Consider the following 57,671-nt stretch of genomic DNA (forward strand, 5'->3'; position numbering starts at 1 on the left):
TAGAATAAGATACGCATCAGAGCTGTCAGGATACATCTCCAGCGCTGTTTCCGCCAGATGTACTCTCCGTTTGGAAGAGCTCGCTTCCCTCGCCTTAGACAGCAGAGCCTGTGCTTTGTCTTTCGATGTGCCTGGACCGTTCAGCATCAATAGCTCGTCCGTTTCACCGCCCATGCCGTATTCTTCGATGTAACTATTCATCTCCTTAACCTTCCGGGAGATCGTGCCTGTCGTTACCTCATATTTATCAGCCAGCTCAGCCTTTGATACATTGAAGCCGTACTCCTCGGACAGCAAATACTCAATTGCAGCAGAGAACGAGCCTGTCTTCTTCACAGTAGGGCGGGTCTGACGGGAGTAGCCGTTCCATAACACCAGAGCTTCCAAAATTACCTCTGGCTCGTATTGGTTCCTCATGTTCTCAATAGTCTGCAGGGCCAGCTGTTCGTGAGCCGGGTGCTCCCATTTCAAATCGCTTGCCACCATCTTTTTCAGCTTGGTCAAGGTCAGTTTGCTCTCAGGCTGAATGGAGGCTTCCCGAACCGGTTTCTCCGTTGATATTATCCCCAGTATGGATTCTACAGCAGAGGACTCCTTGTTCAGACAACATTTCTTATATTTTTTCCCACTACCGCATGGGCATAGATCATTTCTTCCAACCTTACTCAAAACTAATTCCCCCTTAAATCTGTCTCTAGCCATTCGCATGAGAACTCTGTTGCTTTAGCATTGTAGGTGTCATTTCTCAAACGAGGCATTCTATATAACTTTCAAATTCCAATCGATCAAGCAGAAACGGCTGCCCTGTACTTATATAAAAAAGGTGGGGCCGTTTCAGCGAGTATATGTTCATCTGGAATATGACGGATCACTCTGGCGATGAGTTCCTCATACTCTCTGTCATAGGATTGGATTCGCCTGAACCCAATCGCTGGAGCTAGAATTACCGTCCAATGTAGCCCAACTATGAAAACAATTCGCTGTAGAATATATAAACCCATCTCTCTATTCTAGCAAAAATTGAATAAAGGGGTAAGCTCTGCCCAAAACATACACATTCTCAGCTCAAAAAAAATAGCCTGCACACGGTGTGCAGGCTCAAAGGATATATAAAAAAAGGGGGTCATGTGTGTTATTATAGGCCCACTATGTTAAAGGCTTATGTAACTAATATTACAGTAATATTACAAAAATGATAGCGCTTTATAATTGTGTTTTTTAATATATTTATAATTGAAAAACCCTTGCACATTACTCGACTCTGTAGTCAAGCAGTGCAAGGGCCTAGAAGTATCTACACGTTAATTCAACTCTTCCACATAGGCATGGTTGGAACGAAGTTTATGAACAATCTCTTCATAATCCTCATCCCTTACTTTGGCAGACAGAACATAATGCAGATCATCATAATCGGCCGAAGACACATCCGAAGCATTCAGCATGTCTCCATCCTCATTCACTCTATCACGAGTATCCCGTTCTGCATCACGGTCCACATTGGCTACCACAGGGATCACATTTTCGCTGGCTGGAACACCCGGGGCTGCACCTACACCCATTGCTCCGTTGGTACCTACGCCACCTGCTGTATTATAAGGCACCAGTGGCACCATAACACGCGTGTCTCTACCTATCGCACTATCGAGCTGACCTACTTCCAGATGCTCTGTACGGAACGTCTGAAGTGAAGTTCTTGCGCCCTCTGCCTCGTCTTCGGTTCGAAAATACGCCTGAATATGTTTTGTCATGTCAAACCCTCCTTTTTCGGAATGAAATGCAACGTGAAGTTTGTAAACGTCACGACGTAACGTAGTTAAGATACATCCATGTATGTCAGTTGAACTGGGTGAAGTTATATAACTTTTAGCAGTTCACGTACAAACGCTGGCTCATCTTCGGGTGTTCGGGATGTAATATAGTTTCCATCCACAACGGCCTCATGATCCTTGAACTCTGCTCCTGCGTTTACCATGTCATCCTTAAGTGGTGGATAGGATGTAATGGTGCGGCCTTTCAACAGACCGGCACTAGCCAAAATTTGCGGACCATGGCAGATCGCTGCAATTGGTTTCTTCGCACTGTTGATCTCGGTGACAAACTTCAAGATGTGTGCATCCGTTCGCAAATTCTCTGGGGATGATCCACCAGGAATCACGACTGCATCATAATCTGAAGCGGATGCATCACCAATCGCCTTATCTGTGGTATAGGAGGCCTTTCCTCCTTTACCTTTAAGGGTCTCACCGGCTTTCAATCCGATAATCTCCACTTCATGTCCAGCTTTTTTTACTTCGTCATACGGGACCTGCATCTCCGAATCTTCAAAGTCATTCGCCAATAAAAAAGCAACTTTACTCATAACGTATGTTCTCCTTTCCGTGTTCGAACTTTCTTTATAAAATCGGGTCTTGCAGTACATTGGCACTTCATTGTGCCTCGTTTTGTTATTACCCTCACCAGAGCAATTTATAACAATTGGGTGTAATTTCATTTTGTGACGAAGTCCTCAAACGAATAGTTAAAAGAATCAACTCACGACAAAAAGTCCTGATTCGGGAAGGAATCAGGACTTTTTAGAATCTGTATAATCCAAATATCGGATATTTATATACCTGTGTAAACATTCAAGATCGCGGAAGATGACTCTTCTTCCCTTTGTCCGAATCCTGAAGTGCCCAGATCGTTGCAACATACTCTGCAGCCGAACGGGCAAGGTGCAATGATTCATACAGGTTGCCAGGGAGTAACAAAGGTTCTGTACGGGTACGTGTTTCTTTCGCAGATTGGCGCATAATTGGATGGGTACTCCTTTGATCATGAAATAGTCATCAACGAATTATCCCTTATTATGGCCTGAACCCTATGAAATTATGCACCTGGTTCCTGACGAACCGGACTTTCAAGTATCAAAGTCACGGGTCCCCAGTTGGTAAATGTTACATCCATCATCGCTCCGAAACGCCCGGTTTCAACCTGAATACCTTTATCCCGTAGTAGTTGATTAAATGTTTCATATAACAGTTCTGCCGCTTCAGGTCGGGCCGCAGCAGCAAAGCTCGGACGCTTTCCTTTGCGACAATCTCCGTACAGGGTGAACTGGGAAACAGACAATACAGCACCGCCTACATCAAGCAGGCTGAGATTCATCTTCTCCTGATCATCCTCAAATATCCGCAACCCACTAACTTTGTCAGCCAGATACTGGGCATCCTTCTCGGTATCCTCATGGGTAATGCCTACGAGCAGCATTAATCCGGATTCGATCTTACCTGTAAGCTCGTCTCCCACGGTCACCTGAGCCTCTTTACAACGTTGTACAAGCACCCTCATCTAACAGGCTCCTTACTGCATAATCCGATGCACCGAATAGACATCTTTCACACGTTTGATCCGTTCTACAACGGCTTGCAGATGATCCGTATTACGAATCAGAATTGTGACGTGCACCAATGCTAATTTATTTTTATCTGTCCGTCCTGTAACGGCAGATATATTAGTTTTACTTTCGGATACAGCCTGAAGTACCTCGTTAAGCAAGCCATTCCGATCATGGCCTGTAATCTCAATATCCACACTGTAACTTGCTTCGATATTCTCTTCCCACTCGACCTCAATAACACGTGCTGCTTCTTCACCGTCTGCACTTGTCGGGATATTCGGACAGTCACTACGGTGTACGGAAACGCCGCGTCCGCGTGTAACGTATCCGATAATGTCATCTCCAGGTACAGGATTACAGCATCTTGCGAATCGAACAAGCAGATTATCGATGCCTTTGACACGAATACCGTTGGTTGGTCGATTTCTGCGCTCAGGTGCAGGTTTCAGCTCGCGCATCTCGGAATTTAATTCCAGCAAACTGGACTCTTCCTGCTCTTTACGCAGTTTTTCGGTTGCTTTGGTTACAATCTGTGCAGCAGTAATCCCACCGAATCCAACAGCCGCAAGCATGTCATCAATATCATTAAACGCATATTTTTTGGCAGCTTCCATCAACTTGTCATCCGTCATCCACGCAGAAGGATCAAGCCCCATGCGTTTCAGTTCACGCTCACAGCTCTCCCGACCTTTTTCAACGTTTTCTTCACGGCGTTCCTTCTTGAACCATTGCTTGATCTTCGCTCGTGCATGAGAAGATTTCGCAATTTTCATCCAGTCCTGGCTCGGTCCGTAAGAATGTTTGGACGTCAAAATTTCGATGATGTCACCTGTCTTCAGATGATAATCGAGCGGAACAATCCGACCGTTTACTTTGGCGCCAATGGTACGATTACCAACCTCTGTATGGATTCGATAAGCAAAATCCAAAGGAACAGAGCCGATTGGCAATTCAATGACTTCTCCTTTTGGCGTAAATACAAATACCAGATCCGAGAAGAAATCCATTTTGAGTGACTCTACGAATTCTGATGCATCCTGTGCTTCGTTTTGAAGTTCAAGAATTTCACGGAAGAACGTAATCTTATCTTCAAAATGATTTCCGTTCGCAGCGCCTTCTTTGTAGGCCCAGTGGGCAGCAATACCAAATTCAGCAGTCCGGTGCATATCCCATGTCCGGATCTGTACTTCCGTTGGTTCGCCATTGGGACCAACTACCGTTGTATGCAGCGATTGATACATATTCGCCTTTGGCATCGCAATGTAGTCTTTAAAGCGTCCAGGCATCGGTTTCCATAGCGTGTGTATAATTCCCAGGGTAGCATAACAATCCTTGATATTATCCACAATAATACGGATCGCAAGCAGATCGTAAATTTCGTTAAACTGCTTGTTTTTGGTGGTCATTTTCTTGAACACGCTGTAGATATGTTTCGGGCGGCCCGAAAGGTCTGCCTGAATTCCCATCTCATCGAGCTTGTTCGTAATTCCATCCATAACCGTATCAATATATTGCTCCCGTTCCGCACGTTTTTTGTGCATCAGGTTTGCAATTCGGTAATACTGCTGCGGATTCAAATAACGGAGGGCGATGTCCTCCATTTCCCATTTGATTGCAGAGATACCCAAACGGTTTGCAATCGGACAGAAAATTTCCAGCGTCTCATATGAAATCCGGCGCTGGCTTTCTTCCGACTGAAACTTGAGTGTCCGCATATTATGCAGACGGTCAGCCAATTTAATCACGATGACACGGATGTCCTGCGCCATGGCGATGAACATTTTGCGGTAGTTCTCGTTCTGCTGTTCTTCCTTGGAGCGAAACTGAATACGTTCCAGCTTCGTCAAGCCGTCAACAAGCATGGCACACGTATTGCCGAAATGATTGCGGATCTCTTCAAGTGAGACCGTAGTATCCTCTACTACATCATGAAGAAGCGCTGCTATTATGGAGATGGTGTCCATCTGCATGTTCACAACAATGTCGGCAACCGCAAGCGGATGCAGAATATACGGTTCTCCCGATTTTCGCGTCTGTCCATGGTGGGCCTGATCAGCAAATTCGTAAGCTTCTCGTATGCGCACCAGATCGGGTTCTTTGATATATGCCCCGGCCTTCTCGAGTAATTGCTCTATGCCCATTCTGATCTGTTCCGTGTCCTTTCTATACCAAATGGAACCCGTGACAGTGCTGCAACACAGGTTCCCCGTAAAAGTAATTTCCTATAATTATGACGCTTCGCCCGTTTCCCGTCAACTGCTGACGAATAAGAGCGCTTATCCAATTTTTATATTGGTGATCTGAATTACTTCTAACCCGTTTCCCTATGACTCACAGGGGATTGGAAGTATTTCTTATTTTCTTATGTATTATTGCCGTTATTTGCTGAAATAGAAGGAAAATTCATGAAAATATAAATTCCATGGCTCTGCTACGTCAAAAATGTTATTGCTTAATTAAGAGAAACTCTGTAATCTATTGAAAGTTTGTGTTTCGGAAAAGGAGATGAAATTCATTGCAACGCGAAATTCAGGTTAATCAAAAGATGCCACTCGGCTCAGGTTCACTGCTTAGCCTTCAGCATTTGTTCGCCATGTTTGGCAGTACGGTGCTTGTACCGAACCTGTTCGGTGTCGACCCTAGTATGATATTGCTGATGAACGGAATTGGAACCCTGTTGTACATACTGATGTGTAAAGGAAAAATCCCCGCCTATTTGGGTTCCAGCTTTGCTTTTATTGCTCCTGTCACATCAGTGTTAAAAACACATCCAGAGAACGGCTACTCCATGGCTCTTGGCGCCTTTATCATAACAGGTATTGTTTTCTGCCTGGTAGCTCTCATTGTGAAATATGCGGGAACAGGCTGGATTAACGTGGTATTCCCACCAGCGGTTATGGGCGCCATCGTTGCTCTGATCGGTCTGGAGCTTGTACCTGTTGCAGCTGGTATGGCCGGATTGATTAATTCCGATCCGGTAGCTAATCCCAACTGGGTTCCTCAGGCGAAACCTATTATACTCTCCATGGCCACACTCGGGATCACTGTCATTGGTGCCGTAACATTCCGTGGATTTCCCAAAATCATTCATATTCTAATCGGTATTGTAGTGGGTTATATCCTTGGTTATTCTATGAATCTGGTCGATAAACAGGCTATTGGAAACGCTGATTTCCTCTCACTACCAACCGTAACCACTCCTACATTTGACTGGTCTGTTGTCTTTACCATTTTACCTGTAGCACTCGTAGTTATTGTAGAACATATTGGACATTTGCTTGTAACGAGCAGCATTGTAGGCAAAGATCTCTCGAAGGATCCTGGGCTTCATCGTTCCCTGCTTGGTAACGGCGTATCCACCATACTGTCAGGGTTTGTAGGATCAACCCCGAATACAACCTATGGTGAGAACATCGGTGTTATGGCTCTGACTCGTGTATACTCCACATACGTTATTGGAGGCGCAGCGGTTATTGCAATTGTACTCTCCTTCTCAGGAACATTTTCGGCGCTTGTAGCCAACATTCCTGTACCCGTTATGGGCGGCGTATCCCTTCTTCTGTTCGGGGTAATTGCGGCATCCGGTCTGCGTATTCTGGTTGAACAGAAAGTTGACTTTGCCAAACCAACCAATCTGATTCTCACTACACTTGTACTGGTCATCGGACTGAGTGGTGCAGAAGTTATCTTCTACGGTGTTCATCTGAAAGGGATGGCACTCGCAACCATCGTTGGAATCCTGATGAGCTTGTTGTTTAAGCTGTTTGAAGTGCTGGGTTGGTTGAATGAAGACTCCAGAAAACAGCCTATTACTGAAAAAACACCTGATTAATTTCCATCATATACACATCAAAAAGCCTGTTCTTCCAACCGTAAGGTTAGGGAGAACAGGCTTTTTGATAATCATTAATGCTGTATATTATTTCCCGGGAAAAGGGAAAAGCAATTCAGGTTTTAATCACAACACTCCAAGTGGAGATTTAAAACTTAGTAGTTCATCAATGTGAATACATCGATTTTCTCTGGCAATTTAGCACGACCATTCAGATCAGACAGTTCGATCAGGAATGCAGCTCCGACAACGTTCCCACCCAATTGTTCAATCAAGTTGATGGAAGTTGCAATCGTTCCACCCGTTGCGAGAAGATCATCTGCGATCAGGACATTTTGACCTTTTTCAATCGCATCTGTGTGCATCGCGAGTGTATCCTTGCCATACTCGAGATCATAACCAACTTCAATCGTCTCTCCAGGCAGTTTTCCACTTTTGCGAATCGGAGCAAAACCGACACCAAGAGCATATGCCAGAGGGGCGCCCACAACGAAACCACGTGCTTCAGGTCCAGCAATAACGTCAATTTTGAGATCAGAAACCATCACTTTCAGTTCATTGATCGCATTGCGGTACATTTCTCCATCCTTCAACAATGTTGTAATGTCCTTAAAGCTGATTCCCGGTTGTGGAAAGTCAGGAATGACACGAATATAATCTTTAAAATCCAAAATAATCTCCTCCTAAAATAAATACACAAACTTCCATCTAAGATACGCCCTTCATCCGGGATATCATCCATTGTGTCAGTTGCGGTGTGGCTGCATCCAGCATCACCTGTTCTATCTCAGCCATATTTTCGAGCGCCTGATAGTGACGTGAAGCGGTTAGTTCACGCTTAGGCGGGTTATCCACAAACGCAATTTTGCCGTTATCACGGGTAATGAAGGATAACTCTTCGAATACATCCAACATCATCGTAATCATGCGCGGCGAACAACCACACTGACGACTGAGCACAGGAGTAATCTCTTGTTCCTCCACGGGTTCAGCTTTCCATTTCAACACCTGCATATAAATACGCTTAAAGAGTTCTCTGGAAGGCATCTGAAGGCGATCTCGGCGGTTGCCTGATCCGTGCAGAAGGATGATATTCTCAGCTCCACTGAACAAAGCCAGCATGGCATCAAGTTGTTCCGGGGTTTCCGGCGTATCAAACACAAATAACGTCCGGACTTGTTCCTGTCCATAATGCTGTGCAGCAGCATTACACGGAAATAACCCGACCTTTCTATCATATACCCAAAGGCAAGGTTCATACAATGAATTTCCCTCGGAAACATCTGTTTCTTTCCGAACAATAGCACCAACAGAACCTGATTTATATCGCAGATGCACCTCAAGTGAGCTCAAGAAATGCTTCATTGCATTTAGTGGCTCGGCATTACCGCGTAAATCAAACACTTGGACCTGAGGAACATGAATGTCCTGAAGCATCAATTGAGGTTTTCTCATCCCATTCCATTCATTGATGGACAGTTCCCCCATCACATCAATAACGGAACCCGGGAGAAGAAACTCTGCTAACGCTCCCTTGCCAAAAGCGACGGTTTCCAGTTGCAGACCATCCTGCTCCAGAACCAGTTTCAGATGGCGTTTCTCTCGTCCCATTGTTCTGGTTTCCTTCACAGTCACACTTCTCAATACAAACCGTGGCGAAGGATTGCTCATCCCGAAAGGCTGCAATCTGTCGATCTCCTGGATCACTTTCAGCGGAACATCACTAATTCTGCATTCATCATCCGCAAGACGTTGAGGTACAAAGTCCTCTTCGGTCAACACGGTTGCAGCAAACTCATTCAACCCCACCTCAAGTTCTTCCAGTTGATCCCGATGCAGGGTCATCCCTGCAGCAGCCGGATGTCCTCCGTAATGATCCATGGTGTGTTTGTTGACTGTGAGTGCCTCATAGATATCCAAGCCCTCAATGGAGCGCGCAGAGCCTTTGCAGACTCCACTCTCTGGATCAATCCCAAGAATAAGTGTAGGTCGGTAATAGCGGTCCAGCAATTTGGAAGCCACAATACCAACCACTCCGACATTCCAGCCTTCACCAGCCAATACGATTACATCTGGAACGGATCCAGAACGAAGCTGTATCTTTTGTTCCAACTGTGCCGTTGCTTCTTGTAATATGCCCTCTACGACTTGCTGCCGTTCCCGATTCAATAGATCAAGCTGACCGGCTAGCGTATGAGCTTCATCCAGATTCTCGGTTGTGAGCAGCGACACCGCCCGTCCCGCATGGTCCAAACGTCCACTAGCATTAATACGTGGTGCCATGGCGAAGGCAATATTAATCGAGGTCACCTGACTCTGATCCACACCACTGATTTCCAGCAACGCACTTACACCTGGAAGACGCGAGCCACGCATGGATTCTATTCCATAACTGACGATAACCCGATTTTCACCTTCCAAAGGCATCAGATCGGCAACCGTACCGATAGCGGCAATCTCCATCCATTCACCGGGCACTTCCCCGATCAATGCCTGAGCCAGCTTTAAGGCTACCCCCGCACCTGCCAAACCTTTAAAAGGATACGGACATCCCGGAAGTTTCGGATTAATAAGTGTATAAGCTTCCGGTAAAATTTCAGGTGGTTCGTGGTGGTCTGTCACAATGACCTCGATGCCCAGCGTTGCCGCATAGGCAATCTGTTCAACAGCACTGATTCCGGTATCCACGGTAATAATCAATGAAACGCCCTGTTGATGGGCCCAATCCAACGCATGGTTGTGCAATCCATACCCTTCATTCGAGCGATGAGGGATATATATATCATACGAGGCCCCAAGATGACGCATCAGGTGGATCATCAGCGATGTACTGGATACGCCGTCAGCGTCATAGTCCCCATAGATTAAAATATGTTCTTCCCGCTCCAAAGCCAGTTTAATTCGAGGGACAGCTTCATTCATGCCGAGTAGCAGATACGGATCATGCATCTGATTCAGATCAGGATGCAAAAAACGTTCGGCCTCCTTCTCATTGTGCACTCCTCGACTCACAAGCAAACGTCCAACAAGGGGTGAAACGGAAAGCGCCTGCGAGAGTCCCGCAGCCGCCTCCAGATCGATATTCGGTGTATTCCACCGGTATTGCGAATAAAGCAATGATAACGCTCCTTTCCTGATCTACTGGACCCGCGCTTCACTACTGAATTAATGTCGCTTCGTGATCGGGCAGTTCATGATTGGATTTATAAGGATAGCCTGGATCATAAGGTATCGCTTGAATCTGTACTTCTTTCACATGACTGAAACGGGTTAGCAGTAGAGTCTTGGCCCGATTAGCAATCTCCTGTGCTTCCAGTATTGAGATTCTCGGATTCACACTAATGACCAGCTCAATCGTAACGTCATGTTCCTGTTCACGTGCAACCAAATGCTCAATGGTAATGATGCCATATACCCGCTGTACGGTCTCTTTGAAATCTGATGCTTCTTCCTGCTCCAGCTCCTGAACGAGTGAACCATAGACTGTGTCCACAATCATTCGGTAACCCTTGTGAAGCACAAAACAGGAAGCAATCAACGCAGCCGTGGGGTCCAGGTAGAGCAGCATGCTCAAACCCGTCTCTTCACCAGCCATCGATCCTATAATGCCGATTAACACGGTGAGCGAACAATAGAGTGCACGGCGATGTTGCTGTGCATAGGCCAGCGCCTGAGACTGGTTTCGTTTACGGAAATATCTGTACTGAAATTGAAAAATCGCTTCTTTCACAGCCAGAGCTGCAACAGCCACCAAAAGTACCGACTTGCCGGGTGCTTCCGGTTCACTTCCGGATAGACTGCCCAATGCGGAGATGGCAAGCTGTAAACCACCCATGAGGATCAGCACAGATAACAATACTGAGATCCCGGGTCTAGCAACACGTGAATGTTCTTTAAATCGTCCCCTGCGAGCCTTGCTCTTATCGCGTACAGACTTGGAGGGAAAGAGACCAGCCAGGGCAGAACCAGCTTCAGAAGCAGAATATAAGCCGTCAGCGAGCAATGATTTGCTGTTTGCCATATAACCGACTCCCGCTTTGATCACCGCAAGTCCCATATTACCGGCAATACCGCTCCATGTGGCAGCCTGGGCAGATGGGATATGTTCTCTGGTCATGAATATTCCCCCTTAATTCTGTACATAAAGTTGCAAAACCGCGCCTGGCAGACGCGGCTTCACAATAAGATGTTTAGTTAGATTCTTTAGCTACTGTTTTTGGCTTATCCACTTGTTTACCTTTGAGCGTGAACCATAATGGTGCTGCTATAAAGATGGAAGAGTAGGCGCCGAACAGTGTTCCAATAACCATCGCAAGTGAGAACATACGAATGGATTCTCCGCCAAAGATAAACAAACAAAGTGAGGCAACAAAAACAGTAAATGTTGTATTTAGTGAACGAGTCATTGTTTGTGACAAGCTGCGATTAACTACTTCACGCAAGTCAGCTTTAGAAGACTTTTTGGCAAATCTCAAATTCTCACGAATCCGGTCAAAGATAACGATCGTATCGTTAATCGAGAAACCAACAATAGTAAGAACGGCCGTGATAAAGGTCAAATCGACTTCCAAGCGGAAGATCGAGAACACGCTTATTACGACAAATGCATCATGGAACAGTGAAACCACCGCTGCCACAGCAAAACGCCACTCAAACCGGATCGCAACATAGATCATGATTCCGATACTTGCAATGAGTACTGCGTAGATCGCGTTGCGCTCCAATTCTTTGGCCATCTCCGGATCAACGGTATTTACTTCATAGGAAGCCGATGCATCCAGTTTGCTAAATTCCTGTTTAAATTTGCTCTCTTGGGTCTCATCCAATTCATTGGAGAAACGAACATTTACACGGTCAGCCCCCGGTGTAATGGTAACATCACCCTCATCAACACCGATGTCCTTAACGATAGGTTTAATCTGCTCCGCTGTGATTACTTTGGATACCGAAATATCCACATTCGATCCAGCACGGAAATCAACCGCATAATTCAACCCCAGAGACAAGAGGCTAATAATACCTGCAATTGTCAAGATGATGGAAAACGTATAGGCAATCTTGCTACCTTTAACATAGTCATAATTCCAATTAAAGCGCACGAATTTCACTCTCCTTCACTCCGAAGTACTTAGGCTTCTTCAACACGTTACCCCGTACAAGCAGGGTCAACAGGAAGCGGGAGAAGAAAATATTCGTGATAATACTGGTGACAATATCAAAAATCAGCACGAGTGCAAAACCTTTAACCGCACCTGTTCCCAAGAAGAACATAACAGCCGCTGCAATAATGGTCGTGATGTTGGAGTCAATGATTGTTCGGAAGGAATGTTTACCACCCGCTTTAACCGATGACAAGATCGACTTACCACTGCGCATCTCTTCTTTAATCCGTTCGTACGTGATGATGTTGGCATCCACCGCCATCCCTATACCCAGGATAAACGCAGCAATACCTGGAAGGGTAAGCACGAATTCTCCTAAATAGAAGATTGCAAGTACCAGCCACGTATGTGTAATCAAGGCAAAACTCGCGATAATACCAGGAATGCGATAAAGCCCAATCATGAACAATAGAATAATAACGGAACCAATCAATCCCGCTTTAATGGTCTGATCCAGAGAAAGCTTACCAAGTGTTGCACCAACACTTTGTGAATATTTCTCTGTAAGTTTCAGTGGCAATGCACCCAGGTTAATGGTGTCACGAAGCTGGTTTGCTTCGTCACGTGTGTAAGCACCCGAAATCTGAGCGGAACCATCTGTCAACTGTTGTCTAACGGTTGGAGCAGATAGAAGCTCATCGTCCAAATAAATAGCGAGAGGTTGTCCGATCAAACGTTTGGTAATCTCGGAAAATTTGGCTTTGTCTTTCACTTGAATGTCAATCATCGGCTCATTCAATTGAGTGAACACAACTTTGGCTGCATTCTCAACAAATTCATTTCCGCGAAGCTCAATTTTGGTGTATTCGCCTTCCTTGTCGTTCTCAGCTTTACTACGGAAGGTCAGAACAGCCGGCTCTTTCATTTTGGCTCTAACTTCAGCCTCATCCGTAACCCCTGCCAACTTCAATCGAATCCGGTTGCTTCCTTCAGTGGTTACCTCCGGTTCGCTTGTTCCGAGCGCATTGGCGCGGCTTTCAAGGCTTTTGGCCGTTTGCACCAAAGATGCTTTGGTGACTTGTTGACCTGCTTCGAGCGGCTCTGCTTCATATAAGATCTCGTAGCCTCCCTTTAAATCAAGGCCCAAGCGTATATTTTTGAGCAGTTCCGGGCTTGTTCCCACCATTACCCCTGTGGTGACAAGCACGACCAGAATGAAACTGATAATTCTTTTCATGCCGTTCCTAGATCCCCTTTCGTTCTCAATATTCCTATTATAGCGATGCCGTAAAAAGCAGTCAATTTTCAACAAAAAAGATCCCTTTCGTCTAGAAAGAGGACCCCCGGTATGCAGACACGGTCATAAAGTTCATAAAGCTTGTTGCTTTCAGTGACAAAATGTCGTTCACCAGCTGGTGAAGCGGTGGAATGCCCTGTTTTTCATATTTATGACTGACGCAATTCCAGACATCTTTGCTGGTGACATATTCGTAACCGACAAGCCTTAATTCCTCCGCTTTGCTACGGCAGAGCATCTCTATTGACTGTTCCAACTCCACATCATTCATTTCTTCCAACGGGGAGCCTCCCTTCGTACATCCAAGCCTTTATGCGGCATCAATATTACATGATTCGACTTCGCCTGATCATATTCCTTCTTGCTGAATATGGTTCTTTTTGTTAATCGTGTCCAAGTTGTCATGAGAAGATAAAGGACTGGCATAGGATGAAGAACAACGGCTTTGTCCCGTTTATGTTGATAGCCTGTACTTTCAACCGGGAAAGAGGGGTAGTCTTGAAGAAACAGACATTTATCCAGGGGGCCATGATCCTGCTCGCGGCAGGCATAATTAATCGAATACTTGGTTTCATTCCGCGCATTGCGCTGCCACGAGTCATTGGTGCAGAAGGTGTTGGCATCTACCAATTGAGCTATCCCTTTTTTATTGTACTGGTGACATTAATTACGGGTGGTATTCCGCTCGCCGTAGCCAAGCTCGTAGCCGAAGCTGATACCGGTGCCAATCGTTATTCCCCTCAGCGAATCCTGCAAGTAAGCTTAAGCTTTACGTTGACTCTGGGTGTTGTATTCATGTTTTTGTGCATCCTGTTTGCACCCTGGGTTACCAAGTACGTGCTCACAGATGAGCGGGTGTACCATACGTTCGTTAGTATGAGCCCCATGATTGCCATTATCGCCGTATCTGCTGTTTACAGAGGGTATTTCCAAGGTAAGCAAAACATGATGCCTACTGCCATTTCATCCATTGTTGAAACCGTCATTCGTATCGTCTGTGTCATTTGGTTTGCCTGGCTTCTCCTCCCCCACGGTATTGCCCAAGCTGCTGCTGGTGCCATGCTGGGCGCACTCGTTGGAGAATTCGGCGGTATGCTTGTACTCTTGTGGAAGTATAACAGGCAGAAGAAAGAGTTACCGCTCGCTAAACAACAGAACATGCCCAATCTCACAACCAAACCTTTAAACCCAATACCTTCAGTTCTGAAAGAAACGGGTACTCCACAGCCCGGATTAATCCGGCGTTTGCTTGCAATCTCTATTCCTGTTACAGCAGGCCGATTGGTTGGCTCCTTATCCTATCTTGCCGAAACTATCGTTACTGCCCAGAGTCTGGCTCTGGCAGGCATATCCAAGGGACTTGCTACAGCACAATATGGTGCATTACAAGGTATGATTATTCCTTTGTTGCTGTTGCCGGGGGCACTAACCTCATCGCTCGCGACATCACTTGTGCCTTCACTGTCCGAAGCTTCTGCCCAGGGAGATCGCGCACTCATTCACAAAAGAATGCATCAGGCCTTACGCTTGGCACTTGTGACAGGTGCTCCGTTTTCCGTGTTTATGTATGTGCTTGCCGAACCGATGTGTCTTGTTCTGTATAATGATGCATCGATCGGAAGCATGCTGAAGCTAATGGCTCCTTTTGCTTTGTTCATTTATATTCAAGCTCCTCTTCAAGCTGCGTTACAAGCTCTTGACCGTCCAGGTAAAGCACTGCTGAATACGTTTATCGGTGCGGTTATCAAAATCACCTTAATTTTAACACTCGCTTCCCGGCCCGAGTATGGCATCTTCGGTGCGGTTATTGCTATCTGTGTGAATTCTACTGTGGTTACCCTACTACATGCCCAAAGCGTACGTAAACTGCTACAATTCCGCTTTAAGATCATGGATTGGGTCAAGACGGTTGCCGGAATGTTTATCATGGGAGCAGCGACCCTGCTGGTATACGAAGAGACTGCCATGATACTGCCTTTTTGGGTCAGGATGCTTCTCGCTCCTTTTGTAGGGCTTATCGTGTATTTCATCGTCATGGGCTGGACGAAAATGATTGACTTTCATGATCTGTCCCGTGCTCCTTTTATAGGTTCATGGTTCAAGCGCCGTTCAGGCAAATGATTTTCATTTTTTATCATCTTTTGGACTGACATATATCTTCCCATTGTGGTCAATGGAGCATATAAATACATCTTTGAAATCCAAAATGCCATTATGCTGGATCTGATTTTTTAGCCAAAATCTCGTTTTCTGGATGAGCTCCAGATTCTGATCCTGGACTTTACCATCCATAATCAGAGGCAACGGCAGACCTTCATATTTGATATTTGGAAATCCATCTATTTGGTTTTTTCCTGTTTTGGATTTGCTGGAAGAAGACTCTTCTGAGTCAGAATCAGAAGAACTGTTACTGCTGCCATTAGAAGCATTTTGATCTTTAGGAAAAACAGTCAGCTTACCTGTGGTCTCCAATATTGCGAAATCAACCTCACCAATACTATCTACATTTTGTTCTCGGAGCTGTAATAACAGATCATCCAGGTTATATCGCTGTTTGCGCATCTCATCCCGATGAAGAACGCCTTTGGAGATCAATACGGTAGGTTTGCCATCAATCATCAAACGGAGTCTCCGACTCTTCAAACCGACAAAGGCCATTCCGATTTGCACGATGATAACCGTCAACATAGGTGCAATGCCATGAGACAAAGGTTTATCTATATCTTCAATCACAAAGGCAGCCATCTCAGCGAGCATAATTGAGACGACCAGATCAAACATGGATAACTTACCTATCTCGCGTTTGCCCATAACCCGGATAGCACAATACACAAGGAAGTACATGAGAATGGTTCGAAAGATATGTGATCCGACATCTGGGAAGTTCACAACAGGGGTCCTCCTTCGAAACTGAGTTTTTTACAGTTAGCTGTAGTGCAATCCCTATTTTGACCTGAACCTTATATGCTCATGCAGAAATAATCCGTTCATTTAATGGAAATTCAGTTCATAAGTCCAAAGGCTTGACCATACACTGTATTAACTTATAACTTGTACAAGGGGGTTGCTTCATGCAATTGATCCGCCGCTTGGTTTCGTTTCGAGTGTCCAATCCGATTCTGTCAGGCCTCTGTCAAGCTTTTGTATGGATGTTTATCGGGGCATTAATCCTCTCTTTGTTTCTCTGGATGAGCGGAATGCGGGAACAGGACCTCTCACTCTATACCTATGTTGTTCATGGCTTGTCATTATTGGTTGGTGGTTTTGTGGCAGGCAAACGTTCTGGTGAAAAAGGATGGTACTACGGAGGCATTACCGGAATTGTATATGGACTCCTTGTGCTATTGATCGGATTTCTCGCGCTGGATGCTTCGTTTAATTGGAAGGATAGTTTACAACTGCTTAGCGCGTTCTTCATTTCAGCTCTCGGTGGCATGTTCGGTGTTAATACGCATCGCTCCTAACTGACTGGTAAAGAACATCGACCTTCCCTCATAAATCAAAAAAGAGAACCGGTTCTCCAAGGAGATCCGGTTCTCTACTAGGGAATACGCCACAAACGCACCCTCGTTATTCTATGTTACAGTAACTATTCAACAGCCGTATCACGAGCTACAGCCGTGCTGATTGCATTACGGTCAAATGTAAGCTTAGTTACATCGTTTACACGCAATACAACCACATCATCCGTAATCTCAGCGATCGTACCGTGAAGGCCACCAATCGTTACAATTTTATCGCCTTTTTTCAATTGGCTCAGCATGGAATTCCGTTGCTTTTGCTTTTTGTTCTGTGGACGAATCATTAAGAAGTAGAAAATCGCAACCATGAGTACTAAAGGTACAATCAAAGATACGATCCCACCGCCTTGCGCTCCTGCTAGAGGCATTCCTTGAAACATTCAAACTCCCCCTTATCGACTATACATACAGATATTGCTTGTTACGCCGGTTTCCTCAAAACTCAATCAGAAACCTTTGTCATTGTCATGAAGACCATATTGATCGAAAAATTCATCCCGGAAATCAAGCAAACGATCTTCCATAATGGCTTTACGTACATTACGCATCAAATTCTGCAAGAAATGAAGATTATGGATCGTTGTCAAACGCAGGCCAAATGTTTCATCTGCTTTGATCAAATGACGCAGATAAGCTCTGGAATAGTTGCGACAAGTGTAGCAATCACATTCAGGATCTAATGGTCCAAAATCGGTTGCAAACTTGGCATTACGAATTACCAGACGTCCTTGGCTGGTCATCGTTGTTCCGTTACGGGCAATCCGAGTAGGCAGAACACAATCGAACATGTCCACTCCACGAATAGATCCCTCAATCAACGCATCGGGCGAACCTACCCCCATCAAATAACGTGGTTTATTGGACGGCAACAAAGGTAACGTATAATCCAATACACCATACATCAAATGTTTCGGTTCTCCAACACTCAGTCCACCAATAGCATACCCCGGGAAATCCATGGAAGTCAAATCTGCAGCGCTCTGACGGCGAAGATCTTCATGCATGCCTCCCTGTACGATGGCAAACAGACCTTGGTCATGCGGACGAGCGTGACTTTCGAGACAACGTTCTGCCCAACGGCTTGTTCTTTCGAGTGATTTTTTTACATATTCATATTCAGCCGGATACGGTGGGCATTCATCAAAAGCCATCATAATATCGGAGCCAAGTGCATTCTGGATTTCCATCGCCACTTCAGGAGAAAGGAACTTCTTGTCTCCATTCAGATGAGAACGGAAGTTAACGCCTTCTTCCGTAATTTTGCGCATCTCGCTGAGAGAAAACACTTGGAATCCGCCGCTGTCCGTCAGAATAGGACGGTCCCAGTTCATGAATTTGTGCAGTCCGCCAGCTTCACGGATGATTTCATGTCCTGGTCTCAGAAACAGATGATAGGTATTACTCAAAATAATCTGAGCATCCATTTCTTTCAACTCTTCAGGGCTCATTGTTTTGACAGTCGCCTGTGTACCTACAGGCATAAAGGTTGGTGTCTCAATAACACCGTGAGGTGTATGTACACGTCCCAGACGTGCACCGGATTGTTTGCAAGTTTTGATATGTTCATACGTAATTGCTGCCATTGGTTTTAATCATCCTCTAAAAGTTAATCGTTATACCGTTATACTAATATATCAACATGGCATCGCCGAAGCTGAAGAACCGGTATTTCTCTTGGATGGCTTCCTCATATGCCTGCATAATATGTTCCCTGCCTGCTAGTGCACTAACCAACATAACCAACGTGGATTTCGGGAGATGAAAATTTGTAAGCATCCCATCGATCACTTTGAAGGAATAGCCCGGATAGATAAAAATGCTGGTCCATCCGCTGCTCGCTTGCAGTATGCCATTTTCAAATTTGCTGCCTACCGTTTCCAAAGTCCGGCAGCTCGTTGTCCCAACCGCAAAAACACGGTGTCCATTCTCTTTGGTCTGGTTAATCAGATCTGCCGTTTCTTGTGACAAAGAGTAATACTCCTCATGCATGACATGATCTTCAACAACGTCAACCGACATCGGTCTGAATGTTCCCAGTCCTACATGAAGCGTAATGAAGGCCACATTAACACCTTTCGCACGAATCTGATCCAACAACTCATCCGTAAAATGTAATCCTGCTGTAGGTGCAGCCGCCGATCCTTCATGCTTGGCATACACGGTCTGATACCGTTCGCGGTCATCCAATGTCTCCTTGATATAAGGTGGCAACGGCATCTCACCCAGACGATCCAGAATCTCTTGGAAGATTCCATCATACGTAAACGTAAGTGTACGTGCCCCCATCTCGCCCTCTTCTTCAATGATTGCCTTGAGTTCCTCACCAAATACGATGACTGAACCGGCTTTCAGCTTTTTACCCGGCTTAACCAGTGCTTCCCACTTGTCACCTTCCACATTTTTGAGCAATAACACTTCCGCTTTTGCTCCGGTATCTTCTTTTGTACCGAATAGACGGGCTGGTAGAACACGTGTATCATTCAGAATCAATGTATCGCCGGGATTCAGAAAATCGATGATATCAGGAAACGTTTGATGATTAATCTCACCGCTATCTTTGTTCAAGGTAAGCAAACGGGATGCCGCGCGATCAAGCAACGGCGTCTGTGCTATCAACTGCTCTGGTAATTCAAAATCATATAAGTTCACATTCATTTAGTTTCATTCCTTAACAATAGTCGCATTTTGATAATAGTGTTTCAATATTGCCTGGTAATCATACCCTTCATCTGCCATGCCTTTGGCTCCCCATTGGGACAAGCCCAATCCGTGGCCATTGCCCTGACCGATGAACATGAAGGTCTGACCCTGCGTTACCGCTCTCGCTTGACCATCACCACTCATAACTACAAGTGCATTACCGGATGATGTTCCTGCGCCAGAAGAAGACAATATAGAGGCACCATTTGAGCCGGTTTTACTGGCTGTTTTGCCGTCAGCGCCTAATACAGTATAACTTCCGGTCCCTGCAATATCAAATAAAGTACTCGGTAATCCACCGAGCGCAGAGCGGTATGTATCGGCATATTTCACCGTCATAGCCTGTCCATTGGCAGTGACTTCAAGTGCTCTTCCGGAAGGTCCACGCTTGGTTACTTCCAAGGTTGAGATTGAAGCAGGAACAGATGCTGTTGTTTTGCCCTGAAGGGATTTAACCAACTGGGCAGACGTGAAAGGTCCTCTCACCCAGGCATAATCGTTGGATTGAGCCACTTTTGCCAACACAACAGCTTCGTTCCCTGGATTCATTTTGGCTACAGGTTCCACGGTGGATTGAATTAACGGAACGGAACGCACATTGGTATTCTGAGCCGTTACCGTCACTTTTGCCAGTCCCGCATTGGTCTTGGTCGTTAATTCTTTGATGTTGTCCTCACGAATGTACCCGCTAACGCCTGAACTGAGCAGCACATGGTACCACATATGTAATCCTGCCTGGGCTGATGCATCACCCGAGCTAACTACATTGGTGAAAACACCTGCTCCACCGTTCCATACCTCAGAAGGATGAGCCGTCTGGCCACCCGCATTGGAGGAGAACACAGCTTCGATGATTTTACCACCGCTCTTGACCACTTCTCCAGTAGTTGCATCCACTGCGCTGGTTACTTTATCGTTCTCCGAACCAATCCCGTTATAGGCTTGGCTGAGCGTTGTATCCACGACATTGGCAATTTTGAAACGTTCACCCTGTTGAAGCGCGTAGGATCGAGCCGCTACAGCTTGAACTTTCAGAGCCTCAGCAGGCCAGGAGGAATACACCTCTGCCCCAACGACAGAGTACAGATATTGCTCCAGTGGAACGACATTGACCAACGCCAGATCACCACTTACGATGCTGATTTCCATATCTCCACGATACGTTCGCTGGGAACGTTCCACTACTTTGATGCCATTGTCATTCCCTTGTACCAATGCTTTGGATTCAGTACCTGCAATGGTGTAATGCGGAGCTGTTTTCAGTGCATCCGTACTTAATCCCGCATCCTGACGGATGATGAGCCCTGCACTATTGTTGACAGGTGAAAGGCTTACCCCTGGAGCTTTGGCTTCCACACTGTTCTTCAATGCGGTTAATTCCGCATCCGTTGAAGCTTCACCCACCCATACCGCATAGGCTTGGCTTCCTCCACTCAGTTGAAGGACTGGATAGACACTACTAACCCCCGCTGATAAAAGGTTGGCTTGTGCTGCCTCTGCTTCCTGAATCGAACCATAGGTTCCAGCAGACAGGCGTTTACTTCCCGTTACAGTTGGCTTTTGACCAGCCAATTGAGCTGCTGCTACCTTTTGTACTCGTGTAACAGCTTGTCCTGCCAGTGCCTCCGTTGCATAGTTGCCTGTGTAGAGCTGGTAAATGGCATTTCCATTCACAGACGTTGTGAACAGCAACGGTTTATCTGCGGTTGCCTGCAACAATTTTGCTGCTGCAGATGCTGCCTTAAAGTCCGCTGTTTCCAACACCTTTACTCGGAATCCATCTGCACTGAAACGGACCTGTCCTGCCGGAAGGTTTACATATGCGCCGCTCTCCGATTGGATGCTCCATTGTCCTGTCGATTCAAGCGTGATGAGTGGTGTAGTTGATTTATACGTACTGCCCAGATTCGCAAACATGGCTACACGGATCGTCTGTCCATCATTTCCTGCTGCATATGCAGGCACTTGAAGACAACCTACTGTCAAAAGAGCTGCCGCCAGTACCTTCAATCGACGACTCCACTTCTTCGTTCGTATTGCTTTTCCCACAATCAGACTCCTCTCCATGCATTTCTTCCACTTTATATCGGGTTAACAAGTGATTATTTCAATGTTTATGATGAATGTTCAACAGATTCGACTATTTACCGTCTCTTGGTGGAACAGGTAGACCCAAATGATGATAGGCGAGATCTGTTACGATCCTGCCCCTTGGTGTACGCTGAATCATACCAATCTGAAGCAGATACGGTTCATAGACATCCTCTATCGTCTGACTTTCTTCACCAATCGTAGCAGCAATGGTATCCAGCCCTACCGGGCCTCCCCGGAAGCTGTTGATCATCGATTTGAGCATTTTGTGATCAATCTCATCCAGGCCACGCGGATCAATCTGGAGACGTTGCAGCGCTTCTTCTGCCAGTGTCTGCGTTATAATTCCATCACCACGCACCTGTGCAAAGTCACGTACTCGTTTTAACAAACGGTTCGCAATCCTCGGTGTCCCACGTGAGCGCAATGCAATCTCTTGCGCAGCATCTCCCACAATCTCCACACCCAAAATTTCGGTAGAGCGTGAGACGATATAAGCCAGCTCATCAACCGTATAGAATTCCAATCGACTGATAACACCAAATCGGTCTCGAAGTGGAGCAGACAGCAAGCCAGCACGCGTTGTAGCCCCAATCAGAGTGAATGAGGGCAGATCCAGCCGAACGGAACGTGCACTTGGACCTTTACCAATCATAATATCCAATGCCGAATCCTCCATAGCCGGGTACATGACTTCTTCAACCGTACGATGCAAACGATGAATCTCATCAATAAACAAGACATCACCTTCCTGCAGATTGGTTAACAATGCTGCAAGATCACCCGGGCGTTCAATAGCCGGGCCTGACGTGGTTCGTAAATTAACACCCAATTCGTTGGCAATAATATTGGCAAGTGTTGTTTTACCAAGTCCAGGTGGTCCATATAACAAAACGTGATCCAATGCCTCATTACGAAATTTGGCAGCTTCAATATATATCTTTAAATTTTCCTTCACCTGATTCTGCCCGATATACTCATTCAGATACCGGGGACGAAGACTCAACTCAACATTTTGGTCCTCCATCATCAGGTTCGCGGAAATAATCCGATCATCCATGTTCATCCCTACCTTTTTTTGCAGGCTACAGCTATATTATAATATGCAATTTGGATTATCCCGTAAACAGCATTTGCAGCGCCTTTTTCATCAACACATCAACGGAATCTGCTGTAGTAACATCCTTTTTCAATTTGAGCCACACTTTATCAAGCTCACTGTCAGTATACCCAAGTGCCTTGAGACCTTCACGTGCCTCATCCCAGGCTGAACCACTTCCCGACTCTTCCGATGGAGGAGCGAACAACCCTGTTGCATACGCTGCCGCGCCAAAACTATCCAGCTTATCCTTGAGATCCAGAATCATGCGTTGTGCAGTCTTCTTGCCGATGCCTGGCAATTTGGTTAAGAACGTCAGATTCTCCTGGTAAATCGCTGTAACCACATGTTCTGGTGTACCTCCAGCGAGTATGCCCAGAGCTACTTTTGGACCGATACCGGATACTTCAATCAGTTTACGGAACAAACGCTGCTCATCCCGTGTAACAAATCCAAACAGCAACATCGCATCCTCACGCACATGATGGTGAGTGTACACGGTAATTTCGCCTTCTTGCTTCGCAAATGCAAATGGATTCGGACAGAATACGCGATATCCCACACCATGAACATCCAGCACAATATAATCATTCTCTACATGAATGAACTGTCCTCTTAGAAAATCAATCATTTTCGCAATACCTCATTCAACTTGGAATTTAATGTATAAGAGTGTGCGTGGCACACGGCTACAGCCAATGCATCCGCTACGTCATCCGGCTTAGGAACGACCTGAAGACGCAAGAACATTTTGACCATTTCCTGTACTTGCTTCTTCTCTGCTTTACCGTACCCCACAACAGCCTGCTTGATCTGCATTGGCGTATACTCTGCAATAGGCAGACCCTTCTGTGCGGCAGCGAGTACCATAACTCCTCTAGCCTGACTCACAGACATCGCTGTTGTAACGTTCCGATTGAAAAAAAGTTTCTCCAGCGCTACTGCGTCCGGTTTGTATTTATCAATCAATTGCACCATACCTTCATATACGTGAAGCAACCGTTCCTCTTCAGGGGTATGAGCTTCCGTCTGAATACATCCATATTGTACGGGTACCACCTTACTGCCAATTTTATCCACAAAACCAAAACCAACAATCGCAATCCCCGGGTCAATTCCCAAAAAACGCAAAACCATCTCTCCCTCACAAAAGCGAACATATGTATCGTTCATTTCATTATAACAAAAGATAGACCCTGCGGCAGGAAAAACTTTGTCTAACTAACTACTCGTCTTTATTCGCGGATTTTTTACATGTTTATTCGTATTTTCATGTATAGCAGTTCAAACGACAAAAAGGACATCTCTTTGATGTCCTTCATCATATTCCACGTATTTTGGATTCTATCGCTTGGTTACATAAACCACCAATGTTATTGCTATTGCCACCATCGTTTCAGTAATTCACAATCTTAATATTGTAGGTGAGGACGTTTGGATTACCCGCCATTGCGAATTAAATGATGGTCTTCATCCACGGCATAGTCACTGAACGTAGAGATCACGCTATCATACTCATCCTTGTCCTGAATCCGAATACCCTGCTGCAGTTGCTCCAGCACCCCATCAGGCAAAGAACTCTCCAACGTCCCAACATCCAACTGAAAGAACGTACGAATAACCTTCTCTTCTGCAGGTTTGCCCTCGTACAAATTAAGATTCCCTACAGCATCAATGCTGATATAAGCCTGTTGTTTACATAGAGGTGAAAGGTCATCTACACGTTGCTTCAAATGCAACTCATCTGATGTTCCAATGGTAGCATCCCATTCCGGATGTTGAACCAGCAGCATTTTCAACTGCGGTCTAGCCATCTTGCCTAACTGCTCTGTTTCCACTCCGCAGATGTACTGTGTCTCCAAAACCACACTTGTTAAATGATCCGGATCAGAATCAAGTTGCTCTACTAACGCCTGAATCTCCTGTTCAGATCTTGTTTCCTGCGTAACAGGGCCCATCACACTCGTTGCCTCACTAAAATTAGTTGTCAGCAAACGTTCTATCGCCGATGAGATAGACAACCCGCTGTAAGCCAATATCGTAACTGCAAGTAAAGCCGCCGTCATCCATACTGTTCGTTTCCAGCGTCGCCAGCGTCTCTTGAATTGTTTTCTGAAGTTAAACGTGTTCACATGAACCCCTTCTATCACTTTTTAAACCTATTGTGACCTAAAGAACGAGGCTTTATGCACAACTAACTTGTCGTCTGCAGAAGGAACACGCATGTGTTAGCTTAGAGAATTTGTCATAGTGAATACCGGAACCTGCATTTATAGAATCTTATATATAGATAAATAAAAAACACTATCTATAATTAGATAGTGTTTTTAGAGATCGGGATGACACGATTTGAACATGCGACCCCCTGGTCCCAAACCAGGTGCTCTACCAAGCTGAGCTACATCCCGTTATATATACCGGCGAGAGGACTCGAACCTCCACGGTTTCCCACTCGATTTTGAGTCGAGCGCGTCTGCCATTCCGCCACGCCGGCAAATTTGAAGTTATAATGGCGCGCCCTGAGAGATTCGAACTCCCGGCCTTTTGATTCGTAGTCAAACGCTCTATCCAGCTGAGCTAAGGGCGCAAAATTGGAGCGGAAGACGGGAATCGAACCCGCGACCCTCGCCTTGGCAAGGCGATGCTCTACCGCTGAGCCACTTCCGCATGCGGTACTAATAAGTATAAAAATGGCGGAACCGACGGGATTCGAACCCGCGATCTCCTGCGTGACAGGCAGGCATGTTAGGCCAACTACACCACGGTTCCAGATCACTTTCTCAAGGAAAGTATAATTGCGGGGGCAGGATTTGAACCTGCGGCCTTCGGGTTATGAGCCCGACGAGCTACCGGGCTGCTCCACCCCGCGTCGTTATAAAGTTTATATGGTGGAGGCTGAGGGGATCGAACCCCCGACCCTCTGCTTGTAAGGCAGATGCTCTCCCAGCTGAGCTAAGCCTCCATATTATGACCCGTAGGGGATACTCTCACTTCGTTCGAGGCTGCGAAGCAGTTGCTAACGAGGTATATCCTCCGACGAACCTTTGGGATTCTCATCCCTTGTTAAAGCTATAAATATAGCTATGACCCGTAGGGGATTCGAACCCCTGTTACCTCCGTGAAAGGGAGGTGTCTTAACCCCTTGACCAACGGGCCTTAATGGCTCCCCGAACAGGGCTCGAACCTGTGACAACTCGATTAACAGTCGAGTGCTCTACCAACTGAGCTATCAGGGAATATATGCATTTGCAGTGCAAATGCAATTCATCGTACAACATCAACATGCAGAGCCTGTTTTCTATGTATGATGAAAGAGTTCGCTTGGCGGCGTCCTACTCTCCCAGGACCCTGCGGTCCAAGTACCATCGGCGCTAGAGGGCTTAACGGTCGTGTTCGGGATGGGTACGTGTGGAACCCCTCCGCCATCGCCACCAAACGCGTAGCTTACATTTCAGAGTGTTGTTCTCTGAAAACTAGATTCGAAACGAAACATGCGAATTACAACTTGCTATTGGATAAGCCCTCGACCGATTAGTACTGGTCAGCTCCATGCATTGCTGCACTTCCACCCCCAGCCTATCTACCTCGTCGTCTTCAAGGGGTCTTACATACTGGGAAATCTCATCTTGAGGGGGGCTTCACGCTTAGATGCTTTCAGCGTTTATCCCGTCCGTACATAGCTACCCAGCGGTGCTCCTGGCGGAACAACTGGTACACCAGCGGTACGTCCATCCCGGTCCTCTCGTACTAAGGACAGCTCCTCTCAAATTTCCTACGCCCACGACAGATAGGGACCGAACTGTCTCACGACGTTCTGAACCCAGCTCGCGTACCGCTTTAATGGGCGAACAGCCCAACCCTTGGGACCTACTTCAGCCCCAGGATGCGATGAGCCGACATCGAGGTGCCAAACCTCCCCGTCGATGTGGACTCTTGGGGGAGATAAGCCTGTTATCCCCAGGGTAGCTTTTATCCGTTGAGCGATGGCCCTTCCATGCGGTACCACCGGATCACTAAGCCCGACTTTCGTCCCTGCTCGACTTGTAGGTCTCGCAGTCAAGCTCCCTTATGCCTTTGCACTCTTCGAATGATTTCCAACCATTCTGAGGGAACCTTTGGGCGCCTCCGTTACTCTTTAGGAGGCGACCGCCCCAGTCAAACTGCCCACCTGACACTGTCCCCGCACCGGATTACGGTACCAGGTTAGAACCTAGATACGATCAGGGTGGTATCCCAACGTTGCCTCCATGCAAGCTGGCGCTCACACTTCAAAGGCTCCCACCTATCCTGTACAGATCGTACCCAAATTCAATATCAAGCTGCAGTAAAGCTCCATGGGGTCTTTCCGTCTTGTCGCGGGTAACCTGCATCTTCACAGGTATTAAAATTTCACCGGATCTCTCGTTGAGACAGCGCCCAAGTCGTTACGCCATTCGTGCGGGTCAGAATTTACCTGACAAGGAATTTCGCTACCTTAGGACCGTTATAGTTACGGCCGCCGTTTACTGGGGCTTCGGTTCACAGCTTCGGGATTACTCCCTAACCACTCCCCTTAACCTTCCAGCACCGGGCAGGCGTCAGCCCGTATACTTCGCCTTACGGCTTCGCACAGACCTGTGTTTTTGCTAAACAGTCGCTTGGGCCTTTTCACTGCGGCCCCCTCGTGCTATTCACACTACCGGGGCACCCCTTCTCCCGAAGTTACGGGGTCATTTTGCCGAGTTCCTTAACGAGAGTTCTTCCGCGCGCCTTAGAATACTCTTCTCGCCTACCTGTGTCGGTTTGCGGTACGGGCACCATCACCTGGCTAGAGGCTTTTCTTGGCAGTGTGAGATCATGACCTTCGCTACTACAATTTTCGCTCCCCATCACAGCTCAGCCTTACAATGTGCGGATTTGCCTACACATCAGCCTCACTGCTTAGACGGACATCCATCAGTCCGCGTCACTACCCTACTGCGTCCCCCCATTGCTCATAACGGCTTACGGTGGTACAGGAATTTCGACCTGTTGTCCTTCGACTACGCCTTTCGGCCTCGCCTTAGGTCCCGACTTACCCTGAGCGGACGAGCCTTCCTCAGGAACCCTTAGGCTTTCGGCGGATCAGATTCTCACTGATCTTTTCGTTACTCATACCGGCATTCTCACTTGTATAATGTCCAGCGCTCCTTACGGTACACCTTCAACCCTTATACAACGCTCCCCTACCCCTGATGCAAAGCATCAAGCCATAGCTTCGGTGGTGTGTTTAGCCCCGTTACATTTTCGGCGCAGAGTCACTCGACCAGTGAGCTATTACGCACTCTTTCAATGGTGGCTGCTTCTAAGCCAACATCCTGGTTGTCTGTGCAACTCCACATCCTTTCCCACTTAACACACACTTGGGGACCTTAGCTGATGGTCTGGGCTGTTTCCCTTTTGACAATGGATCTTAGCACTCACTGTCTGACTCCCGGAAGTAAGTCTATGGCATTCGGAGTTTGACTGAGCTTGGTAACCCTTGCGGGCCCCGCACCCAATCAGTGCTCTACCTCCACGACTCTGTTTTCCGAGGCTAGCCCTAAAGCTATTTCGGGGAGAACCAGCTATCTCCGAGTTCGATTGGAATTTCTCCGCTACCCCCACCTCATCCCCGCATTTTTCAACATGCGTGGGTTCGGGCCTCCAGTGCGTGTTACCGCACCTTCACCCTGGACAGGGGTAGATCACCCGGTTTCGGGTCTACGTCCACGTACTATGTCGCCCTATTCAGACTCGCTTTCGCTGCGGCTCCGGCTCTTCACCTTAACCTTGCACGGGAACGTAACTCGCCGGTTCATTCTACAAAAGGCACGCCATCACCCCTAAAACGGGCTCTGACTTTTTGTAAGCACACGGTTTCAGGTTCTATTTCACTCCCCTTCCGGGGTGCTTTTCACCTTTCCCTCACGGTACTGCTTCACTATCGGTCGCTAGGAAGTATTTAGCCTTGGCAGATGGTCCTGCCGGATTCATACGGGGTTTCACGTGCCCCGCACTACTCGGGATCCGTCTCGGAGGGAACCAACTTTCAACTACAGGGCTTTTACCTTCTTTGGCGGGCCTTTCCAGACCTCTTCGCTTAACCGGTTCCTTTGTAACTCCATGTGAGACGTCCCACAACCCCAAAGAGCAAGCTCTCTGGTTTGGGCTTCTCCGCGTTCGCTCGCCGCTACTGACGGAATCACTATTGTTTTCTCTTCCTCAGGGTACTTAGATGTTTCAGTTCCCCTGGTATGCCTCTACACAACCTATGTATTCAGTTGTGAGTAACTGGAAATTACCCCAGCTGGGTTTCCCCATTCGGACACCCCCGGATCAAAGCTTGCTTACAGCTCCCCGAGGCAGTTTCGTTGTTCGCCACGTCCTTCATCGGCTCCTAGCGCCTAGGCATCCTCCGTGTGCTCTTAGTAGCTTAACCTCGTGCTCCGGTTTCGACTGCTCGCTTCCCTTGTTTTGCTTGCGCAAAGCCAAAAGTCGCTCTCACCCGATACCATCGTACGTGCAATCTACCGTTTTTATTTAAACTTGTTTAACACAAGTTCAGCTAAAAAGGAATGTTCTAATTCGCGTTTGTTTCGTTTCGATATCTAGTTTTCAAAGAACAAGCTCCATGCAAAAGCAAGCTGTTTGAGAGTTTGAGCTCTCAAAACTGAGCAACGAGTGAGTAACTAGCCGACCTGGCTAGATTTTGTATTTGAATGTTTCCGTTGCAGGAAACGATTCTCCATAGAAAGGAGGTGATCCAGCCGCACCTTCCGATACGGCTACCTTGTTACGACTTCACCCCAATCATCTATCCCACCTTCGGCGGCTGGCTCCTTGCGGTTACCCCACCGACTTCGGGTGTTATAAACTCTCGTGGTGTGACGGGCGGTGTGTACAAGACCCGGGAACGTATTCACCGCGGCATGCTGATCCGCGATTACTAGCAATTCCGACTTCATGCAGGCGAGTTGCAGCCTGCAATCCGAACTGAGACCGGCTTTGTTGGGATTGGCTCCATCTCGCGATTTCGCAGCCCGTTGTACCGGCCATTGTAGTACGTGTGTAGCCCAGGTCATAAGGGGCATGATGATTTGACGTCATCCCCACCTTCCTCCGGTTTGTCACCGGCAGTCTATCTAGAGTGCCCACCCGAAGTGCTGGCAACTAAATATAAGGGTTGCGCTCGTTGCGGGACTTAACCCAACATCTCACGACACGAGCTGACGACAACCATGCACCACCTGTCTCCTCTGTCCCGAAGGAAAGGTACATCTCTGTACCGGTCAGAGGGATGTCAAGACCTGGTAAGGTTCTTCGCGTTGCTTCGAATTAAACCACATACTCCACTGCTTGTGCGGGTCCCCGTCAATTCCTTTGAGTTTCAGTCTTGCGACCGTACTCCCCAGGCGGAGTGCTTAATGTGTTAACTTCGGCACCAAGGGTATCGAAACCCCTAACACCTAGCACTCATCGTTTACGGCGTGGACTACCAGGGTATCTAATCCTGTTTGCTCCCCACGCTTTCGCGCCTCAGCGTCAGTTACAGCCCAGAGAGTCGCCTTCGCCACTGGTGTTCCTCCACATATCTACGCATTTCACCGCTACACGTGGAATTCCACTCTCCTCTTCTGCACTCAAGTCACCCAGTTTCCAGTGCGATCCGGGGTTGAGCCCCGGGATTAAACACCAGACTTAAATGACCGCCTGCGCGCGCTTTACGCCCAATAATTCCGGACAACGCTTGCCCCCTACGTATTACCGCGGCTGCTGGCACGTAGTTAGCCGGGGCTTTCTTCTCAGGTACCGTCACCTTGAGAGCAGTTACTCTCCCAAGCGTTCTTCCCTGGCAACAGAGCTTTACGATCCGAAAACCTTCATCACTCACGCGGCATTGCTCCGTCAGGCTTTCGCCCATTGCGGAAGATTCCCTACTGCTGCCTCCCGTAGGAGTCTGGGCCGTGTCTCAGTCCCAGTGTGGCCGATCACCCTCTCAGGTCGGCTACGCATCGTCGCCTTGGTGAGCCGTTACCCCACCAACTAGCTAATGCGCCGCAGGCCCATCCCCAAGTGACAGATTGCTCCGTCTTTCCAGTTTCCTTCAGGCGAAGAAAACAACTATTCGGTATTAGCTACCGTTTCCGGTAGTTGTCCCAAACTTGAGGGCAGGTTGCCTACGTGTTACTCACCCGTCCGCCGCTAAGTATCAAGGAAGCAAGCTTCCTATCAACTCCGCTCGACTTGCATGTATTAGGCATGCCGCCAGCGTTCGTCCTGAGCCAGGATCAAACTCTCCAATAAAGTATTGAAAAGAGCGATAAGCTCATTTTGAATCTGACGAGATTAAAAATCTCATTTGTGCTCCAGTCGATTCAAGCCAAGGCTTGTCTCTAACTTTCGCGTTCATTCTGCAAGCAGAATGTTTACTCACTCGTTGTTCAGTTTTCAAAGATCAAACTTGTTTCATTATCTCTTGTGTTTCCCGTGTCAGCCGTGTGTTTCAGCGGCGACTTAAATAATATATCATACGGCTGAATGTAATGCAACAGTTTTTTTCATTTCTTTTCTTTAGTAGTTTTGCATTAGCTAAAGCTACCATATCCGTTCCCTATCTTGTCCTATCATAATAGCTTACGCTCATAGGGTACAAATATTTTAACACATTTATGAAAGGGTTTACAACAACTTCTCAAAAAAATGCTCTTTATCATTTCCAGAACAGCTGTATCTCCGTAATGCGAAACTCAATGTTTATTAAGGAAAGCGGGAAGCCTCTCTCCATTACAGAGCAGACTTCCCACTAAATAAAACATGCACCTGACTTTTTCATCAATCGCAATCCGCGCTAGGTTAGTTTTGTATCCATGGATTACGACGCTTTTTATCGGATTTCCGTTGGTTAGAAGGAGCTGCACCCTCTCTGGATGTTTTCCCGGACACGGATACTTTGGATTTATTCTTCAGAGGAGCCTTGGTTGTTCTGCGTTTTGCAGCTGCCAGCTTATTCCCTGCTTGCTTGGACTTCCCTTCCGAATCTGATCCAACCTCTTCAATTGCTACCTGACTTAAGTTAGCGTCTTCACGCCCCCCTTTTTTACCACCCTTTCCTTGCCCATGAGGAGGATACATTTCACCAAATGCTCCAAGCGGAGACGGCGGAACCATGTTCTGAGTAGGATACGGATTCTGATAAGCATACTCAATAGGCTGGTTTGGCATCGTGGATGTGGACATTTCAGGCGGCATACCGTACGAAGGACCATACATATTCCAAGCCGGATCCTGATAACCATGAGAAGGATAAGTATACTGAGGCATATGTGTATGTGAGCCACATCCGCATGGAGGGTACGGAAGCATTGAGTATGGAGATATGAAAGGCGGCTGATGATTCATATGACCAGGTGCTGCATACGTCGGAAATGGACTATTCACTTCGGCAGCTGGCGCAATCGGAAATGAGTTGTTTTGCATTGCTGCGGACAGATTCGGCATAACGTTATTGTGGTTATAACCCTGTTCCGCACCAGTCCACGGACTGTTTGGCAGATCACTGCTACTATAAGGACTAACTTCCGGAATCCCCGGAAACGACGTATTGTTACTCGCTCCTGCCGTGTACATGTCTTGCTGCGCACCATACACCTCTTGTGCAGGAACCGGGATTTGAACATAAGGGTGTTCGGCTGGCGCATGATGCAACTTATTACCACAACCACAAGGCTTTTTCGTTGCTGGTGCAACCTCAGTTGGAGACTTTGTATTAGGCATTACAGGCAAAGGCGTAATTTCAGGCGAAAGATTAGGCATTGTATATTTCTTGGATTCTGCTACCGGTTTTACATGAACTTCGGTTTTAACCTCTTCTTTTTTGTGCGTTTCCTTTTCCGGCTTCACTTCAGGAAGCTCTGGTAACTGCGGCAGTACCTCCAGTTCCGGCATTACATTCGGCATTACCGGATTGGCAGGTGGTGGAGCAGGCACCGGGACCGGAACAGGAACCTCTGCTACCGGGGCAGGGGGAGTTGGCGTAACTGGAGCCGGGGGCTCCGGTTCTTTGACTCCCGTATATTCCTTACCTTCAGGTGACAACTTTTCATGAGCAGCAATGTTGCCGGCACCCGGATTAGATGTGCTGTTTCCTTGTGCGTGCATAGATGGAATGTAAACTGTCTCCCCCACCAGCAGAGCGTTCGGATTTTTCAACTGTGGATTGGCATTGACCATATCTTTTAAAGGAACTCCCCAGGCTTGTGCCAACTTCCATAACGAATCTCCTTGCTGCACCTTGTGACTGTGGAGCACACCCTCCGGCTTCGGTGTTACTGGCTCTGCAGGGATTTTGACCTTCATGCCAATATCCAGCTTGTCGGGATTTGTGATTTGCGGATTAGCCGCGATCAATTTGTCCAGCGCTACATTGTATTTTTGGGACAGCAGATATAATGTGTCGCCTTTTTTCACCATGTGTATTTTCACAGGGAACTAACCTCCTAGACGTCATACTTGGGCAGTACATTCGCCCATACCGTTACTACATCCTATGCAGAAACCGGGCTAATGACATCAACTAAACAAAAAAAATCCTCCTGTCTCTAAAATCCCCATACACCAGGTATGCAGAATTTTATCGGACAAGGAGGATTCCTGTTCCCTATGTTATGCAATTCTAACTTAAGATTCCCACACTTTATATCCATCTTTGTCAACAATCTGACGAAATGCTTCCAGCAGTCTCAGCGTTACTGGACCTGCTACCCCCGTGCCAATTGTTCTTCCATCCACTTCATATGCAGCGATAACTTCTGCAGCTGTCCCGGTGAAAAAGACTTCGTCTGCGATATACACATCATGCAGGGTGAATGGCACTTCTTTTAATTCAAGCTCCAGTTCGCCACATAGATCGATAATCGCTTGACGTGTAATCCCTTCAAGTGCTCCGAGATAACAAGGCGGCGTGTACACTACACCATTTTTGATGATGAAGATGTTATCACTTGAACCCTCAGTAACGTAACCTTGGGAGTTCAGCATGATTGCTTCACCAGCACCTGAATAGTTAGACTGGATTTTAACCAGTATGTTATTGAGATAGTTCAACGATTTAATTTTTGGATTCAATGCGTCCGGAATGTTCCGGCGTTGGGATACCGACACGGCTTTCAATCCAGTAAGATACGCTTCCTCGGGATAGATCGCCAATTGCTCCACGATGATGATTACGGATGCCTTAGGGCAACGTAACGGGTCCAACCCCAGATTACCAGGGCCGCGTGATACAATAAGACGAATATAACCATTACGCATATCATTGCGGCGCACCGTTTCAGCCATGACTTCCAGCATCTCATCAATGGACAGCGGAATGTTCAAACTGATGGATTTCGCCGAATCATACAAACGATCCAAGTGGGCCTTACATCTGAAAATATTTCCGTTATAGATCCGAATACCTTCGAAAATCCCGTCTCCATACAAAAATCCATGATCATATACCGAAACGGTTGCGTTCTCCTTGGTCACATACTGACCATCCAAATAGATCCATTGTTCTGCCACCGATGACTGCACCTCCATAAAATATCCATTCACTGTACTCCGAAACGTTATTAACCCGTCCATTGTACACCAAATGACAAGCCATTACTCGCTCATTCTATCCCGACTTATGACAACCTTCTAACATTCCCAAACACCACCAGGTCAATTATCTTGAAGGATATGTATAACAAGGATAGCTACCCAGAACGCGCACCTGACAATTCAATGCTTCAATCTCTGCCATGGCTGCGGTAAGCAATACCGAATCGACCGTTTCCACAACATCAATGTAAAAATAGTAACTGCCCAATCGTTTCTTCGTTGGACGAGATTCGAGACGGGTCAAGTTCAGCTTCCGCCATGCAAAAGCCGACAATACCTGATGCAACGCACCCGGTGCATCTTCTGGCAATGTCACCAGCAAGCTGGTTTTTACATGATCCGGTTCACGTGGAATGTTCACAGGTTCATGGCCGATGAGCACAAAACGGGTGTAGTTGTTGTCATGATCTGTAACCTTTTCAGCCATAATGTCCAATCCATGCTTCTGAGCAGCAAGCTTGGTACCGATCGCCACCCAGCCCTTACCCGGATTTTTTTTCACAATTTCTACAGCTTCGGCCGTACTGTTCACACCTTCAAGGTCCGCCCCAGGCGAATGCAGCCGAATAAAATTCTGACACTGTGGAATAGCCACAGGGTGAGACATGATCTTGGTAATTCTACCAAAGTCATACTCGCCACTCTCTGTCTTAAATTCCGAGCCATGTCCAATCACATTCTGGATAGATGGATATACCCACTCTGCTTGCATCGGAATATCTACTTCATTCACAAGCCAGTCCATATGAAGACTAACGGAGCCTTCAATGGTATTTTCAATCGGAATGACACTGTATTGTGCAATCCCGCTATCCGTTGCTCTAAACACATCCGAAATCAGCTTGGAATGAAGCAAGTCTAATGGTTCCCCGTTGAAAAGGAAATCAATTGCCTCATGAGAAACTGATCCTTCAGGTAATACTGCAATTCGTTTCATGCATTAACTTCCCCTTTGATTCTGTCCAGAAAAGGACGTTCGTCTTGATCAGGCAGCACGGTTACACCGTCCAAATCCGGATCGAGCCACAGTGCAGAAGCAGATATGCCCTCCCGCTCCATGGTGTCCAGCAAATATTGTTCCAATCCCGCTTTCCGGGTGTCATGACGATCTACCAAAGTCAATACGGTCGGTCCAGCTCCGCTCAGGGCAGCTCCCAACGCTCCATGATCGACGGCATGTTCCAATATCTCAGCCATGCCTGGCACCAATGATGCCCGATATGGTTGGTGAATTCGATCTGACATCGCCTTCTGAATCATATCCAGTCGTCCACTCGCCATAGCGGCAACGAGCAGTGAGGATCTGCTAATGTTATGCACCACATCAGACATGCCAAATTGTTCTGGAATTACATTCCTTGCTTTTGAAGTAGACAGCTGGAATTCAGGTACAATAACCAAAGCCTGCAGATCCTGGTGTGGTTCAATACGTATATGATCTACCTGTTGACCATTCCATGCAGCCGTAATAATACCGCCATACAGAGATGCTCCAACATTATCAGGATGCTTCTCAAGGGATGTGGCCATATCCAGAAGCTTCGCATCGGATAAAGGAGCACCAATTAATGCATTAGCCGCTGCCAATGCCCCAACGATGGCTGATGCACTGCTCCCGAGTCCCCGCGTAAGCGGAATATCCGAATACATGGAAATCTCCAATTCAGGGACGGATACCCCAGCTTCATTGAATACCATCTGTGCCACTTCGTAAATCAAATTCGATTTATCTGTTGGCAGGCCTGTCAAATGATTGCCGTGAAGATGAAATGACGTCTGCTCGGCAGGTTTCATTTCCAACCAGGCATACAAAGACAATGCCATGCCCAGGGTATCAAACCCCGGACCGAGATTGGCTGTGCTTGCAGGTATTTTTACGGTTACCTTTTCACGCAAACTCATACAGATTGCTGCTCCAGTTGTGCAATGGCCGCCATTACCGCTTCTTCCGTATCTTCAACAACAAGTGGCTCAGTCGCTACTGTTTTGATCGCAATATTAGGATCTTTCAGGCCATTACCTGTCAGTACACAAACTACAGTCTCTCCGCCTTTAAAGTACCCTTCACTCTTCAGTTTGTATACACCAGCAAGGGAAGCCGCAGAAGCAGGTTCAGCAAAAATTCCTTCCCGAGAAGCAAGTGTACGATACGCTGTAAGGATTTGTTCATCCGTTACATAGTTGATCTGTCCACCAGATTCCTCAGCTGCAGCTACTGCCGTTTTCCAGCTCGCCGGATTACCGATTCGAATTGCTGTTGCTACCGTTTCAGGTTCAAGGATCGGCTCACCTTTGACTATGGCCATCGCACCTTCTGCTTCGAAACCAACCATACGTGGAAGCGTGTTGGATTTACCTGCCTCTTTATATTCTTTGAAACCTTTCCAATAAGCCGAGATATTACCCGCATTACCGACTGGAATAGCCAGAACGTCAGGCGCTTCGCCAAGTTGTTCAATTACTTCAAACGCTGCTGTCTTCTGTCCTTCAATCCGGAACGGATTCACAGAGTTTACAAGCGTGATCGGATGTTTGGCTGTGATCTCACGCACAATCTCCAGTGCACGGTCAAAGTTACCATTGATCGCTATCACTTTGGCTCCATAGATCATGGCTTGGGCCAGTTTACCCAGTGCAATGTTGTTATTCGGGATCAGTACGATACAATTGAGGCCACCACGTGCGGCGTAGGCCGCTGCAGCTGCTGACGTATTACCTGTGGATGCACACATGATCGTACGGCTGCCCTCTTCCATAGCTTTGGCAACAGCCATAACCATACCGCGGTCTTTGAAAGATCCCGTAGGGTTCAAACCTTCGTATTTGAAGTAAACATTTAAACCGAGTTCCTCAGACAGATTCTCTGCATGAATCAACGGTGTATTTCCTTCCTGAAGCGTAAGCAGGGGTGTATTTTCATTAACTGGAAGGTGCTCTCTGTACGTTTGCAAAAGTCCTTGATATCTCATTATGGGTAAACTCCTTTATGTTTTATTAATCTGAAATGATGACCTGTTGAACCGGATATGATTAACTTGTACGTTATAACTGAAATAATTGAGATGCCGTATGGGATAAGAACTATTATCCTTCGACCCGGTAGACACTCTTAATGCGGCGAATGACGCTGAGTGATTCAAAATGTTTTAACACTTTATCCATGCTTGCCTTACTTGCATTATGTGTAACGATAATGATCTCGGCATCCGGGTTGTGCTCATTCGGCTGTTGAACAACCGACGCCAGACTGACATCATACTCTGCGAAAATTTGTGTGATTTGTGCCAACACCCCGGCTTTGTCGTCTACGTGTAGTAAAATAAAGTTTTTCGACACGATCTGCTCGTCGCTTTGTAGTCGCTTAATCTTATAAGGCACAATTGCTTTGAGACCGTTCACGCCAAGTTTAAGGTTTTTGGTAACCGCCACAATGTCAGCTACAACCGAAGTTGCCGTTGGGAGTTCTCCCGCACCCGCACCGTAGAACATTGTCTCCCCTACAGCTTCACCGTGTACATATACTGCGTTGAACACACCGTTGACTGAAGCAATCGGGTGATTCTGTCTAACCATTGTCGGCTGAACGCTGATCGTGATCTCATCGCCAATACGGTCCGCAATACCAAGTAACTTCATCTCATAGCCCAGTCTTTTGGCATACATAATGTCTTCACGAGTCACGGAGGATATTCCTTTAACGGTTACATCCTTCAACTCCACATTGGTGCGGAAACCGAGTGTACTCAAGATCGCCATTTTGCGAGCTGCGTCAAGTCCCTCCACATCGGATGTTGGATCCGATTCGGCGTATCCCAGAGCCTGTGCTTCAGTCAGTACTTCTTCATAGGATGCACCTTCCTGACTCATTTTGGTCAGAATAAAGTTCGTTGTTCCGTTCACAATCCCCATAATGCGGGTAATCCGGTCAGAAGAGAAACCTTCAATCAGCGTACGAATGATCGGAATCCCTCCAGCAACACTCGCCTCATAGAACACGTCACATTGTTTTTCCTGTGCCTTCGCCAAAATCTCTGTACCATGCAGTGCCATGAGATCTTTGTTTGCTGTTACGATATGCTTCCCACGTTCCAACGCTTCAAGAATATACTCCTTCGTCTGATCAATGCCGCCCATGACTTCAACGATGACATCAATATCCGGATGACGAATGACTTCCCAAGGATCTTCCGTAAGCTTGGCACGGTCTACAGCAATAACACGTTCTTTCTCTGTATTTTTCACTGCGATCTTCTCGATGACAATCGGCGATCCAACCTGACTGCTCAGATCCTCCTGATTCCCTTCCACAATGCGAACGACTCCCGTTCCGACAGTTCCCAGACCCAACAATCCGACTTTTACTGGTTTCACTAACGATCTACCCCCTAATGTCTATTCTTGTCTGTCAGTCCTGTATGTTATTAAAGCCTAATTACCCTTGGCCTACTATACGTGTGCGTCTTACTCCAGGCATATCTTGCATTCGATCCAGCATTTCACCAATTTCACCATGAAGATGTGTCGTTTCCACTGAAATGACAACATTGGCTCTTCCCTGAAGCGGGATACTCTGATTAATCGTGAGTACATTAGCTCCATAACCAGCTACATGTCCAAGCACACGAGACAAGATACCCGACTGATGCTCCAAGTCAATGGAGATCGTTACAATTCTCTCGCGCTCAAGCTGGTTGATCAGATGTATTCCATCCTTGTACTTGTAAAAGGCACTCCGGCTTAATCCGACCTGTTCAACCGCCTCATGCACTGTTTTAACATCGCCAGAAGCCAGTAGTTCTTTTACCTGTATGGTCTTCACCACTGCCTCTGGTAAAATATCTTCCCGTACTAAGTAATAGCGTTCGTTCACAGAACGTCCTCTCCTCAAAGACTCATGTATTCATATAGTGGACATTATATAGGATCTATGACAAAAGGGCAATACATGACACGCCTATTTTTTGAAATACGTTCCTCACAGTATACAAGTTTATCCCTCTCCCATGTCAGGAAAAAACAAAAAAACGCAGAGTTGCGGGTCAACTTCCCACTTCTCTGCGTTCCTATATCGATCTGTCTCTCCACGGAAGACAGCTACTTAATAGTAACTGCTGCCTTCCACGAATTCGAATTCAAAGTCTCCAATACGCACGATGGTGCCTTCTACAGCTCCGCGCTTACGCAACTCAGCGTCCACACCCATATAACGAAGTGTACGTGCGAGTTTCAGTATAGCTTCATGCGAGTTCAGTTGCATCCGTTTCATCATGCGGTCAATCTTGGCACTTTCGACAACGAACATTTCGTTCTCACGCACAATTTTGAAACCATCGTCTTCTTTTTTGTCCAGACTGTATACTTTACGTTCAGATACATCTGCTACCTCTTCAACCACTCGCTCGTCTGGAACCTGATCCAGCAGATCAGCTGCACGATACAGAAGTTCTTGAATACCTTTCCGGGTCAAGGATGAAATTGGCATCACTTCAATATCAGGTTGAACTTCGCGAACTTGCTGTAAAAATTGCTCCAGGTTCGCTTCAGAGTCTGGCATATCCATCTTGTTAGCTGCTACAATTTGCGTTCTCTCGGCGAGAAGCGGATTGTATAACTTCAATTCGTCATTGATTTTCTGCCAGTCTTCAAAAGGATCGCGTCCTTCTGAACCCGACATATCTACGACATGAACAATAATACGAGTACGCTCAACATGACGCAGGAACTCATGCCCCAGTCCGACTCCTTCATGTGCACCTTCAATCAGTCCAGGCAAATCGGCCATAACAAAGCTTCGGCCTTCTCCTACACCGACTACACCCAGATTCGGTGTAATGGTTGTGAAATGGTATGCCCCGATCTTTGGCTTGGCTGACGAAACGACAGAAAGCAATGTGGATTTCCCGACACTCGGGAAACCAACCAGACCAACATCTGCCATAACTTTCAGTTCGAGTACGATGTAACGCTCTTGTCCTTCTTCACCGTTCTCAGCAAGTTCAGGTGCAGGATTGTTCGGTGTAGCAAATCGGATGTTACCCCGTCCGCCCCGACCACCACGAGCAATAACAACCTGTTGACCGTGACGTGTCATATCCGCCAGTACTTCTCCACTGTCTTCATCCAAGATGATAGTTCCTGGTGGAATGCGCACAATCATATTCTCCGCGTTTGCACCATGCTGACTTTTATTACGTCCCTTCTCACCACGTGGGGCCTTGAAGTGACGCTGGTAACGGAAATCCATCAACGTACGCAAACCTTCATCCACGCGGAAAATGATGTCAGCTCCTCTGCCTCCATCGCCCCCGGCAGGTCCGCCGTTTGGTACATACTTCTCACGACGGAAAGAAATAATTCCGTCCCCTCCGTCTCCGGCTTTTACATAAATCTTCGCTTTATCTACAAACATTGGTTAACCCCTTCTTCCTATATTCCACACGGCATTCTGAATTGTATAAACGTATCCTCAGACGGAAACTGCTCCGTTCTGACTTTTTTTCCTTTGAGCACGGCAGTAAGCTGCCGCAGTGTTTCCGGATCGGGTGTTTGATCCCCGTCCAGTCGGACAACCACATCTCCATGATCCTGTCCGAAGTTCAAGGTCAGTTTGCGAACCTCTCCCCAAGAAGACCGGCCGCCGCCATATTGATAGGCCCTGATTGCATCTGCAATGGCCCCGGTAAGTGACTCGCCATCCTCGGGAGAGACCAGAGCACTAAGCTGCAACTCATCTTCTATTTCCACATGCAATTCCAGCGCGATTCCACTGGCCCGAAAAGACTGAAGATAAAATACGAGGGAAGGAATGCCTAATCTGGAGATTCGACTTTCTTCTGTAACCCGCTCTTTTATTCTTTCCACACATTGCAAGGATTTATCAAGTTTGCCCAGCCGAAGATATCCATATAACACCTGAAGGTCGTTCATCCAGTCGTGTCGATGATGATTTAATGAAGCAATTGCTGTTTTTTCCATGGATTGTATGATGGCTCTGCGTTCCGCCTCGGCCTGTTTCTTCATCGCATTCACAGAAATGAGCAATACTGCGACGGACCACAATGCGCACACGACGCTTGAGATCATCGCCGGATACAACATAACGAAAACCAAAGGAATCAGAAGTGAACATGCCGCAATCCACGGCACTCTTTTCCAAGATTTCATGGCTTCTCCCCGTTCTACAAAACTCGGTTGGTCTACACCCACCGTAACCAAGTATAACATGTCTTTTCTGCCAGTTCATTATCGAATAACCGTTGAATACAAAAAACCTTCGGCAAAAATGCCGAAGGCTCCTTAGGCGGAATGCCGATATTACGCTTCTACTGCTGCTGCTACAGGAGCAACATTAACAGGATAGATGCTTACTTTTTTGCGATCGCGTCCCCAACGTTCGAATTTTACAACGCCGTCGATTTTCGCGAACAAAGTGTCATCTTTACCGATGCCAACGTTAGTTCCTGGGTGAATTTTCGTTCCGCGTTGGCGAACGAGAATGCTACCACCAGTTACAGTTTGACCATCAGCACGTTTAACACCCAGACGTTGAGCATTACTGTCACGTCCGTTCTTCGTGGAACCTACACCTTTTTTCGATGCGAATAACTGAAGATTTAATTTCAACATGATTGGTTGTCCTCCTTCTTTGCTTATTTGAATTGCTGTATTTTAATATACTTCCCGTATGACTCTGCAATATTAGAGAGCATAACCACCATGGATTCGAGTAACAATTGTACCTGGGACCAGGTTTCCCCTCTCTCTAACAAAGGTAAAGAACCGCTTAAAAAGCCATTCTTCATCTTGGCATCCATTTCGACACCGGTCAATGTTTCAATCGAGTTCACCGTACCCACTGTAACAGCGGATACCCCGGCACATACGATGTCTTCTCCCCGCTTGGCAAAGTTAGCATGCCCTTCAATGGAAAAACGCTCGATGTTCCCGTCCTCATCACGAAAGATTTGAACGATAATCACTTATCGCACCTTCTTTACGCTTTGATTGTTTCGATAGTTACTTTAGTGTACGGTTGACGGTGACCTTGCTTCACATGGTAGTTCTTTTTAGGTTTGTATTTGTATACGATAACCTTTTGTCCTTTGCCATGTTTCTCCACTTTAGCCGTTACAGTAGCTCCGGAAATCAATGGTGTACCTGCTGTCAAACCTTGATCGTTAGATACAGCCAGGACACGGTCGAACGTTACGCTTTCGCCATCGTTCGCAGTCAATTTCTCGATGAACAGAACATCGCCCTCTTGGACTTTGTACTGTTTGCCGCCTGTTTCAATAATTGCGTACATTTGCCTTGCACCTCCTCATGTCTCAGACTCGCCCGTTCTCAGGTGACAGTGTCCTTGCGGAACTGTTCTTATACCCGGCCAGTGCGGTTACAGCATGTGCAAGACCATTAGGCTAAACACATACTTGAAGATTATATCACGCAAAATATCAAAAATCAATGCAAAGGTGAAATATATCTTTTTCCCGTACCATGGCAGGAAGAACATGGCTCCACATAGGGCAGCGTACTTTCTTCCCGCACTTTCTTACGGGTAAGTTCGAGCAAACCCAGCTTGGTCCAACCCATTACAAACGCTTTGGTCCGATCCTTCTTGAGCTCGCCCTCCAAAGTTGCCGCGACTTCATGCCGATTCGAGGCTTCCTCCATATCAATGAAGTCGACAATAATCATGCCACCAATATCCCGCAGGCGCATCAGACGGGCAATCTCCACTGCTGCCTGTATGTTGGTCTCTGTCACGGTCTCTTCCAGACTGTCACCGCCAGCTCCCGTATATTTGCCTGTGTTCACATCCACTACCGTCAGAGCTTCGGTATGATCTATGACAATGTATCCGCCTCCGGGCAACCACACTTTCCGGGCAAAATCCTTATTCAACTGTTCCTGCACACCATAGGCAGCAAAGATGGATTCTGTTCCCCGATACACCTGTACTTTGGGTTGGTGACCAGGACTAATCTCTTCGAGCAATGCTTTTACCTCACGGGCTTGTCCTTCACTATCAGTGATGACTTCGTCACTCCCTGGCGTATACACATCTCTGATGATTCGCTGTACCATGCTATGATCCCGATGCAAGAGGCTTGGTGAAGGCAAACTGTCCGCTTTTTCACGAATCAGATACCACTGCGCGCGTAATGTTTCCAAGTCCGACTTAATGGCTTCATGCTGCTCTTCTCCAGATACGGTCCGAATAATAAGTCCTTCTTCATCCCGCCTCAGTTGCTCCCCAAGTGCCTTAAGACGGGAACGATCCCCTTCACGGGCAATTTTCTTGGATACCGCTACATAGTCAGCAACAGGCATGTAGACAAGCCAACGGCCCGGGAGTGAATAATGAGTCGTCACCCGGGCTCCCTTGCCTCCTACCGGTTCTTTCAGAACCTGAACAATGACTTCCTGACCCGGGCGAAGCAACTCCGAGATGGAAGGCTTCACCTTGGGCTGTTTCTCCAGATGGGGATGCAACACATCGTCCACATAGAGAAACGCATTTTTTTTCTGACCAATATCCACAAAAGCAGCCTGCATACCTGGTAACACATTCACGACCCGTCCCTTGAAAAAGGAACCCAGCAGTCCACGATCACGTGTACGCTCTGCCGTAAATTCCACAGCTTTGCCTTCTTCCAGAAGCGCCATTTGCATGAGGTTATGTTCATTATGTACTATCATTTGTTTCATGGCTTCACCTCTAGAAGACAATTCAAATCATCCACATCCATTTCAGTATCTTTTCAATTCTCATTGTACATATATTAACCCATTTCAGAACAGGTCCACCAGAACACTACAATTTATCACCATTTTGTTGAAAATAGGAACCGATTATCCGTTGCTCAGGCAAGACGGCCATAATTCGCCCCTGTCTGTTCATCACGTATACCATATGGTATCTTTCTCTCTTTAATAGACGCAAAATAGTGTCCAAAGGTTTCGCCGGAAATGAGATTATTGGCTGCGCCAAACTGCCAGTAGCCGCGTGACGAGCAAACGCGCCTTCCCGATTCATGAGAAAACGGATGAAGCGATAGGGCACATTTCGGTAATCCGTTACGTTGGAATAGAACAAAAAAAGGCCGATTAACAGAATGTTGAGCGGTAGGCCGTAGTCGCCAGTAAACCATCGGCTGATAGCATATAAAATAACCCCTACGCTACACAGAATGCTAATTCTGTAAGTCCACATTAATGTTGTATAGTAGGGTGCCCACAGACTGACAAGTGCCTGAACAATTTTACCTCCGTCCAGAGGAAGTACAGGCAGCAGATTAAAGAGAGCAATGAGCAGGTTCCCCTGAATGATATAGTTGAGAAATACCGGATCGCCCAGATTGCCATACTGCAACAGCATAACCACGCCAACCATCAGGATGTTTTGTAATGGACCAGCCAGAGCAATCATGATTTCCCGGTAGGCCGTGATTGTACCTCCATCTTCGATAACCGCTACTCCTCCAAAAGGGAGCATCTGGATTGACAAAACACGATAGCCCAGAAGGGCAGCAGCCGCAGCATGTCCACATTCATGAATGAATACGATGGCAAACAACGTAATAAGTTCAATGAAATGTCCAGTCAGAAGGGAGGCCATCATAATAATTACAAAAAACGGATGAAACGTAATGCGGACTCCCCACACCCTAATCAAGGGCAACAACTTCCGCTGGGTCTACGTACTCCTCCCCCTCTTTGACTGCAAAATAGAGCGTGGCCGGTTGTTCACCACCCGTAGCCTTGAGACTCCCCACCGGATTCCCTGCTTCCACCCAGTCATTCACGCTCACTTCACTTTCGTTCAGACGACCGTATATTGCCGTGACATTGCCTGTATGCTGGATGACAACTGTGAATCCACTTGCTGCATCGCCGATAACCTCCATGACACGCCCTGCATCAGAACTTGCGACCTGTATAAGTTCTGCACCTGCGGCATCCGGAACGATCTCAATTCCCTTCATGCTCAGCGCGAATGGCTGAACCACTGTGCCTGAGATCGGTTTGCCCAGTAACTGCCGAATGCCTGAACCATTGACAGCATCCGTCGTATGTCCGAGGACTGGAAGAAACGAAGGCGTTCCTCCAAAATGCCGTTCATACCAAGCCGCTGCTGAGGCAAAATCCATATCTCGATGGAGTGCATCCGCAATTACTGTTTTGGTTGATGTCGTCCACGATGTATCCAACTGAAACAGACCCCATACTCCGCCAAATATCAAAGCGCTAATGACCGTCCGTTTGAGAAGTGACTTGAACAGGTTGAATCTCGAATGCCCCCCTGGAACAAAATGACCATTCTCTTTTTTCCACAACCATTCCGGATCTCTTTCCTGTATCCCCTCACTAGGCGTAAATGGTTTTGGGTGAATGATCTCATTCTTGTCCAAAAGTGAACCTACTTTTTGCTCCTGTAAGACCTCCACAGTGGCACCATCCATCAATCGCCGGATGCGTTCTTCTCGTCTCTGCTTGATTCTGAGTTTCGTGTTCATGAAATGTCCTCCCGCCGAGGCTTGTTTACTACATCCTATGAAGAGGCGCTTGATAATATGAACAAGCCTGCCAGCAGGTAACAAAAAAAGCCGGGCTATGAGCCACGGCTGTCATGTAATTGCTTAATGAATAAGTTCGTTTAACGAGTTAACCCATTCCGAAGAACTTTTTGAAACGAGTGAAAGCTCCCTTTTTCTGCTCCAGCTGCATTAATGGGACCGTATCTCCCAGAATGCGTCGTGCGATATTTCGATACGCAATCGCCGCAAGTGAATCCGGATTCATGACCGTAGGTTCTCCTGAATTGGCCGCTTTGATGACCAGTTCATCATCAGGCACAATGCCGATCAGGTCAATATTAAGTACTTGTAAAATACCATCGATATCTAACATGTCACCCGATTTAACCATATTATTGCGGATTCGATTCACCACCAGCTTTGGTGATTGAATGTGCGAACTCTCCAGCAGGCCGATGACACGATCCGCATCACGTACTGCAGCATTTTCCGGTGTAGTGACCACGATGGCCTGATCTGCTCCTGCTACCGCATTTTTGAAACCCTGCTCTATGCCGGCTGGGCAATCAATAATGACGTATTCAAAATCTTTTTTCAATTCAAGGATAATATCCTTGACCTGTTCTGGCGACACTGAGTTTTTGTCTCTCGTCTGCGCAGCAGGCAACATGTATAATTCTTCGAAACGCTTGTCTTTGACCAAAGCCTGATTCAGACGGCAGCGGCCGTCTGCAACGTCGCACAGATCGTAAATAATACGGTTTTCGAGTCCCATCACGACATCCAAATTACGAAGGCCGATATCGGTATCTACCAGACAAACCTTTTTGCCGAGCAGCGCCAGCGCTGTCCCGATGTTTGCCGAGGTGGTTGTTTTACCCACGCCGCCTTTACCCGAAGTGATCACGATCGCCTCTCCCATGAGCTACACTCCTTTAAACACATTAAAATCTCGGCGTAACCGAACGATATTGCTCATTTTGTCTATCTGCATCTGATTGTCCTGTAAGTAAGCAAATTCCATTCCGGTCTCTCGGCTCTCCCATTCATCGGGAGGACGACTGATGATATCCGCAATCCGTAGCTGCGTCGGTGCAAATACCGAAGCGGCAATGATCGCTTCCTCGTCCCCGCCAATTCCGGCATGAGCCATACCTCTGAGTGAACCCAACACATATATATCTCCGGTACACGTCACTGTGCCCCCCGGATTGATATCCCCAAGAAACAGGAGATTTCCTTCATGATGAAGCACCTGACCTGAACGCACCATACCACACATGGTTACAATCGGTGGCGGTCCTTTAACCTCCGGTTGGAGTGCAGGTGAGTCGATGGATCGAATAAGCAAATTCCCTTTTTGCTTCAATATATCGAGGATTGCTTCTTTCTGGTCCTCTGTCACTTCGCGGGCACCCAACTTGATATCCACATGAACAATCGGTCCGGTCAAAATATTTTGATGGCTGTGTTCCAGCTTATAGCGGAGCTCATAGAGCAATTCCTCGAATTCACATTGATCGTCCAACAGGAAAACCAGGCCGTCTCGGATGCCTTTAATCGTTACGTGATTCGATTTTACCGTCATAAGCCTGTCCCTCCCATCTCATTACATTTCGTGCCCGGGGCCCCAAGTTCCTGCTTTGCGCTCCATAAATGTATTTAGGAAGCTTCTTCTGTCTTGCTCCGTCTCTTGCCGATCCGCTCCAGTTGTTTCCGAAGCGGGACATAAATGATCAAGGCAAACACAAAATGAATGAACAAATTAGGAATCATGTATTCAATCAACGCCCAGTCAAAGGTCACGTGGTTAAGTTGGAAGAGCTTATACAGGAAAAATAGCATGGTGTCATTAAGCAGACTTCCCAAAATGACAACCGATACCATAACCGGCAGTGGTGCACGTGGTGCTTGAAAAATGAGTCCCATCATATATGCCGATAATCCCATCGAGAATCCATAAGGTCCAATCATCTCGCCGTAGAATACAACGTCATGCAATAGTCCAAAAAATATACCGAGTACTAGTGCCGTGTGACGATGATGATATACAGCGATAAACAAAATTACGATATAGACCAGATTGGCAGAAATACGCATCTGCCAGCCAGAAGGGATGAGCAGCGGCAAAATTGTGCCTTCCGCAATGAACAAAAGGAATAGTAACAGGAACAAAACTTGCTTACGTGTTACCATTATTCTTTTACCTCAGGCGGAATAATGACAATCAGCTCTTTCCAATCAAGGAAGCTTGCGTATGGTTTGATAATCGCAGTCCGCGTTAAACCGTACTCCCCAACTTCAACCTTTTTCACTTCACCAATCCGCATATACTTGGGAAAGTTATTGATGATCCCCGAAGAGATGATCTCATCACCCTTTTTGATGTTTGAATCCTCTGAGATTTTGGTCATCTTGAGCATGCCCGTCTTCGGATCGTAACTCTCAATCATACCAAACACTTTCTCTTTACCTACTGCCGTTGCTGCAATGGCATTGGATGTTGGGTCATTGGCATCCATGGATGTCAACAGATTAACCGTTGATGTATAAGAGCTAACATGACTGATCACACCGACCAGCCCTTCCTGGGAGGTAACGGCCATCCCCGGCTTGATTCCCGCATTTTCACCGATATCAATGTTGATGGTTCTGCTGTTTGGATCCGAATTGGCACTGATAACCTGAGCAATTCGTGAACCGTAATTATAGCGATTCTTCTGTTCTTCTGTGAAATTGAGCGCTTTCTGAAGTTGCTCATTCACTTGCTCCATATCATTATACTTCAGCCGATCTCGGGTATAGTGACCCATCGCGATGCGGAGCTCTTCATTCTCTTCATATACCGTACGCATGTTCGCTACATCTTTGAAAAAGCCCGCTACATAGGAAGCGGGCTTGTAAAATACGTATTGTACAAATCCAACTGAATCCTTCAGGAATTTCTCCGGCCAGGATAGAGTGGTTCGCGGACTGAGCGTAAAGCCCATTAACGCGATAAATGTAACAAGGCCCACCAGCAAAACAAAAAGTCTTTTGTTGCCTAGCAGTTTAAACAGTTCGAACACCCTCTAACATCCATATTCTCTTCCGAGCCATGCCCGGCGGGGAGACTGTCAGACCTGTAGTCCCTGCGAGAATATCAGCCGATCCTCCCCTGTTAAGCGGGTAATAGCTCATCCCCGGGGTTAACCGGGTCCTCTATAAAGATATCTTGCCACTTGGTCGCTATGCCAAGTTAGGCAAATACCAATTAACGTTTGGAACGAACTGCCGAACTGCTTCTGCTTTTGAACAAATGAATATTCTCTAGCGCTTTACCTGTTCCGATGGCTACACAATCCAGCGGGTTCTCAGCCACAATGACAGGCATTCCTGTCTCACCAGCGAGAAGCTTGTCCAGGTTGCGAAGCAACGCCCCACCACCTGTAAGAACAATACCCCGATCCATGATATCGGCAGCAAGTTCAGGCGGGCATTTTTCCAGTGTTACTTTTACCGCTTCAACAATTGCATTCACCGTATCAGCCAGCGCTTCACTGATCTCGTCCGAAGTAATCGTAATGGTCTTCGGCAGACCTGTTACAAGGTCACGTCCACGAATTTCCATCGTTTCTACTTGTTCCAATGGCATAGCTGATCCGATGTCCATCTTCAATTGCTCCGATGTACGCTCACCGATCATCAGATTGTATTGGCGTTTGATGTACTGGATAACGGATTCATCCATCTCGTCACCTGCTACACGAACCGAACGGCTCGTTACAATACCACCAAGAGAGATAACAGCCACTTCCGTTGTACCGCCACCAATATCGACAACCATACTACCCGTTGGTTCCCATACAGGCAGATCTGCACCGATTGCAGCTGCAAAAGGCTCTTCAATCGTATAGGCTTCACGTGCTCCAGCCTGTTTGGTTGCATCTTCAACCGCACGTTGTTCTACTGCTGTGATCCCGGATGGTACACATACCATCACGTTTGGATGACGCTGGAACATAGAGCGTTGTTTCTGCGCCTCACGGATGAAATATTTGATCATCGTTGCTGTTGTATCGAAATCGGCAATAACGCCATCTTTCATTGGACGAATGGCACGAATGTTACCTGGTGTACGTCCAATCATTTTTTTGGCGGCTTCACCTACTGCCTCGATGCTATTTGTATCTGTCCGTATAGCGACAACCGAAGGTTCTCGCACCACAATTCCTTTTCCTCGTACATAAACCAACGTATTTGCTGTCCCCAAGTCAATACCCAAATCTTTCGTAAAACCACCAAACATAACATAATCTCCTTTTCTGCCTCATATAGCCGCTCCATTCTGATCCAGAGCGTAATAATTTTATTCCCACGCAATACGTGGAGCTAATATTCGCATTTGTTTTTTTGCATTTGTAAAGTGAACCTATCTTTTACGGACAACGCCGTTAACATTCATAGGAAAACATCAACGCCAACCATTATATTATACTAAGCCCTTCTCCTTCAAACTTACGTACATTCCATCTCCGATAATAATATGATCAAGCACGTCAATACCAACAATAGCGCCTGCTTCAATCAGTCTCTTGGTTATTTGGATATCCTCCGGACTGGGCGTAGGATCACCACTCGGATGGTTGTGTGCGCACACAATCGATGCGCTGCTGCATTTGATGGCAGCCCGGAACACTTCACGTGGATGTACAATCGAAGCGTTAAGGCTGCCCATGGAGAGTGTTTCCTGGGCAATAATATGATTTTTGCTATTCAGAAAGAGACACACAAAATGTTCTTTTTGCAAGTAACGCAATTGTTCGATCAGGATATCAGCTGCATCACGCGGTGTACGAATTGAAGTCGACTGTATGAGTCTGCTCTTGGCAATCCGATGACCCAGCTCAATGCCAGCTTTCAATTGCACAGCCTTGGCATTTCCGATCCCTTTCATCGCGGTCAGTTCTTCCAGACTCAAATCCATCAACGAGCGAATGCCACCCGCTTCGGCCAGAATCCGCTGTGCCATATGCACCGCGGATTCCTGTCTTGTGCCTGTTCGAAGTAAAATTGCCAGCAATTCAGCATGGCTTAAGGCGCCCGCCCCGTATTCCATCATGCGTTCTCTCGGGCGTTCTTCCTGGGGGATGTCGCGCATCATGTATTGAGGCGACTCCATATGTTCCCTCTTTTCATTTCACAACATTTGGCTTCATTCATGTTCGTGGCAACACATGTACGCCGAACCCGTCCAACATATCACTTAGCAAAGATAGCGGCAAGCCAACCACATTAAAATAACATCCTTCAATGCGATCGATCAGTGAAGCACCAATGCCCTGAATGGCATATGATCCTGCCTTATCTGAAGGCTCACCTGTCTGCACATAAGCACGGATAGTAGCATCCGACAGCTCTTTCATCGTTACATCGGTCTGGCGGTAATGAACTAACGACTGTCCATTGCCCGCATCAATACAAGCGACGCCCGTAAACACCCGATGTACGCGGCCCTGCAGCCGGGATAACATACGTTCAGCATCCGCTTCGTCTACAGGTTTGCCTAGAATCTCACCATCCAGAACAACAACGGTGTCACTACCAACAATAATGGCTTCCTGCTCGCGGCCTTCAAGCCCGCGATACACGGCAAGCGCCTTGCGCAAAGCAAGTTCCTGTACCGTCTGTTCAGGTGTCCACTCTGGTGGTGTATCTTCATTGGCATGACTTGGTATTACATCAAACGCTAGGTGGAGTGATGCGATCAGTTCTTTGCGCCGAGGCGATGTGGAGGCCAGAATAATAGGGCGCTGTTGTGTGTTATCCAAAATGAACGGCTCCTTATGCCACGGCAACATCCTGTCGGGATCACGATAATAGATGTCACTGGTTTAATTTTTTTCGTCATAACTCGTCATTCTCCTACAGTCTGCGATACAGCCACACAGCGGCAATCATACCGATCAGACTCAGAAGGCTCATTTGAAATTGAAGTGAAATATTATAACTGATAATATCCAAATCAGCCTGTGGCGACCAACGTATGGTCGTGGCTTTCGTAAGAAAGGCTACTGCCTTTACAGGCTGCAGTGCCTTGGCGATCCACGCTCCGGCCATCCAGCCGAGCAGCAGAAACAGCAATAACATGCCGAAGTTTTTTTTCATCGGTAATCTTCCCTCGCCATTTTTTGACACCCACATTATTATACGGGGTTTTGTACGTCAATACAAACACAAATCCGGCAAGGGGAACTATTTCCAGTTCCTTGCCGGATGGGTATTTCCAAGCGTTGTTATGGGAAAGAACATGTTACTGCTTTATCGCTTCAAGCCATTTTTTCTGCTGCAGTACATATTCCATCAGATCGGACTGCACGGACCACATGTGTACATCATCCGGGTTTTTGTTGTACTCCGCGATAGCCGTAATTGCATTGTTCATTGATTTCTCCATTCCACCAATAATAGGTTGTACATCTGCGGTCAGGCCAGGTGTAAGACTATTCAATCCCGTCAGCCATGACTCGTGCTTATTTTGAATCGCGGTCATCGTTTCTGAAGAGACTGCTGCCGGAGCAGACTGTCCCAGCTGCTGAATGGACAAGGTAGATAATTGTTCCACCAGTGCAGAACTGTTTGTGAAGAAAAGCTGCACATCCTCTTGTTTGCCACCGAATATAGCCGGATTGATCTCAGGGTTCACAATCTCCTTGACATACAGTTCAACTCCCTGGGCTTTTAGCCTGGAGCTAAGCAGCTTGGCCTCTTCACGATCAGCCGAAATGCCTGCATATACTCGATTGCCATCTTCAGGATCAGAACCTGCGGCTATCCCTGCCTGAGCGAGCTCAAGCTTGGCCTGCTCAGCACGTTCAGGAGAACTGAATACACCGTATTGAAGTGCATAATACGTGCTGCCAGTCGCCGCTGTCTGGAGTTGCTGTTCTGTACCTGCAGCCCCCTCCTGACCCGTCACAGTAGAAACTGCCTGATTGACGGGCAGAAGATCGCCTGGCTTCGCGGCTCCTTCTTTATTAAAAAATGAAAGAATAACCATGCCAAAAAGTGCTCCGGTAACAAGTGCCCCAGTGACAGAACCAATCATTTTCCATCCCCTTGGAGGGCGATTGCGTTTATAGGAATAGTTCTCCGAATCTGCAAGCCAGTCGTGGCCTTGATCATCATGGAAATTGGGCAGATCACGACGCTCTTCCTCCGGATTATCGGTGTGATTAACATAACCGGAACTGGAACGGTTCCTAAAATAATGGGCCTCATCCAAGTTCAAGTTCGAATCATGACTCACCCGTTCGTCAGGTTCAGGTACAGTAGAGCTTGTCAGCACCGTCTCTCCCCAGTCTCCGGGGATATCCTCAGGCGTCCATGATGGGGTTGTATCCATCTGCTTAGGCGTTAGCGGTTGATTATGCGGTAATTCTTCACTTAACGTCACCAATGGACTGGACGCAGATATCCTCTTGTTTTCAGGCTTGTCCGACTCATGATCCCCGAAGCGAAACGTCATTCTAGCATTGCTCACCCGTACCCTCTCCTTTGTCCCATTTATATAAGCTATATGCAGAGACTGGAGAATACATTCCATATAACGCAAAAAACGCCTGCTTCGTATCGAAGACAGGCGATTTCTCAATTGATCTATTTCAAACCTTTGGCAAGTGTATCGCCGACTTTCCAAATATCACCTGCGCCCATCGTAATCACAAGATCTCCTGGCTGCAGACGATGCTGCAAATCAGCCACAACTTCCTCTTTCGTTGGGAGGTAACGTGCAGAAGCATTACTGTTTTGAACGATCAATTCAACCAGTCTGGCTGAGGTTACCCCTTCGATCTGTTTTTCGCCCGCAGGAGAATAGATATCCGTAATAAGCACCTCATCCGCTTCCGCGAAAGCACGACTGAACGCATCCAGCAGGAAGAAGGTCCGCGTATAACGCTGTGGCTGGAATACTGCAATAATGCGTTTGCCCGTTGCTTTGGCGGCACTAATGGTAGCTTCAATCTCAGTCGGGTGATGAGCATAATCATCGATGATCAGCATATCACGCGCCTCGCCCAATACCTGGAATCTGCGTTTGGCTCCGTGGAACTGGATGATAGCTGCCACAATCTTCTCAAATGGAATGCCTGCCTCCAGACAGGTAATCACAGTAGCCATCGCATTATAAACGTTATGCTTACCCGGCACTGATAATTCCACCGTGCCCATAGCAGCACCCTGATGATTCATCGTAAAGGAGATACGTCGATCACCCAGTACAATATCCGTTGCCGTATAATCTGCAGCACGATCAATACCATAGGTTGTAATCCGTGACTTGAGTTCTGGCAAAATCGCTTGAACATTCTCGTCGTCAGAACACACAATCGCTGTTCCTTCCGGACGAATCTGGCTCAGGAACTGCACATAAGCCCTTTTGAGCTCCTCAAAATCACTGTTGTAATTCTCCAGATGATCTGCCTCAATATTGGTTACAATACCGAGCCATGGATGGTACTGCAAAAACGAACCATCGCTCTCGTCCGCTTCAGCGACTACCCAATCGCCTTGACCAGCCTTCGCGTTGGTACCCACATTCATGATTTCTCCGCCGATAATGTATGTCGGATCTGTATCACATTTATCCATAACAAGTGCAATCATGGATGAAGTGGTTGTTTTACCATGAGCCCCAGCTACAGCCACACCTTTACGTTCGTTCAACAAACGTGCAAGCATCTGGGAACGATGCAGAATCGGAATGTTCAGCTCTGCAGCTGCTACCCGTTCCACATTATCAGCAGGCGCTGCCGTAGAGTAGACAACAAGGTCTGCTCCAGTGACGTGCTCTGCCGTATGTCCGATATATATTTTCGCTCCCTTGGCTGCCAACTTCTCGGTCAACTCCTGTGAAGCGACATCCGATCCGGTAACGGTGTATCCCATTTCCAACATAACTCTTGCGATGGCACTCATGCCATATCCGCCAATCCCTATAAAATGAACGTGTTCCGATGTATTTAACAAAACTTTCACCAACCTTTTTCAGAATCGGTTTGATGCAAAAGGGCTGCCCGCACATCCGCAATCAGGTACAGTGTGCCGGAGACCACCCCCAGATCTTCCGCTTCCGTCCGTGACTTCAATAGATCAAGTGCCTTTGCCCATTCGGGCTCGACGATGATTTCCAGTTCCTGCTTCGCAATGGCGGGACGTACCCGTTCGACAATCTGCAGCAATTCGGCTGCATCCATTTTGCGTCGGAAATCTGGCTCGGTCAGGATCAGCGTATCCACTAGTGGCAGTATATGCTGCAAATACGCTTCGTGATGCTTATTTGCCAACATACCCATCATCAAAATTAACTTGTTGTGCGGATAGACATCCATAATGCTCTTGGCCAGTGACTCTGCCCCTTCCGGATTATGTGCTCCATCAAGCACAATTCGGGGTTCATCGACGACTTTTTCGAATCTTCCTGCCCAGAAAGCATTCTCCAGTCCAAGTGCAATATCGTTGTCATCCAGCATAAATGCCATGTATTGTCTAAGCAATTCAAGCACCATAAGTGCGGCCGCTGCATTGTCACATTGATGTGAGCCCTGCATGCGTATGCGAACGTCCAGATCACGAAACGGGCCTGTAAAATGAAAAGATTGTCCGTTCTCATTGCTGTCCAGTCTATGATAAGAGAATTGATCTCCAGCCAAATACACGCTTGATTGAAGCTGCTGTGCTTTCTCCTGAATCACCTTCACAGCTTCGGGTTGAGTCGCGCAAGTCACAACGGGTACTCCCGGCTTGATAATACCTGCCTTTTCTCCAGCAATCTGCTCAATCGTATCTCCAAGCACATCCGTATGATCCATACCAATGTTGGTGATGACGGACACAACAGGTGCGACAATATTCGTTACGTCCATCCTTCCCCCTAGCCCCGTCTCCCATACCACAACGTCAGGGTAACACTCCTCTGCATAGTACAGAAGCGCCAGAGCCGTGGACACCTCAAACATCGTGGGTGATCCAAGCGGAGTGGAGGCCATTTCCATGACCAGTGGATGTAATCGATTCGAGAGCTTAAGCAGGATTTCTTCAGGAATATCCTCACCGTTGTATTGAAAACGGTTTGTAAACTTGGTGATATAAGGCGAAGTAAAGGTACCCACATCATATCCAGCCTGAAGAAGCACTGACGTCAAAAAAGCGCAAGTCGAACCTTTGCCGTTCGTTCCCGCGACATGAATAAATTTGAGACGTTGGTGTGGGTTGCCTAACATGGACATCAGACTCTCGATTCGTTCCAATCCAGGTCGGATGCCAAAAGGAATAAGGCCATTGATCCAGTCCACGGCCTCGTTATACGTAAGTAAAGGAGCTGCTGCATCTGTCCCGTCTAATTCCGTCATCTGATTCACCTTCGGTCCCGAGTTTGAGTGAAAAAAGCGGCCGGATGGCATAATGGCTCTCCATCCGACCCAAATATATTAACCTTTAAGTTCCTTGATTCGTGCAATCACTTTATCCCGTTTATCGGAATAATCGGCTTGCTTGGCGCGCTCTTCCTCAATAACTTTGGCAGGAGCTTTGGCAACAAAGCCTTCGTTCGCCAGCTTTTTCTCTACACGGAGAACTTCGCCCTCAAGGTTCTCCAACTCTTTCTCCAAACGAGCCACTTCCTGCTCGATATCAATAAGACCTGCGAGCGGCAAGTATAGTTCTGCCCCCGTAATGATCGCAGTCATTGCCTTGTCCGGTGAGTTTAAATCCAGCCCACTATCGAACTCGGACGTATTACAGAAACGTTTGATGTAGTGACTGTTACGCTCAATGATGCTGGACGTCTCAGGACTGTTTGCTTTGACCATCAACTCGATCTTTTTGCTCATCGGCACGTTCACTTCTGCACGAATGTTTCGAACTGCACGAATGGTATCCATGAGCAGGTTCATCTCGGCAACAGCCTCTGGGTTCTCAAGAGCAGGATCATATACCGGCCATGATGCCAGCGTAATCGTCTCACCTTCATGAGGCAGATGCTGCCAGATCTCTTCGGAGATGTATGGCATAAACGGATGAATCAGGCGCATGGTCTGATCCAGCACATAAGCAAGCACCGATTGTGTTTTCTTCTTGGCAACCGGATCTTCCCCATAGAAGGACAGCTTCGCAAACTCAATGTACCAGTCACACAGGTCATCCCAGATAAAGTTATACAACACACGACCCGTTTCCCCAAATTCATACGCTTCGATTAGACGCGTAATATCGCGGGAAGTTTCGTTCAGACGGTGCAAAATCCAATAATCCGCTGTACCAAGCTCTCCACTGATGTCACGTTCCTCATAGGTGAATCCTTCCAGATTCATCAATGCAAAGCGCGAAGCATTCCAGATCTTGTTGGCGAAATTACGAGCCTGCTCCACCCGTTCCCAACGGAAACGCAGATCCTGACCTGGCGTGCTGCTGGTTGAGATCATGT

51 protein-coding genes, 9 tRNA genes, 3 rRNA genes and 1 other annotated feature (2 of these 64 running past the window's edge) are annotated in these 57,671 nt (G+C 47.0%); of the genes, 3 read left to right on the forward strand and 60 right to left on the reverse strand.

Annotation, left to right across the window (positions count from 1 at the left end; translation table 11 throughout):
- The 6 genes from NST33_RS24355 to NST33_RS24380 form a co-directional block, all read right to left on the reverse strand.
- Positions 1 to 669: the 5' portion of an SEC-C metal-binding domain-containing protein gene (locus NST33_RS24355; RefSeq protein WP_339305452.1), read on the reverse strand. It extends 600 nt beyond the left edge of the window; only the first 669 of its 1,269 coding nucleotides appear in the window; its start codon is at positions 667 to 669; the stop codon falls past the left edge of the window.
- Positions 670 to 1,301: 632 nt separating this feature from the next.
- Entirely contained in the window at positions 1,302 to 1,748 is a 447-nt protein-coding gene (locus NST33_RS24360) for a hypothetical protein (protein ID WP_221824758.1), read from the reverse strand.
- A 104-nt stretch (positions 1,749 to 1,852) separates the two neighbouring features.
- Entirely contained in the window at positions 1,853 to 2,359 is a 507-nt protein-coding gene (locus NST33_RS24365) for a type 1 glutamine amidotransferase domain-containing protein (RefSeq protein ID WP_105601829.1), read from the reverse strand.
- Positions 2,360 to 2,624: 265 nt separating this feature from the next.
- Positions 2,625 to 2,792, reverse strand: coding sequence for a hypothetical protein (locus tag NST33_RS24370; protein ID WP_221824760.1), 168 nt, complete (start codon positions 2,790 to 2,792; stop codon positions 2,625 to 2,627).
- A 76-nt stretch (positions 2,793 to 2,868) separates the two neighbouring features.
- On the reverse strand, positions 2,869 to 3,330 hold the full coding sequence (dtd, locus tag NST33_RS24375) for a D-aminoacyl-tRNA deacylase (protein ID WP_221824761.1): 462 nt from the start codon (positions 3,328 to 3,330) through the stop codon (positions 2,869 to 2,871).
- Positions 3,331 to 3,342: 12 nt separating this feature from the next.
- Positions 3,343 to 5,520 carry a bifunctional (p)ppGpp synthetase/guanosine-3',5'-bis(diphosphate) 3'-pyrophosphohydrolase gene (locus NST33_RS24380; RefSeq protein ID WP_339305454.1) on the reverse strand — a complete coding sequence of 726 codons (2,178 nt, stop codon included), beginning with the start codon at positions 5,518 to 5,520 and terminating at the stop codon, positions 3,343 to 3,345.
- A gap of 374 nt (positions 5,521 to 5,894) precedes the next feature.
- On the opposite strand from NST33_RS24380, the gene uraA reads away from it, so the two are divergent.
- Entirely contained in the window at positions 5,895 to 7,211 is a 1,317-nt protein-coding gene (gene uraA, locus NST33_RS24385) for a uracil permease (RefSeq protein ID WP_237176939.1), read from the forward strand.
- A gap of 155 nt (positions 7,212 to 7,366) precedes the next feature.
- Here the strand turns inward: uraA and NST33_RS24390 are convergent, their stop codons facing one another.
- The 6 genes from NST33_RS24390 to NST33_RS24415 all read right to left on the reverse strand — a co-directional run bounded on the left by NST33_RS24390 (position 7,367) and on the right by NST33_RS24415 (position 13,881).
- Positions 7,367 to 7,882, reverse strand: coding sequence for an adenine phosphoribosyltransferase (locus NST33_RS24390; protein ID WP_091020472.1), 516 nt, complete (start codon positions 7,880 to 7,882; stop codon positions 7,367 to 7,369).
- 37 nt (positions 7,883 to 7,919) lie between these two features.
- Positions 7,920 to 10,328 carry a single-stranded-DNA-specific exonuclease RecJ gene (gene recJ, locus NST33_RS24395; RefSeq protein WP_221824763.1) on the reverse strand — a complete coding sequence of 803 codons (2,409 nt, stop codon included), beginning with the start codon at positions 10,326 to 10,328 and terminating at the stop codon, positions 7,920 to 7,922.
- Between the two features lie 40 nt (positions 10,329 to 10,368).
- Complete coding sequence (locus NST33_RS24400; protein WP_076252964.1) at positions 10,369 to 11,328, reverse strand: cation diffusion facilitator family transporter; 960 nt, start codon at positions 11,326 to 11,328, stop codon at positions 10,369 to 10,371.
- Between the two features lie 73 nt (positions 11,329 to 11,401).
- On the reverse strand, positions 11,402 to 12,310 hold the full coding sequence (gene secF / locus NST33_RS24405; RefSeq protein ID WP_339305456.1) for a protein translocase subunit SecF: 909 nt from the start codon (positions 12,308 to 12,310) through the stop codon (positions 11,402 to 11,404).
- Positions 12,300 to 13,550, reverse strand: a complete 1,251-nt coding sequence (gene secD, locus NST33_RS24410) for a protein translocase subunit SecD (protein WP_237176936.1) — start codon at positions 13,548 to 13,550, stop codon at positions 12,300 to 12,302. Before secD ends, secF begins: the two co-directional genes overlap by 11 nt.
- A gap of 91 nt (positions 13,551 to 13,641) precedes the next feature.
- Complete coding sequence (locus NST33_RS24415; RefSeq protein WP_036617497.1) at positions 13,642 to 13,881, reverse strand: post-transcriptional regulator; 240 nt, start codon at positions 13,879 to 13,881, stop codon at positions 13,642 to 13,644.
- Positions 13,882 to 14,108: 227 nt separating this feature from the next.
- Between NST33_RS24415 and spoVB the strand changes: the two genes are divergently transcribed.
- The gene (spoVB, locus tag NST33_RS24420) at positions 14,109 to 15,731 is read left to right on the forward strand and encodes a stage V sporulation protein B (protein WP_339305459.1); all 1,623 of its coding nucleotides are present in this window, start codon (positions 14,109 to 14,111) and stop codon (positions 15,729 to 15,731) included.
- Positions 15,732 to 15,734: 3 nt separating this feature from the next.
- On the opposite strand, the gene NST33_RS24425 is transcribed toward spoVB, so the two are convergent.
- Positions 15,735 to 16,499, reverse strand: coding sequence for a DUF421 domain-containing protein (locus tag NST33_RS24425; protein ID WP_339305461.1), 765 nt, complete (start codon positions 16,497 to 16,499; stop codon positions 15,735 to 15,737).
- Between the two features lie 182 nt (positions 16,500 to 16,681).
- Between NST33_RS24425 and NST33_RS24430 the strand changes: the two genes are divergently transcribed.
- A complete protein-coding gene (locus tag NST33_RS24430) occupies positions 16,682 to 17,074 on the forward strand; it encodes a TIGR04086 family membrane protein (protein WP_017686772.1) in 393 nt (130 codons plus the stop codon).
- Positions 17,075 to 17,199: 125 nt separating this feature from the next.
- Here NST33_RS24430 and yajC read toward each other — a convergent pair whose 3' ends face one another.
- The 47 genes from yajC to NST33_RS24665 form a co-directional block, all read right to left on the reverse strand.
- The gene (gene yajC / locus NST33_RS24435; protein ID WP_036616875.1) at positions 17,200 to 17,511 is read right to left on the reverse strand and encodes a preprotein translocase subunit YajC; all 312 of its coding nucleotides are present in this window, start codon (positions 17,509 to 17,511) and stop codon (positions 17,200 to 17,202) included.
- Positions 17,512 to 17,577: 66 nt separating this feature from the next.
- Positions 17,578 to 18,714 (reverse strand): tRNA guanosine(34) transglycosylase Tgt, encoded by a 1,137-nt coding sequence (tgt, locus tag NST33_RS24440; RefSeq protein ID WP_076212514.1) that lies wholly within the window; start codon positions 18,712 to 18,714, stop codon positions 17,578 to 17,580.
- 43 nt (positions 18,715 to 18,757) lie between these two features.
- Positions 18,758 to 19,786, reverse strand: coding sequence for a tRNA preQ1(34) S-adenosylmethionine ribosyltransferase-isomerase QueA (gene queA / locus NST33_RS24445; protein WP_221824766.1), 1,029 nt, complete (start codon positions 19,784 to 19,786; stop codon positions 18,758 to 18,760).
- 6 nt (positions 19,787 to 19,792) lie between these two features.
- Entirely contained in the window at positions 19,793 to 21,880 is a 2,088-nt protein-coding gene (locus tag NST33_RS24450) for a SpoIID/LytB domain-containing protein (protein WP_221824767.1), read from the reverse strand.
- Positions 21,881 to 21,971: 91 nt separating this feature from the next.
- The gene (gene ruvB, locus NST33_RS24455) at positions 21,972 to 22,982 is read right to left on the reverse strand and encodes a Holliday junction branch migration DNA helicase RuvB (RefSeq protein WP_221824768.1); all 1,011 of its coding nucleotides are present in this window, start codon (positions 22,980 to 22,982) and stop codon (positions 21,972 to 21,974) included.
- Between the two features lie 55 nt (positions 22,983 to 23,037).
- Positions 23,038 to 23,652 carry a Holliday junction branch migration protein RuvA gene (ruvA, locus tag NST33_RS24460; protein ID WP_036616866.1) on the reverse strand — a complete coding sequence of 205 codons (615 nt, stop codon included), beginning with the start codon at positions 23,650 to 23,652 and terminating at the stop codon, positions 23,038 to 23,040.
- A complete protein-coding gene (ruvC, locus tag NST33_RS24465; RefSeq protein WP_017686765.1) occupies positions 23,649 to 24,152 on the reverse strand; it encodes a crossover junction endodeoxyribonuclease RuvC in 504 nt (167 codons plus the stop codon). The genes ruvA and ruvC overlap by 4 nt, the downstream gene beginning before the upstream one ends.
- A gap of 308 nt (positions 24,153 to 24,460) precedes the next feature.
- Positions 24,461 to 25,153 carry a BofC C-terminal domain-containing protein gene (locus NST33_RS24470; protein ID WP_339305464.1) on the reverse strand — a complete coding sequence of 231 codons (693 nt, stop codon included), beginning with the start codon at positions 25,151 to 25,153 and terminating at the stop codon, positions 24,461 to 24,463.
- Between the two features lie 202 nt (positions 25,154 to 25,355).
- A tRNA-Pro gene (locus tag NST33_RS24475) sits at positions 25,356 to 25,429 on the reverse strand.
- 7 nt (positions 25,430 to 25,436) lie between these two features.
- Positions 25,437 to 25,515 (reverse strand) — tRNA-Leu (locus NST33_RS24480).
- Positions 25,516 to 25,531: 16 nt separating this feature from the next.
- Positions 25,532 to 25,608 (reverse strand) — tRNA-Arg (locus NST33_RS24485).
- Between the two features lie 5 nt (positions 25,609 to 25,613).
- Positions 25,614 to 25,688 (reverse strand) — tRNA-Gly (locus NST33_RS24490).
- Between the two features lie 24 nt (positions 25,689 to 25,712).
- Positions 25,713 to 25,790: transfer RNA gene (locus NST33_RS24495), tRNA-Asp, on the reverse strand.
- 26 nt (positions 25,791 to 25,816) lie between these two features.
- Positions 25,817 to 25,890 (reverse strand) — tRNA-Met (locus NST33_RS24500).
- Positions 25,891 to 25,907: 17 nt separating this feature from the next.
- Positions 25,908 to 25,983: transfer RNA gene (locus NST33_RS24505), tRNA-Val, on the reverse strand.
- 122 nt (positions 25,984 to 26,105) lie between these two features.
- Positions 26,106 to 26,177: transfer RNA gene (locus NST33_RS24510), tRNA-Glu, on the reverse strand.
- A gap of 4 nt (positions 26,178 to 26,181) precedes the next feature.
- A tRNA-Asn gene (locus tag NST33_RS24515) sits at positions 26,182 to 26,257 on the reverse strand.
- An 83-nt stretch (positions 26,258 to 26,340) separates the two neighbouring features.
- Positions 26,341 to 26,457, reverse strand: a 5S ribosomal RNA gene (gene rrf / locus NST33_RS24520).
- 75 nt (positions 26,458 to 26,532) lie between these two features.
- Positions 26,533 to 29,460: ribosomal RNA gene (locus NST33_RS24525) — 23S ribosomal RNA — on the reverse strand.
- Positions 29,461 to 29,772: 312 nt separating this feature from the next.
- A 16S ribosomal RNA gene (locus NST33_RS24530) occupies positions 29,773 to 31,325 on the reverse strand.
- Together the 16S, 23S and 5S rRNA genes with 9 tRNA genes alongside form the textbook arrangement of a ribosomal RNA operon.
- A gap of 549 nt (positions 31,326 to 31,874) precedes the next feature.
- The gene (locus NST33_RS24535; RefSeq protein ID WP_221820853.1) at positions 31,875 to 33,503 is read right to left on the reverse strand and encodes a LysM domain-containing protein; all 1,629 of its coding nucleotides are present in this window, start codon (positions 33,501 to 33,503) and stop codon (positions 31,875 to 31,877) included.
- A gap of 195 nt (positions 33,504 to 33,698) precedes the next feature.
- Positions 33,699 to 34,583, reverse strand: coding sequence for a branched-chain-amino-acid transaminase (gene ilvE, locus NST33_RS24540; RefSeq protein ID WP_017692630.1), 885 nt, complete (start codon positions 34,581 to 34,583; stop codon positions 33,699 to 33,701).
- 148 nt (positions 34,584 to 34,731) lie between these two features.
- Positions 34,732 to 35,604, reverse strand: a complete 873-nt coding sequence (gene pheA / locus NST33_RS24545; protein ID WP_221820854.1) for a prephenate dehydratase — start codon at positions 35,602 to 35,604, stop codon at positions 34,732 to 34,734.
- Entirely contained in the window at positions 35,601 to 36,569 is a 969-nt protein-coding gene (thrB, locus tag NST33_RS24550) for a homoserine kinase (RefSeq protein WP_221820855.1), read from the reverse strand. The genes pheA and thrB overlap by 4 nt, the downstream gene beginning before the upstream one ends.
- Complete coding sequence (gene thrC, locus NST33_RS24555; RefSeq protein WP_036605915.1) at positions 36,566 to 37,636, reverse strand: threonine synthase; 1,071 nt, start codon at positions 37,634 to 37,636, stop codon at positions 36,566 to 36,568. The genes thrB and thrC overlap by 4 nt, the downstream gene beginning before the upstream one ends.
- A 115-nt stretch (positions 37,637 to 37,751) precedes the next feature.
- The gene (locus NST33_RS24560; protein ID WP_221820856.1) at positions 37,752 to 39,038 is read right to left on the reverse strand and encodes a homoserine dehydrogenase; all 1,287 of its coding nucleotides are present in this window, start codon (positions 39,036 to 39,038) and stop codon (positions 37,752 to 37,754) included.
- A 61-nt stretch (positions 39,039 to 39,099) separates the two neighbouring features.
- On the reverse strand, positions 39,100 to 39,537 hold the full coding sequence (locus NST33_RS24565) for an ACT domain-containing protein (protein ID WP_339305467.1): 438 nt from the start codon (positions 39,535 to 39,537) through the stop codon (positions 39,100 to 39,102).
- A gap of 228 nt (positions 39,538 to 39,765) precedes the next feature.
- Positions 39,766 to 41,076, reverse strand: a complete 1,311-nt coding sequence (gene obgE, locus NST33_RS24570; RefSeq protein ID WP_076216952.1) for a GTPase ObgE — start codon at positions 41,074 to 41,076, stop codon at positions 39,766 to 39,768.
- Between the two features lie 17 nt (positions 41,077 to 41,093).
- Positions 41,094 to 41,831, reverse strand: coding sequence for a Spo0B domain-containing protein (locus NST33_RS24575; RefSeq protein WP_026081503.1), 738 nt, complete (start codon positions 41,829 to 41,831; stop codon positions 41,094 to 41,096).
- A 150-nt stretch (positions 41,832 to 41,981) separates the two neighbouring features.
- Positions 41,982 to 42,293 (reverse strand): 50S ribosomal protein L27, encoded by a 312-nt coding sequence (gene rpmA / locus NST33_RS24580; RefSeq protein WP_017692622.1) that lies wholly within the window; start codon positions 42,291 to 42,293, stop codon positions 41,982 to 41,984.
- A 23-nt stretch (positions 42,294 to 42,316) separates the two neighbouring features.
- On the reverse strand, positions 42,317 to 42,646 hold the full coding sequence (locus tag NST33_RS24585) for a ribosomal-processing cysteine protease Prp (protein WP_036605912.1): 330 nt from the start codon (positions 42,644 to 42,646) through the stop codon (positions 42,317 to 42,319).
- Between the two features lie 14 nt (positions 42,647 to 42,660).
- Positions 42,661 to 42,972 (reverse strand): 50S ribosomal protein L21, encoded by a 312-nt coding sequence (rplU, locus tag NST33_RS24590; RefSeq protein ID WP_017692620.1) that lies wholly within the window; start codon positions 42,970 to 42,972, stop codon positions 42,661 to 42,663.
- Between the two features lie 14 nt (positions 42,973 to 42,986).
- Positions 42,987 to 43,071 (reverse strand) — a sequence feature (ribosomal protein L21 leader region).
- Positions 43,072 to 43,127: 56 nt separating this feature from the next.
- Complete coding sequence (locus tag NST33_RS24595) at positions 43,128 to 44,378, reverse strand: Rne/Rng family ribonuclease (RefSeq protein WP_036605911.1); 1,251 nt, start codon at positions 44,376 to 44,378, stop codon at positions 43,128 to 43,130.
- A gap of 106 nt (positions 44,379 to 44,484) precedes the next feature.
- A complete protein-coding gene (locus NST33_RS24600) occupies positions 44,485 to 45,345 on the reverse strand; it encodes a M50 family metallopeptidase (RefSeq protein ID WP_221820857.1) in 861 nt (286 codons plus the stop codon).
- A complete protein-coding gene (locus tag NST33_RS24605) occupies positions 45,338 to 46,186 on the reverse strand; it encodes a M23 family metallopeptidase (RefSeq protein ID WP_339305471.1) in 849 nt (282 codons plus the stop codon). Before NST33_RS24605 ends, NST33_RS24600 begins: the two co-directional genes overlap by 8 nt.
- 148 nt (positions 46,187 to 46,334) lie before the next feature.
- Entirely contained in the window at positions 46,335 to 47,129 is a 795-nt protein-coding gene (gene minD, locus NST33_RS24610; protein WP_053783092.1) for a septum site-determining protein MinD, read from the reverse strand.
- A 3-nt stretch (positions 47,130 to 47,132) separates the two neighbouring features.
- The gene (gene minC / locus NST33_RS24615) at positions 47,133 to 47,795 is read right to left on the reverse strand and encodes a septum site-determining protein MinC (protein WP_017692615.1); all 663 of its coding nucleotides are present in this window, start codon (positions 47,793 to 47,795) and stop codon (positions 47,133 to 47,135) included.
- A gap of 74 nt (positions 47,796 to 47,869) precedes the next feature.
- Complete coding sequence (gene mreD / locus NST33_RS24620; RefSeq protein ID WP_036673543.1) at positions 47,870 to 48,403, reverse strand: rod shape-determining protein MreD; 534 nt, start codon at positions 48,401 to 48,403, stop codon at positions 47,870 to 47,872.
- Entirely contained in the window at positions 48,403 to 49,275 is an 873-nt protein-coding gene (gene mreC / locus NST33_RS24625) for a rod shape-determining protein MreC (protein WP_221820859.1), read from the reverse strand. Before mreC ends, mreD begins: the two co-directional genes overlap by 1 nt.
- A 185-nt stretch (positions 49,276 to 49,460) precedes the next feature.
- On the reverse strand, positions 49,461 to 50,495 hold the full coding sequence (locus tag NST33_RS24630; protein WP_017692612.1) for a rod shape-determining protein: 1,035 nt from the start codon (positions 50,493 to 50,495) through the stop codon (positions 49,461 to 49,463).
- Positions 50,496 to 50,678: 183 nt separating this feature from the next.
- Positions 50,679 to 51,368: a DNA repair protein RadC gene (radC, locus tag NST33_RS24635; protein ID WP_221820860.1), complete on the reverse strand. Its 690-nt coding sequence runs from the start codon at positions 51,366 to 51,368 to the stop codon at positions 50,679 to 50,681.
- Positions 51,369 to 51,405: 37 nt separating this feature from the next.
- On the reverse strand, positions 51,406 to 52,017 hold the full coding sequence (locus NST33_RS24640) for a Maf family protein (protein WP_091037560.1): 612 nt from the start codon (positions 52,015 to 52,017) through the stop codon (positions 51,406 to 51,408).
- A 94-nt stretch (positions 52,018 to 52,111) separates the two neighbouring features.
- Positions 52,112 to 52,354: a DUF4321 domain-containing protein gene (locus NST33_RS24645; RefSeq protein ID WP_036605903.1), complete on the reverse strand. Its 243-nt coding sequence runs from the start codon at positions 52,352 to 52,354 to the stop codon at positions 52,112 to 52,114.
- Between the two features lie 145 nt (positions 52,355 to 52,499).
- On the reverse strand, positions 52,500 to 53,729 hold the full coding sequence (locus NST33_RS24650; RefSeq protein WP_221820861.1) for an SPOR domain-containing protein: 1,230 nt from the start codon (positions 53,727 to 53,729) through the stop codon (positions 52,500 to 52,502).
- A 116-nt stretch (positions 53,730 to 53,845) separates the two neighbouring features.
- Positions 53,846 to 55,165 carry a UDP-N-acetylmuramate--L-alanine ligase gene (gene murC, locus NST33_RS24655; RefSeq protein ID WP_047841184.1) on the reverse strand — a complete coding sequence of 440 codons (1,320 nt, stop codon included), beginning with the start codon at positions 55,163 to 55,165 and terminating at the stop codon, positions 53,846 to 53,848.
- 56 nt (positions 55,166 to 55,221) lie between these two features.
- Positions 55,222 to 56,598, reverse strand: coding sequence for a folylpolyglutamate synthase/dihydrofolate synthase family protein (locus NST33_RS24660; protein ID WP_036673600.1), 1,377 nt, complete (start codon positions 56,596 to 56,598; stop codon positions 55,222 to 55,224).
- 78 nt (positions 56,599 to 56,676) lie between these two features.
- Positions 56,677 to 57,671, reverse strand: partial view of a valine--tRNA ligase gene (locus NST33_RS24665; protein WP_221820862.1) — the 3' portion only. Its footprint extends 1,672 nt past the window's final position; the window shows 995 of its 2,667 coding nt (coding positions 1,673-2,667); the start codon falls outside the window, past its right edge — the gene reads right to left on this strand; its stop codon occupies positions 56,677 to 56,679.

It is taken from the genome of Paenibacillus sp. FSL L8-0435 (assembly GCF_037965655.1).
Lineage (GTDB): Bacteria > Bacillota > Bacilli > Paenibacillales > Paenibacillaceae > Paenibacillus.

Excerpts from the sequence above, each read along its gene's own strand:
- NST33_RS24360 (WP_221824758.1), bottom strand. The coding sequence starts at position 1,748 with ATGACAAAACATATTCAGGCGTATTTTCGAACCGAAGACGAGGCAGAG.
- NST33_RS24365 (WP_105601829.1), bottom strand. The coding sequence starts at position 2,359 with ATGAGTAAAGTTGCTTTTTTATTGGCGAATGACTTTGAAGATTCGGAG.
- NST33_RS24370 (WP_221824760.1), bottom strand. The coding sequence starts at position 2,792 with ATGCGCCAATCTGCGAAAGAAACACGTACCCGTACAGAACCTTTGTTA.
- dtd (WP_221824761.1), bottom strand. The coding sequence starts at position 3,330 with ATGAGGGTGCTTGTACAACGTTGTAAAGAGGCTCAGGTGACCGTGGGA.
- NST33_RS24380 (WP_339305454.1), bottom strand. The coding sequence starts at position 5,520 with ATGGGCATAGAGCAATTACTCGAGAAGGCCGGGGCATATATCAAAGAA.
- NST33_RS24400 (WP_076252964.1), bottom strand. The coding sequence starts at position 11,328 with ATGACCAGAGAACATATCCCATCTGCCCAGGCTGCCACATGGAGCGGT.
- secD (WP_237176936.1), bottom strand. The coding sequence starts at position 13,550 with ATGAAAAGAATTATCAGTTTCATTCTGGTCGTGCTTGTCACCACAGGG.
- NST33_RS24415 (WP_036617497.1), bottom strand. The coding sequence starts at position 13,881 with ATGAATGATGTGGAGTTGGAACAGTCAATAGAGATGCTCTGCCGTAGC.
- NST33_RS24430 (WP_017686772.1), top strand. The coding sequence starts at position 16,682 with ATGCAATTGATCCGCCGCTTGGTTTCGTTTCGAGTGTCCAATCCGATT.
- yajC (WP_036616875.1), bottom strand. The coding sequence starts at position 17,511 with ATGTTTCAAGGAATGCCTCTAGCAGGAGCGCAAGGCGGTGGGATCGTA.
- tgt (WP_076212514.1), bottom strand. The coding sequence starts at position 18,714 with ATGGCAGCAATTACGTATGAACATATCAAAACTTGCAAACAATCCGGT.
- queA (WP_221824766.1), bottom strand. The coding sequence starts at position 19,786 with ATGAATGTGAACTTATATGATTTTGAATTACCAGAGCAGTTGATAGCA.
- ruvB (WP_221824768.1), bottom strand. The coding sequence starts at position 22,982 with ATGGATGATCGGATTATTTCCGCGAACCTGATGATGGAGGACCAAAAT.
- ruvA (WP_036616866.1), bottom strand. The coding sequence starts at position 23,652 with ATGATTGATTTTCTAAGAGGACAGTTCATTCATGTAGAGAATGATTAT.
- pheA (WP_221820854.1), bottom strand. The coding sequence starts at position 35,604 with ATGAAACGAATTGCAGTATTACCTGAAGGATCAGTTTCTCATGAGGCA.
- thrB (WP_221820855.1), bottom strand. The coding sequence starts at position 36,569 with ATGAGTTTGCGTGAAAAGGTAACCGTAAAAATACCTGCAAGCACAGCC.
- thrC (WP_036605915.1), bottom strand. The coding sequence starts at position 37,636 with ATGAGATATCAAGGACTTTTGCAAACGTACAGAGAGCACCTTCCAGTT.
- obgE (WP_076216952.1), bottom strand. The coding sequence starts at position 41,076 with ATGTTTGTAGATAAAGCGAAGATTTATGTAAAAGCCGGAGACGGAGGG.
- NST33_RS24575 (WP_026081503.1), bottom strand. The coding sequence starts at position 41,831 with ATGAAATCTTGGAAAAGAGTGCCGTGGATTGCGGCATGTTCACTTCTG.
- rpmA (WP_017692622.1), bottom strand. The coding sequence starts at position 42,293 with ATGTTGAAATTAAATCTTCAGTTATTCGCATCGAAAAAAGGTGTAGGT.
- rplU (WP_017692620.1), bottom strand. The coding sequence starts at position 42,972 with ATGTACGCAATTATTGAAACAGGCGGCAAACAGTACAAAGTCCAAGAG.
- NST33_RS24595 (WP_036605911.1), bottom strand. The coding sequence starts at position 44,378 with ATGAAACAAATGATAGTACATAATGAACATAACCTCATGCAAATGGCG.
- NST33_RS24605 (WP_339305471.1), bottom strand. The coding sequence starts at position 46,186 with ATGAACACGAAACTCAGAATCAAGCAGAGACGAGAAGAACGCATCCGG.
- minD (WP_053783092.1), bottom strand. The coding sequence starts at position 47,129 with ATGGGAGAGGCGATCGTGATCACTTCGGGTAAAGGCGGCGTGGGTAAA.
- minC (WP_017692615.1), bottom strand. The coding sequence starts at position 47,795 with ATGACGGTAAAATCGAATCACGTAACGATTAAAGGCATCCGAGACGGC.
- mreD (WP_036673543.1), bottom strand. The coding sequence starts at position 48,403 with ATGGTAACACGTAAGCAAGTTTTGTTCCTGTTACTATTCCTTTTGTTC.
- NST33_RS24630 (WP_017692612.1), bottom strand. The coding sequence starts at position 50,495 with ATGTTTGGTGGTTTTACGAAAGATTTGGGTATTGACTTGGGGACAGCA.
- radC (WP_221820860.1), bottom strand. The coding sequence starts at position 51,368 with ATGGAGTCGCCTCAATACATGATGCGCGACATCCCCCAGGAAGAACGC.
- NST33_RS24645 (WP_036605903.1), bottom strand. The coding sequence starts at position 52,354 with ATGAAAAAAAACTTCGGCATGTTATTGCTGTTTCTGCTGCTCGGCTGG.
- murC (WP_047841184.1), bottom strand. The coding sequence starts at position 55,165 with ATGAGTGCCATCGCAAGAGTTATGTTGGAAATGGGATACACCGTTACC.
- NST33_RS24660 (WP_036673600.1), bottom strand. The coding sequence starts at position 56,598 with ATGACGGAATTAGACGGGACAGATGCAGCAGCTCCTTTACTTACGTAT.